Origin of the sequence: uncultured Roseibium sp. (genome assembly GCF_963675095.2) — a bacterium.
In the GTDB taxonomy this organism is placed as follows: domain Bacteria; phylum Pseudomonadota; class Alphaproteobacteria; order Rhizobiales; family Stappiaceae; genus Roseibium.
The window spans coordinates 1-57671 of record NZ_CAXXSJ010000044.1; the positions used below are offsets into that span (position 1 = coordinate 1).

Below are 57671 nucleotides of genomic sequence, written 5' to 3' on the forward strand. Positions count from 1 at the left end.
TGTGCCGTATTCCACCACTTCGCCGAAGTACATCACCATCACCTTGTCGGCGATGTAGCGCACCACCGACAGGTCGTGGCTGATGAAGACGTAGGTCAGGCCCATCTCGTCCTGGAGATCGGCAAGCAGATTGAGGATCTGCGCCTGGACGGAGAGATCGAGCGCGGACACCGGCTCGTCGAGCACCAGCAGCTTGGGCTTCATGATGATTGCGCGCGCAATCGCGATACGCTGGCGCTGGCCGCCGGAGAACATGTGCGGGTAGCGACCGTAATGTTCCGGCTGGAGGCCCACCTTCTGCAGCATTTCCAGCGCCATGTCGCGCCGCTCGGCAGCGCCCATGTCCGTGTTCAGCAACAACGGCTCTTCCAGGACGTCGCCGATCTTCTGGCGCGGATTGAGCGAACCGTAGGGGTTCTGGAACACGATCTGCACCTTCTGGCGCATGGCCTTCGAAATGCCGGTCCTGGAAATATCGATCGGCAGACCGTCGATCTCTATTGATCCCGAAGACTGGGCATCGATCATGGTCAGCATGCGCGCCAGGGTGGACTTGCCGCAGCCGCTTTCGCCGACCACCGCCAGCGTCGAGCCGCGCGCCACGTCGAAGCTCACGCCCTTGACCGCGGTCAGCGTGGACGCCTTTCGGAACAGGCCGCCGGCAATGTCATAGGTCCGGTAGAGATCGCGGACTTTCAGAATGGGTTCACTCATCAGAATCCTCCTGCTTCCGCGAAATCGCTGACCGTCGGCAGACGGTCGCCGGTGGCATTTTCCGGCAGGGCCGACAGGAGCGCGCGCGTATAGGCATGCTGCGGGTTTTCGAACAGGCTCAGCACATCGGCCTCTTCCATCTTGCGCCCCTTGTACTGGACGATCACCCGGTCCGCGGTCTCGGCGACGACGCCCATGTCATGGGTGATCATGATCAGCCCCATGCCGCTGTCCTGCTGCAGCTTCACCAGGAGATCGAGGATCTGCTTCTGGATGGTCACGTCGAGCGCGGTGGTCGGCTCGTCGGCAATCAGCAGCTTGGGCGAACAGGCGATCGCCATGGCGATCATGACCCGCTGGCACTGGCCGCCGGACATCTGATGCGGGAAGGCGCCAAGACGCCCTTCCGGATCGGGAATGCCGACCGCGCGCATGAGCTCGAGCACCCGTTCCTTCCGTTGCCTACCGTTCAGGCTGGTGTGGGTTTTCAGCGTCTCGCCGAGCTGGAACCCGACCGTGAAACACGGATTGAGGCTGGCGATCGGCTCCTGGAAGATCATGGAGATATCCTTGCCGATCACCTTGCGCCGTTCCTTCGCCGACAGGGTTCTCAGATCCCGGCCCTCGAACTCCATCTTGTCGGCGGTGATCGTGGCGCTGTCCGGCAGCAGTCCCATGGTCGCCAGCATGGCGACGGACTTGCCCGACCCGGATTCGCCGACGATCGCGAGCACCTCGCCCGCATCGACCGTGTAGTCGATGCCGTCGAGCGCCTTGAACGGTCCCTTGGCGGTGTCGAACTCGACCTTCAGGTTGCGGATTTCAAGAAGCGGCATCGGCTCAGCTCCTCTTCAGCTTCGGATCGAGCGCATCGCGCAGGCCGTCGCCGACCAGATTGATGGCGAGCACCGTGATCAGGATGGCAAGACCCGGGAAGGTCACCACCCACCAGGCGCGCAGGATGAACTCGCGTGCCTCGGCCAGCATGGTGCCCCATTCGGGCGTCGGCGGCTGGGCACCCATTCCGAGGAAGCCGAGGGCCGCCGCATCCAGGATCGCGTTGGAGAAGGACAGGGTCGCCTGCACGATCAGCGGCGCCAGGCAGTTCGGCAGGATGGTCTTGAACATCAGTCTGAAATGTCCGGCGCCCGCCACCCTTGCGGCGACCACATAGTCGCGGTTGCGTTCGGACAGAACCGCCGCACGGGTCAGGCGGACGAAATGCGGCTGCAGCACGATGGCGATCGCGATCATCGCGTTGGTTAGCCCCGGCCCGAGGATCGCCACCAGAACCAGCGCAAGCAGCAGCGACGGGAACGACAGGATGATATCCATCACCCGCATGATCAGCGTGTCGACAGCGCCGCGCATGTAACCGGCGATGAGGCCGATAACGATGCCGCCGGTCAGCGCGATCGTGACCACGACCACACCGATGAACAGCGAAAACCGGGCACCGAAGATAAGCCGGGACAGGATATCGCGGCCGACCGCATCGGTGCCGAGCAGGAAGGTAGCCTTGCCGCCTTCTTCCCAGAACGGAGGCGTCAGGAAGCTGTCGCGATACTGGAAGTCCGGATTATGCGGCGCGATCAGCGGCGCGAAGACCGCCATCAGCACCAGAAGCGCGAAGATCACCAGACCGATCACTGCGCCCTTGTTCTGGGAAAAGTAGTACCAGAACTCGGCGAGCATCGCCCTGGTCGCGTTGCGGCTTTCGCTCTTGAGCGTCTCGGCGGCGGCCGTATTTGCCGGGGAGGTCTTTGTCATGTTCTGCTCCCTGGCTCAGTTATAGCGAATGCGCGGGTTGATCAGCCCGTAGAGCACATCGACGATCAGATTGACCATCATGACGATGCCCGCGATCAGCAGCAGCCCGCCCTGGACCACGAAATAGTCCCGGCGCGAAATGCTGTCGACGAGCCACTTGCCAATGCCCGGCCAGGAAAAGATCGTTTCCGTCAGGATCGCACCGGCCAGAAGCACACCGACCTGAAGACCGATGGTGGTCACGACCGGGATCAGCGCGTTGCGCAAGGCATGAAGACCGATCACCCGGCGCGGCGGCAGCCCCTTGGCCCGTGCCGTGCGCACGAAGTCCTCACCCAGCACCTCCAGCATGGCGGAGCGCGTCTGGCGCGCGATCACGGCCAGCGGAATGGTGGCGAGCACGATCGATGGCAGGATCAGGTGGCTCACGGCGGAGGCGAAGGCCCCCTTTTCGCCGGAAAGCAGGCTGTCGATCAGCATGAAGCCGGTCACCTGGGGAAAGAAGAACATCAGCGAGATCCGGCCCGACACCGGCGTCCACTGCAGAATGCCGGAAAACAGGATGATCAGCAGCAGCCCCCACCAGAAGATCGGCATGGAGTAACCCACCAGCGCTGTGCCCATAATCGCCTGGTCGGCGACCGAGCCGCGCTTCACGGCGGCGAAGATCCCTGCCGGGATCCCGAGTGCAACGGCGATGATGATCGCGCACAGGGACAGTTCGGCGGTTGCCGGAAACAGGGTGAAGAATTCGGCTACCACCGGCTTCTTGGAGACGAAGGAAACCCCGAGATCGCCGTGGAAGATGTTGACGACATAGTCGAGATACTGCTGCCACAACGGCTTGTCGAAGCCGAGCTGTGCCAGGATCTCGGCCTTGCGTTCAGGGCTGACACCCCGCTCCCCGGCCAAAAGGTCGACCGGGTCTCCCGGCAGCAACCGGATGAAGCTGAAAGCAACCAGCGTCACGCCGAAGAAGGTCGGGATCAGAAGGCCGAGGCGGCCCAGAAGAAAGCGAAACATGTTTGAGGTCCAGGTTACTCCAACCGGCGGAAATTCGGGCTTTAACTTTAGCCCGAAACGTCACCGGCCTGAACATGGAAGGACGCCGGCGGAAACCGCCGGCGTCCTGTGTTGGTGAAGGTCCTTATTCGGCGATGTCGACGCCGTCGAACCAGTGACCGCCGAGGGGATCCATGACGTAGCCCGTCACCTTGCTCGACATCGGCATGAACACGGTCGAATGGGCGATGGTTGCCCACGGCGCCTGTTCCTTGAACACGACCTGGGCCTGTTCGTAGAGCTTGGTGCGCTCCGCCTTGTCGGAAACGACCTTGGCCTTCTGGATCAGGGCTTCGAAGTCGTCGTTGCACCACTGCGCACGGTTGGAACCGCCGACGCCGTCACAGCCGAGAAGAACGGCCAGGAAGTTGTCCGGGTCGCCGTTGTCACCGGTCCAGCCCAGCAGGACCGCGCCGTCACGATCGACATCCTTGGAGCGCGACAGATACTCGCCCCACTCGTAGGAGACGATCTCGACCTTGACGCCGATCTTGTCGAAGTCTGCCTGGATCACTTCGGCCATGCGCCGTGCGTTCGGATTGTACGGACGCTGCACCGGCATCGCCCAGATCTTCATGGAAAGATCGGCCACGCCCGCATCGGCCAGCATCTTCTTGGCCAGTTCCGGATCGTAGGCGTCGTCCTCGATGGCGTTGTTATAGGACCACATGGTCGGCGGGATCGGGTTCTTGGCGGCAACACCCGAGCCCTGGAAGACGGCGTCGAGAATGGCCTGTTTGTTGATGGCATGGTTCAGCGCCTTGCGCACTTCAGCCTTGTCGAACGGAGCCACCTTGGTGTTGTAGGCGAGATAGCCCACGTTCAGGCCCTGCTGTTCCATCATGGTCAGGTTGCTGTCGGCCTTGATGTCGGCGATGTCCGCCGGAGCCGGATACGGCATGACATGGCACTCGCCAGCCTTCAGCTTCTGCAGACGCACCGAAGCGTCCGGCGTGATGGCGAAGATCAGGTTGTCGACCGGCTGTTTGCCGCCCCAGTAGTCGGCAAAGCCCTGATAGCGGATAACCGCGTCCTTCTGGTAACCGACGAAGGAGAACGGACCGGTGCCGACCGGTTCCTGGTTCAGCATGTCCTTCTTGCCGTCCTTGTCGAGCTGGTCGGCGTATTCCTTGGAGAAGATCGACGCGAAATCCATGCCCAGATTCGCCATCATCGGCGCTTCCGGACGGTTCAGCTCGAACTTTACCGTGTAATCATCAACCTTGACGATGTTCTTGATCAGGTCCGGCATGGACATGCCGTTGAAGTATTCCCAGGCGGCGCCGGCAGTGTATTCGTGCCACGGGCTGTCCTTCTTGAGCTGACGCTCGAAGGAAAAGATCACGTCGTCGGCGTTGAAGTCGCGGGTCGGCGTAAAGAAGCTCGTGGTGTGGAACTTCACGCCTTTGCGCAGATGGAAAGTGTATTCAAGACCGTCTTCGGACACGTCCCAGCTCTCGGCCAGGCCCGGCTGAACTTCCGTCGTGCCGCGCTTGAATTCCACGAGCCGGTTGTAGATCGGCTTGGAAGACGCATCGAATGTGGTGCCTGCGGTGTAAAGAGCCGGATCAAAACCTTCCGGAGACCCTTCTGAGCAATAAACCAGCGTCTTTGCGGATGCGCCGGTTGCCGCCACTACGGCAAGGCTGGCACCCAAAAGAGTGGCCTTCAGGGTTTTACGCATTTTCATAAACTGTTCTCCCCTAAGTGAAGAAGCGGACCACGCATCGTTGGGATCGTGCGAAACTGTCGGCCCGCCGAAGCGCAAAATAAGGCCCGATTTTCAAATGAAATCAACCGGCAAAATATTTCTTATTTTGCTACAAATGAGAAAAAATACCGTTGAGTAAGTCATACTGACGTAATTTAAAAACCACTTAACTTGTTAAACACGGAAGGACATTCCCTAGGGTAGCCCCTTCCCGTTCAACCTGCATAACCCTTTGAAAACACTGCAACCTGCCGCCTGAATAAAATTGACGTAACGGAGGATTAAACCGGGTGCGACCGGGTCCGGCGCACTGCATCGCGCCATCCGGCGAGGAGTTTTTCCCGCTCTTCAGACGGCATGCGCGGGGAAAATCTTTTGTCCAATTGCCAGCGCGCTGCAAATTCCTTCTGGTCGGGCCAGATCCCGGCCTTGTAGCCGGCAAGCCAGGCAGCTCCGAGTGCCGTCGTTTCGATCACTTTCGGCCGGTCGACCGGCGCCCCCCGGATGTCGGCAAGAAACTGCATGGTCCAGTCCGAGGCAGTCATGCCGCCATCGACCCTGAGCACGGTCTCTTCTGTTCCGCTCCAGTCGGCATGTTTCGCGTCAAGAAGATCGCATGTCTGGTACCCGACGCTCTCCAGAACCGCGCGGGCGATTTCCTTAGGACCGGTCGAACGGGTCAGACCGAACAAGGCTCCGCGCGCCTCCGCATCCCAATAGGGCGCACCGAGACCGACAAAGGCCGGCACCATATAAACCTGCTGATGAGGATCGGCGGATTCGGCCAGCGCCTGGGTGTCCGCGGCATTGGCGATGATGCCCAAGCCGTCGCGCATCCACTGGACGGCGGCCCCCGCCACGAAGATCGAGCCTTCCAGGGCATAGGTCGTCCTGCCGTCCAAACGATAGGCAATCGTGGTCAGCAACCGGTTACGGGAAACGACCGCCTCGGTGCCGGTATTCATCACCGAAAAACAGCCGGTGCCATAGGTGGACTTCACCATGCCCGGCTCGAAGCAGGCCTGGCCGACGGTGGCCGCCTGCTGGTCGCCGGCCACCCCGAGGATCGGTAGCGGCGCCCCCAGAAATGACGCCTCGGTCACGCCGAAATCGGCCGAACAGTCCTTGACCTCCGGCAGCATGAAAACCGGGACCCCGAGCATGCGGCACAGGTCCTCGTCCCAGGCATTGTCGTGGATGTTGTAGATCAGCGTCCGCGACGCATTCGTCGCGTCGGTGACATGGACCTTGCCGCCGGTCAGGTTCCAGATCAGCCAGCTGTCGACGGTCCCGAAGGCGAGCTCGCCCCGCTCCGCCCTTTCCCTGGCGCCGTCCACGTTGTCCAGAATCCAGGCGATCTTCGTGCCGGAAAAATAAGGATCCAGCAGAAGGCCGGTCTTCGCAGTGAACGCCGGCTCCAGGCCTTCATCGCGCAACCGGGCGCACAGATCGGCCGTCCGCCGGTCCTGCCAGACGATGGCGTTGTAGACGGGCCGTCCTGTCGTCCGGTCCCAGACGACGGTCGTTTCCCGCTGGTTGGTGATGCCGACCGCCGCGATATCCGCAGGGCCCAGCCCGGATTTTTCGAGCGCCTCCCGGCAAACGGCAATCGTCGAGGTCCAGATATCGTCCGGATCGTGCTCCACCCAACCCGACTTCGGGAAGTGCTGCGGAAATTCCTGCTGCCCGATGGCAAGCGGCACGAAATCGGGACCGAAGACGATGGCCCGGCTGGACGTCGTCCCCTGATCGATCGACAAGACTGCGCCCGTCACGCTACACCTCCCGCTTGCACGTCAAACCTGTCTGCACGTGAAACCGGCCGGCAGGTTTCCCTCATTCTTTTACTCATCCGATGAAGACGTCGAATATCCGCCCGCGCCTTCTCCGGCTCCGTCCCCTTCCCCGTCCTCGTCATTGTGGACGCCGGCCAGCGGCTTTTTCGAAGTGGTCGGCGGTGCCCCGGCTCCGGCTGCGTGATAGGTCACCTGCGGGAACGGAATCTCGATGCCCCACTCGTCGAAGACGTCCTTGACATATTCGTTGTAGGCCCGGCCGACGCCCCATTGATCCCCCGGTGTTGTCTTGATGCGGGCCCGAATATCGATCGCGCTGTCGCCGAAATTGGTGACCCCGTGCATTTCCAGGTCACCGATGATCTTGCTGCTGTATTCGGTCTTCTGCAGACGCTGGAATGCCTCTTCGAGTGCCGCTTTCGCCCGCCGGACATCGGTGTCATAGGCAACCCCGATGACCGCGACATGATAGGAGAAATCCCGCATGAAGTTGGACACCGTATCGACCGAGGAGAACGGCACGATATGGCTGGTCCCGTCGAGATCGCGCAAGCGGACGGAGCGGACGGTCAGCCGTTCCACGACACCGGTCACGCCGCCGACCGTCACCACATCCCCCTCGTTGATGGCGTTTTCGATCTGGATGAAGGCCCCGGTGATGATGTCTTTCACCAGGGTCTGGGCACCGAAGGAGATGGCCAGACCGACGACACCGGCACCGGCGATCAGGGGACCGATATCCACCCCGATCTCGGACAGGGCGAGCAGCGCCGCCATGACGATGACCAGCACCGTGAAGGCATTCCGGAAAAGCTGGAACAGCGTCCGCACCCGCGCGGTCACCACATAACCGGCCTGTTCGCGCAGGCGCAAATCGATCCAGGACATCATCGCCAGCCAGACCACGAAGGCGATCACCACGACGAGGAAAGCCGAGCTGAAACTGCCGATGATGGAGATCCCCTGCGCGCTCTGCAGCCAGCCGACGATGTCAATGAAACCCCAGATTTCCAGCAGCAACAGAAGCGTCACCAGGAAAACGAAGATCCGCAACAACTTCAGAAGGCGCGGCACGAAGGCGTTGATCCTGCCCTGCAGCGCGGGAAGGCTCTTTTTCAGCTCGTCCGGCAGCCGAATGCCTCCGGTGATCGCCTTCGTCATGATCAGCGTGACAGCCGTCCCTGCCATGATCGTCAGGATGGACAGGACTGTCGCCCGCATGGCGATTGCCACCGCGTTGAACGGACTGGTCAGCCAAAGGCCGAAAACCAGCAACACGTAAAGATTCGCGCAGATATGCCAGATCCGGGAGAGGATCTTCATGGCCCGCTTGCCGAAGGCGCCCGGCATCTGATCGGCGTAGGTCGAGAGACCGTCCGACACCGCACGCCTGTTGCGATGGATCAGCCAGAACAACATCAGGGCGGACAGGATCACGACCAGCGCCCGCACCGCGTTGCCGATTACGAAGGAGACTGCCAGATTGGCCACGGGGACGCCGAGCATGATGCCGTATCCCATCAGCGCAACGACAAAACCGAGGCGCCGGCTCCAATAGGACGCCGACCGGTCGCTAAACGGGAAAAGCCTGAGTTCCCGGCGCGCGGGCGCGAAGAAGAATCTCAAGCCGACCTTTGTCAGGCCTGTCACCAGGAAGGCATTCAACGCAAGGCTCTCCAGAAGCGACACGCCGTGATCCAGCATCCCGAACTCGATAAGCGCGGCTGCGTATCCGGCACCCCAACCGACGACGACTGTCGCTGCATCAACGATCGTCGTCGCCAACAGAATGACCGCCCGCTGAGCCCATGTGCCGTACCGGGCCCGGATTTCCTGGCGGTGGAACAGATAGGTCAGCAGCTTTTGCCCGACCCAGAACAACAACATGGCCGCACTCAACACGATGACGACTTCCAGGCCGGCAACCCGGGCCCGGTCCCACCGGATCTGAATGTCGCCGTTCACAAGCAGCGCCACACCCCGAAAGGAATGGGCCACGCGCAGAACCAGCGCACTGGCGTCATCGGCAATCAGCTTGGTGTATTCGCCGAGCCGAACCGCGAAATTGTCGGGCGCCGCGGTTTCCGAATCCTGGGAGGCTTGCGCGGCGGCATCCGTCGCGTCGGTCGTGGGCTGCGCCCCCGCCTCACTTGCGGGAGCCGGGACGGCCGCGGTCTGGCCCGTAGCCTGGGTTCCGGACGCCGGCTGGCCGCCCTGATTCTGCTTTCGGATCAGATCAACCAGCGCCGCCCGGCCTTTCGGATCTTCCAGCAACCTGGCCAGCGCATCGGCAGCCGAATCGACGGTGGCGGGAGCCGTCGCAGTGCTTGGAACCTGTGTCGTCCCAGGGGTTGAGGCGGCAGGGGCAGCTGGAGCCGCGGGAGCCGCATTTGAAGGCGCCGTTTCCTGGGCTTGGGCAATCGTTCCAAAGAGACAAACAAGCGAGACTGCCAGGCAGCGCATCAAGACGTTCATTACATCATCCGGTCGTTTATTCTCGTTACGGGCGGCTCATACCAATTCCCCTGCGGCATTTGCTGCTTATCAGGATTTGATACGCGACATGAACCAAAATCGCCCCGCTGAAGATGCAGGGTCGCAAGAAGGGACTGTGCTTTCAATACGTCCAATCCATCCAAATGGTTCCCAAATGCACGAACCAGGGCTTTACCGTTTGTTCAACATGTTTCGTAACCCGGATATAATAGTGTTTGGTGCATGCTCTCTCAGTTATTGGGGGAAATATGTCCGAGTCGCTTTTAAAGCTGGCAAAAACAAATACGCCTGAAGCGCATGCCGAACTGGTGCTCGGCATTGCGGACGCGATATTCAGCAATATCGACGCCCGGACAGACGATGAACTGCGCCTGTTCGCCGAGATCGCCCTCCTGCTCTATGCCACGGTGCCGGCGGAGGGACGCGCCCGGCTGTCGAAGCGCCTCGCCTCCCACGCCCGCGCTCCGGTGAACCTGGCCATGAAACTGGCCGAAGACGAACTCGAGGTAGCCAGTCCGATGCTGCTTCATGGCGGATGCTTCACTCAGGAACACCTGCTTGAGCTCGCCCGCCGGGTCAGCGACAAACATCTGGAGTTCATCGCAAGGCGATGCGACCTCGGCTACGAAGTGTCCGACGCCCTCCTCAAGCGGAGCACGAAACCGATCAGGCGGATCCTGGCGAGCAACCGCGATATCCGTCTCTCTCGTCTGGCCCTGCAGACCCTGGTCAGGAAGTCGATCGACGATGTCGTCCTGCGCGAAGACCTTGTGCTGCGCAAGGATCTGACCCACCGCCTGCGCGAACAGATGCTTCCCTATGTCAATGAAGCGACGCAGAACAGGCTGCGCGACATCATCAACGGCGCCCTGTCCGACGAAACACTCAGCCAGATTGCCAGGTTCAAGCAGATCCGCCGTGATTTCGGACCTGGGCTCGATACATCAGACATGCGCAAACTCTGGCAGCTGGCCGAAAAGGCGCATATCGACCTGAACGACCTTGTGATCCTACTCCTGCAGGACAACCGCTTGTCCCATGTCACCGAATTGCTGGCGATATTGACCAAGCAATCCCCGGCGGACCTGCGCAACGCGGTCTACAAGGGCATTTCCGATACGGTCATCGAAACCGCCCTGCATCTGAAACTCCGCCCGGACACATTCGCGTTGCTCGCCCATACCCGCTGCCGGCATCTGCGCATTCCGGATTCCCAGGCCGATGACTGGATCACGGTCTATTCCGAGGCCTTGCTCGGCCTGCGGGGCTACCCCGAAGAACCCCATGCCGGATTTGCCGCGAAACGGCGCCGCAAGACCGCTGTCGGGCGTGACAAATCCGCGGCCCAAAGAGCCAGGCGGCTGGCCGTTTTATAGACCGACGGCCTGAAAGGCCGAAGGCTTTAGCGGTTGCAGAGAAAGGCCGCCAGGGCGGTCGACAGCGTTGCTGCGGCATAGAACCAGAGCCCGGGCAGAACCGCGGCATCAGCAAGACTGCTCGTCTTTGCCGCAAACATCACCAGTGCCACCAGCATCACATCGAGCATCGACCACTTGCTGACCGCCGACAGCATCACGAGCGAGCGCCCCTTGCCGCCCTTTATGGCCGCCATATGGGTCAGCAGGATCTTTACGGCCGGAAACCCGATAGAAAAGGCGCCGATCAGGGCGGCCAGCCACGGATCCCCGTCTTTCCACAATGTCTGCACGATCTCGATCAGGGACGGCCGGTCCTCCAGAAAATACAACCGCTCAAACCGCATCAGGGGCAGCGTGAGCCCCAGGGCGAAAGAGAAGGTGGAAACCGGCAGCAACAGGGCGATGATCAGGCGCATGGGACCTATGTAGTAATTGTTTTCGAATTTGAACGGCATTCATACAGGAACGGCGCGCAAAAGACAGACGGGGCGGCCGCACCGGCAGCCGCCCCGTCTTATCGGAGATATCTGAAACGCAATCCGGTCAGGCACATGCCTCAGGCTTGCGCCGGTCCGGGCCGTCAGGGCCGGACGTAGGCATACCCCTGCTCCTGCAGTTCCATCAGGCGCACCACGCCCGAAGGCACGACACCGGCCTCGCTGATGAGCTTGATCTCATGGCCTTCCTTCTTGGTCATGCCTTTGATGGTATTGTTGCAGGCCGAGAAGGTGATGTTCGGCAATTCCAGCGCCATGGTCGAAATGCGGTCCTTAACCGGGCTCTTGTCTTCACGGAGCATCATCAGCCCGGGCCCGTAGGTCACGAGTTCGATGGCCACATCCTCACCCTTTTCGGAATAATAGGCCGCAAGGTTCTTGGCGTTGTTCAGCGCCATGTTCATGACCTGGGGATCGTTCTGGTCCACGTGAATGGCCACTTTATGAGATGATGCCGCCGCGGATGCAGCATTCGGCAAGAGCATTGCCGAAAGAACCAGGAAAAGACCTGCCAAAAATTTCATATTCGTTTCCTCCCGAAGCACGTTGACGTGCATAATTATTGGCCCGCCCATCGCAGAACGGAGCCTACGTATTAAACCATAGGAGGTGCGACAAAATACATCAGAATTTTGTGATATATGAAAAATATTGTGCGTTTTTACGTGCCAGAGGACGTAAACAGGTTGTACCTGTCCGCTCTGCGCCCGCCAGGCACCGTTCGATACGGCACCCGATCAAGCGGCAGTGTCAGTGTTCGCAGACCAGATCAGCGGGCGCGGGCCCGGCCTGCGATTTCGTCGAGTTCTTCCTGTTCCGCCATTTCCTGGGCGGTGCGTTCGCGTTGCTGGTCGCGTTCCTCGAGCTGCTCGAATTTCTTCAGCTCTTCAATCGCTTCCGCCAGTTCTTCGCGCGCGCGCTCCAGCTGATCGTCCAGTTCGTGGGCCGAATTTTTCAGGTTGTCGCGCCGCGTGGCGGCAGCCTTCGCAAACGTCGGGTAGGCGAAATGGCTCACATCCGTGATACCCACGCGTTCCTGCTCCGCGCGGATTTGTTCATCCAGCTCGTCTGCCATTCTGTTGAATTCGGCGATCATCGACTCGATCTGGGTCAGTTGTCGCCGTTTGTCATCGACCTGAAACCGCTTCAGGCGAATGAGACTGTCTCGGGTTTTCATTACTCAATACTCCCCTAACAGGAGCATCCTAATCCGGAGTCATTTCCAAAAGGTTGGCAAGTTGAAAATAACCTTCTTCTAGAGACGTGGATTCGTCCTTGCCCTGATTCAGAAAGGTCTCCATCGGTTCAAATCGCCGGATCGCCTCGTCGACGCCTGGGTCGGAGCCCTTGCGATAGGCGCCCAGGCGAATGAGTTCTTCCATGTCCGTATAGGTGGACAAGAGCTGCTTCGCCTTGCGCAGAACCGGCAGATGCTCCTCCGGCACGCAGCGCGGCATGGTTCTGGACACCGACTTTAGCACATTGATCGCCGGATAGCGCCCGCGTTCGGCAATCGCACGCTCCATGACCACGTGTCCGTCGAGAATACCGCGCACCGCATCCGCCACCGGCTCGTTGTGGTTGTCGCCTTCCACCAGAACGGTGAACAGCCCGGTGATCGAACCGGACCCATTCAGCCCGGGCCGGCCCGCTCCAGGAGACGCGGCAATTCGGTGAAGACCGTCGGTGTATACCCCTTGGACGTCGGCGGCTCGCCGATGGACAGGCCGATCTCCCGCTGGGCCATGGCGAAACGCGTGACGGAATCCATCATGCACAACACGTTTTCGCCTTCGTCGCGGAAATGTTCGGCCACCGTCATGGACAGATAGGCCGCCTGGCGGCGCATCAGCACGCTTTCGTCCGATGTCGCCACGATCACCACCGAGCGGGCAAGGCCCTCCTCGCCCAGATCGTCCTCGATGAATTCCTGCACTTCCCGGCCACGCTCGCCGATCAGGCCGATGACCGCGACATCGCATTTCGTATTGCGGGCCAGCATGGACATGAGCACCGACTTGCCGACACCGGAGCCGGCGAAAATACCCATGCGCTGGCCTTCGCAGCAGGTCACGAAGGTATTGAGCGCGCGGACCCCCAGGTCGAGAGGCGGCCCGACCCTGGCCCGCTCGGACGCAGGAGGTGGTGAACTTCGCAATTTGCGAGGCGTTTCGCCTCCGGGAAGGTCGCCCTTGCCGTCGATCGGCTCGCCCATGGCGTTCACAACACGGCCAAGCCAGGCATTCGACGGATGAACGACGCTGTCCCGGGAGCTGATGACGGCCTTGCAGCCCATGCGCACGCCTTCGAGACCGGAAAACGGCATGCACAGGGCATGCCCCTCCCGGAACCCGACGACCTCGGCTGGAACTTTCGGATTGTCCTCGCCACTATCGATCATGAGCCGCGAGCCCACGCTCATCTCGTGAATCGGCCCGGCGATTTCCACGAGAAGGCCCTGAACGGCGACCACCCGACCGTAAATTTCGGTCGGCATAAGCGAATCGATGTCGGCAAAAAGCGACTTCAATTCAAATTCCTTTCAGGAGTTAACGAGTTTGGTAACGGATCGTTTACGTCTCTGCTTAATGTTAACGTTTGGAACGCCGAGAGGCGAGCGCCATTTCGAAGTTCAAGGGCTTTGTGGAAATGAGTCTGAATGGAGTCGCGTACACCGATTTCCTAAAGTGAAACTTTAAGTATCCGGAAACCCGATTTTTTACGGGGATTCAAGATCTTGGGTGTTTTTCACAGATTCGTTTTTATAGAGCTTGCCGCTATGAATCAGAATTTGTTAACCATTGATCTCTAGCTTTGAGTCGGGGTTAACACAGTCCTTCGTAGCAGGCACCGACAGAGCCGTTGCGACTTGCCCAGGAAAGGCAACAAAAGGGGATTGGCATGCGTGTATTGTTGATTGAGGATGACAGCGCGACTGCGCAGAGCATCGAGCTGATGCTCAAATCCGAGAACTTCAACGTCTACACGACAGATCTTGGCGAGGAAGGAATAGACCTCGGCAAGCTGTACGATTACGACATTATTATGCTCGACCTGAATCTTCCGGACATGTCCGGATACGAGGTCCTGCGCACACTGCGTGTTTCGAAGGTCAAGACACCGATCCTGATCCTTTCGGGCAACGCCGGCATCGAAGACAAGGTTCGCGGTCTCGGCTTCGGCGCCGACGACTACATGACCAAGCCGTTCCACAAGGACGAGCTGGTCGCCCGGATCCACGCCATTGTTCGCCGCTCCAAGGGACATGCCCAGTCGGTCATCGTTACCGGCGACCTCAAGGTCAACCTGGACACCAAGACCGTCGAGGTCGGCGGCCAGCGCGTGCATCTGACCGGCAAGGAATACCAGATGCTGGAGCTGCTTTCCCTGCGCAAGGGAACGACGCTCACCAAGGAAATGTTCCTCAACCACCTCTATGGCGGTATGGACGAGCCGGAACTGAAGATCATCGACGTGTTCATCTGCAAGCTGCGCAAGAAGCTGGCAGCGGCCACCTCCGGCAAGAACTACATCGAAACCGTCTGGGGCCGCGGCTACGTGCTGCGCGAACCGGAAGTCGAACAGGCCGCCTAAAGGAACATTTGCTTCGGAAGCATTCGCTTCCTGGCAACCTGTGCCGTCACGAATTTCGAAACCCCGCCTATCACGGCGGGGTTTTTTGTTGTCGCGGAAGCACGACGAAAACACGACTGCCGGGTAAAAAGGCAACCGGGTAAAAAAATGGCGGCCCGCAGGCCGCCATTCGAACTGTTTACTTCTGAAAACCTACCGGAGGTTCCGCTCAGCGCTGGAGGCTCGCCGTGGCAAAGGTCCTGGGCGCCGCGCTGGTTGCCGTCTTGGCAGCGACGTTGCGCTGGAACAATCCGCGTTTGCCGGGAACCGGCTTGAAGGCATCGGTCAGACCGACGACCGTTTCGGCGGCGCCGAGAACCAGATACCCGTCTTCCGGAAGGTTTTTGGCGATCCGTCCGAGGATTTCGGATTTCGTCTGCTGGTCGAAGTAGATCAGAACGTTCCGGCAGAAGACGATATCGAACTCGCCCAGATGCGAGAAACTGTCCAGAAGGTTGAGCTTTTTCCATTCGACCATGGCGCGCAGCCCGGCATTGATCTGCCACATGTCGCCCTTCTGATCGAAATACTTCAGGAGCATCTGGATCGGTAGGCCGCGCTGCACCTCGAACTGGCTGTAAAGACCGGCCTTGGCCTTGTCCAGCACCTCGTTGGAGAGGTCGGTTCCGAGGATCCGCATCCGCCATCCGGCGACCTTGGACTGCGCTTCCTTCAGGCAGATACCCAGGGAATAGGGCTCCTGGCCGGTCGAAGCCGCCGCACACCAGATCTTGATCTGCCGCGTCTTTGCGCGCCGCTCCAGAAGGCCGGGCAGCATCGTCTCGTTGAAGTGATCGAACGGCGTCTTGTCGCGGAAGAAGAAGGACTCGTTGGTCGTCATCGCTTCGATGACATCCGTCTCAAGCGCCTTGTTCGTGCCCTTCTGCAACACGCCGATCACGGCGCTCAGCGTTTCCAGCTTGGAACTGCGGGCAATCGGCAAAAGACGGCTCTCGACCAGGTACTGCTTGTCGTTCGACAGGACCAGACCGGAGCGTTCTTTCAGGAATTTTTTCAGGAACTCGAACTCACCCGGTGTCATCTGGTATTCCCTTTGAGTACGCGGCTGATTTTCGGCCCAATCTCCGAAAGCGGCAGAACATCGCTGCACATTCCGGTTTGGGCGGCAGCGCCGGGCATGCCCCAGACAACACTGGACGCTTCATCCTGGGTGATGATGCTGCCGCCGCCGGCGGCAATCGTGCGCACCCCGTCCGCGCCATCGTGGCCCATGCCGGTCAGGATGAGACCCAGGGTCGCGGAGCCGTAGATCTTTGCCACGCTGTCGAACAGGGGATCGACCGCCGGCTTGCAGAAATTGACGGGCGGATTGTCGTTCAAGCGGATTTTGACCGCGCCGGCATCCTTTTCCAGCACCATGTGCTTCCCGCCCGGAGCGACGTAAATATGACCGGGCTGCAACACATCGCCGTCCTTGCCCTCCGCCGCCGGGCGCAGGGCGGCCTTGCCGACATGTTCCGCCAGGATCGCGGTAAAGGTCGGCGGCATGTGCTGGGTGATCACCACCGGCACATCCTGGATCGACGTTCCGATCGCCTTCATGACCACCTGCAGAGCCTGCGGACCACCGGTGGATGACCCGATGGCCAGGATGCGCGGCTTCGCGGCGGAATAAGGGCGCATCTTGAACGCCGGCGCTGCCGGAGCAGCCGGCCTGGCTGCGCCGCGAAACGCCTCACGCGTATCGGGAAGCCGACTTGCCGGGGCCGGTGCGGCGGTGCGTCCGGCCGTCGTTTCGGCCCGCATTCGGTGCGCGGGACCGCGCAAACGTCTGGCCCGAAGTCCGAGCGCCTTGACCTTGTCGATAAGTTCACGGCGGAAATCCACCGACGTCGTTACCTCGGAGGTCGACTCCGGTTTCGGCACGTAATCGGCAGCGCCCAGGGACAGGGCTTTCAAGCTGATTTCGGCGTTCCGGCGGGTCAGCGTCGACGCCATGATGACGACGAGGTCCCGCTTTTTCGCAAGCATCAGCGGCAGGGCGGTCATGCCGTCCATTTCCGGCATCTCGATATCGAGAACAACCACGTCCGGGTTGCTCTTCAGGATGTCGTCCACCGCAAGCTTTCCGTTCCGCTGCGAGCTGACAACGGTCATCCCGGGAGCATCATCCAGCCAGCGGGTCAAAAGCCCACGGATGACCACCGCGTCATCGACCACCATCACCCGGATGGGATCGCTATCCTGGCTTGCCCCCGGAGCGGAGGTCTTTTGCGCAAATGCCATCTACTAAACCCGAACGCACGATACTGTTAGATGAGGCCAACTTCCTGAAACTTCGCTTCCACGATCTCGCGGTCGAAAGGCTTCATGATGTACTCGTTGGCGCCGGCACGAATTGCACGAGCGATATGCGCTACGTCGTTTTCGGTCGTACAGAAAACGACGATCGGCTTTTCGCCGCCTTCTTCACCACGCAGGCTCGTCAGGAATTCAAGTCCGTCCATGACGGGCATGTTCCAATCCAGCAGGATCGCGTCCGGCATGGTCTTGCGGCATTCGTCCAGCGCCTGCTGGCCATCTTCCGCTTCCGTGATCTGAAAGTTCAGGTCTTCCAGAATTCTGCGGGCGACCTTCCGGATGACGCTTGAATCGTCAACTACAAGGCACTGTTTCATCAGGTTTAACTCCACTTTCGACCAGCCGGTCGATCACAAGGTTATGCAGCAACCAACGGCTGTTCGGTGAACATTGCGCCCAACAGGCGATCGACATCCAGAATGACCATGAGCCTGCCTTCAAGCCGATGCACACCACCGGAAATTTCGGCCCAGCGCTTGTCGAGATTTGACGGATTCGCCTCGGTCGAGGCGACCGGCAAGGTCAGGACTTCGCCGACCGAGTCGATCATCAGGCCGTAACTCTCGTGCTTGTACTCGATCCCGACGGCCATCATCTGCCCTTCCTTCAGGGGCGGCAGATGCAGCCGGCGGCGCATATCGATGGCCGTCACGATCCGGCCGCGCAGATTGAGAACGCCGGCCACTTCGGGCGCCGAAAGCGGCACACGGGTGACGCTCTCGGGCACGAACACGTCATGCACCTGGGAAATCGGCAGGCCGAACAGCTGTCCGCCGATGACCACGGTGACATACTGGATGCTGTCACTGCCAGTGGTGACTTGTTTTTCCAGCACAGTCATGCTGCTACTCCCATCTCACCGGAAAACACATCTTTCAGGGCTGCGATCAGGCCCGGACGGTCGAACTTCGCGACGTAGTCGTCGAAGCCCGCCTGACGGCCGCGCTCGATGGAGGCCGGCGTAACCATGGCCGACAGGGCCAGGACCGGAATGTTCCGGAACCGCGGATCGCGCCGAAGCGCTTCGCAGAACTCGAAGCCGTTGATTTGCGGCATTTCGATATCGCTGACAACCGCATGGAACTTCGCGCCGTTTTCAAGCAGCTCGAAGGCGTGGCTCGCGCTGTCGCAGGTCGTGACATCGTAGCCGGCAGCCTTCAGAACAGGCGTCAGCATGTTGCGGAAGAATGCGGAGTCGTCGACGAACAGGACCTTCTTGGTCAGCGCTTCGATGTCCATTTCCTTGCGCATGAACCAGTCTTCGAAGGCCTGCGGCAGGTAGTAGCCGAGGTCGATGATTTCCGTCGCGCGTTCCTTGATCACCGCAGAGCCGAGAACACCCGGGCGTTCGGACCCGACCTCGATGTTCATGCGGTCCTCGACGATGTCGACGATTTCGTCGACGACGAGGCCCATGGACCGGCCGCTGTCGGAGAACACCAGCATCGGCTGGGTGCCTTCGACCTTGTGCTGATCGCCGTCGGTGACATAGACGAGCGGCATGAGCGCGCCGCGGTACTGAACCAGATCCCGTCCGTTGGAGCGCTCGATCTTGGAGACCTCGAACTCTTCCAGGCGGGTAACCAGCGAAAGCGGGACTGCCTTGGGCTCCGGCGCACCGGCACGGAAGAGAAGCAGCGAAATCGACGACTGATTGGTATGCGCCCTCTTCGCCAGATCTTCCGCTTCTTCTTCTTCGGCCTGTTCCGAAACAGCACTGGAGGCATGGCTTGCCATGGCGCTGGCCACTCCGTTCGGGTCAATGATCATGATCACCGAGCCGTCACCGAGAATGGTGTTTCCGGAGAACATGGTCAGGTTGCGCAGCATCGTGGACATGGGCTTGACCACGATTTCCTCGGTGTGGAAGACGCCGTCCACCACGACACCGAAGGTCTGGCTGCCGACCTGCATGACCACGATGAAGCCGTTGTCCGCATCGATCGCATTCTCGACGTCTTCGCCTTCGTAGATGCCGAGCAGCTGGGACAGATGCACCAGCGGCAGAAGCTTGTTGCGCAGACGCAGAACCGGGGTGTCCTTGATCCGCTCGATCCGGTGTTCGGAATTCGTCTGGACCCGCACCAGCTCAACAACCGAGAGCTGCGGGATCGCAAACCGGTCGCCGCTGGCTTCCACGATCAGGGTCGAAACGATGGCCAGCGTCAGCGGGATCTTGATGGTGAAGGTCGTGCCCTTGCCCGGTGTCGAGCGAAGATCGACCGTACCACCAATGATTTCGATGTTGTTGCGCACCACATCCATGCCGACGCCACGGCCGGAAACGCTGGTCACCTCTGCCGCGGTGGAGAAACCGGCAGCGAAGATGAACTTGTGGATCTGCGCATCCGACATCTTGTCGAATTCGGCTTCGGTCGCCAGCCCGCGCTCAAGCACCTTGGACTTGATCTTGCTGACGTCGAGACCTTTACCGTCGTCGCGGACTTCGATGATGATGTGACCGCCTTCATGGTAAGCGGCAAGGGTAATGGTACCCTTTTCATGCTTACCTGCAGCCTTGCGGTCCGCCGGCATTTCCAGGCCGTGGTCGGCCGAGTTGCGGACCATGTGGGTCAGCGGATCCTTGATCATTTCAAGGACCTGGCGATCCAGTTCGGTATCCGCGCCGATCATTTCGAGTTCGATCGGCTTTTCCAGTTCCTGGGACAGGTCACGCACGATACGCGGCAGCTTCTGCCACGCGTTGCCGATCGGCTGCATGCGCGTCGCCATGACGCCTTCCTGCAGTTCGGCGGTAACGTTCGAAAGCCGCTGCAGAGGAACCTTGAATTCGCTGTCTTCGTGACGGCGGACGATTTCCAGAAGCTGGTTCCGCGTCAGCACCAGTTCGGACACCATGGTCATCAGGTGCTCGAGTGTATCGACCGCAACGCGAATGGACTGGTTGGAAACGGACGAACCGCCGGAGGATTTCTTGTCGCCGTCAGCCTTGGCCTTGCCGGCACTCTTAGCGGCAGCCTTCTCCTTGGCCGGAGAAGCCGCAGCAACCGGAGCTGCCTCTTCAACAGCCTCTTCTGCGACCGGATCCGCTGCGGCTTCCGCCTCGACTTCGGTTTCGCGGAAGGCCCGCTCCAGTTCGTCGAGAGAAACCTCGCCGGGGCGCAGGGGGCGTTCCAGGCTCTGCTCCGGCAAAATATCGCCGGCAGCTTCCTCTTCCGGCGCTTCCGCCTCGGCTTCTGCGCCGCTTGCAGCTGCACCCCCGGTATCCGCATTGGTCGACATGCGTTCCATTTCGGAAATCAGATCGCTGTCGTCACCTTGCGGTTCCTCGCCTTCCGCCGCTTCGAGATCGGCAAGGATTTCCTTGATCCGATCAATCGACGTCAGGATGATCGACACGGCCTCTTGCGTGACGGGAGCTCCGTCACGGAACTTGCCCATCAGTGTCTCGGCAGCGTGAGCGATGCCTTCCAGTCGAGGGAGCCCCAGGAAGCCGCATGTGCCCTTAATCGTGTGCACGAGGCGGAAGATGTTATCGAGAATTGTCGCGTTGTTTGGTTCTTGCTCGAATTTGACAAGTTCAACGTCGACAACGTCGAGACTTTCATTGGTCTCAGTAATAAATTCCCTGAGGAGGTCGTCCATGGCCTGCTCTCACCCGACTGGTTACTGGTTCCGCACCTCGAAGAGGCGGCTGGACCGTTATGTCCATGTCGAAAGGGTGAGGCGAAACAGTTAAGATACGCTGAAGCGCAAAAAGAGTTTTTCTTTCTATATTTTATATTTTCATGGAGGCCGTAATTTTTACAAGGTCCTCATCTTTATCGATATCAAGCTTCATCCCGCTTTCCCGGGCGAGCAAAAGCGCGTAAATCGGCTGCACCGAATGGGCATCGATCCGTTCGGGCTCTTCTCCAGACAGCGTTTCCTTCATGCCCAGCGGAATACGCGGGTTGAGGCCTTTTGCGGTCAGGGTGAAGGAAGGAGCGGACGGCTCGCCCTCCATTTCGACCTTGATTTCACCGCCGCGCGGCACGCACTGGTTAGCGATCAGGATAAGATTTAGCAGAAGTTTGACGAAATTCTTCGGCATCAGGTGCCGCTGCACTTCCCAGACCAGGTCGGACTTCTCGTTTTCCATGAACCCGGTCGCGACAACCTGCGCATCGCCCATGTCGATCTCCGCCCCGGCTGAACCGGCCGCGCCGAAGGCAAGGCGCGCAAACTGGAGTTTCGCCGACGCCTGGCGAGCGCTTTTCCGGATCAGGTCCATGGCGAACTCGCGCATGTCCTCCGATCCTTCCTCGTCCAGGACCTCAAGCCCGTTGGTGATGGCACCGACCGGGCTGATGATGTCGTGACACACCCGGCTGGCAACAAGGGCAGACAGGTCAAGCGCGGAAAGTTCTTTAAGTTCGGGCATGGCTATCCAAGGCTCTTTCGGCGAACTGATGCCAAATGATTCGTTAACTGTGTTTTCAAGGGATACACACGACAGGCATCAATGCCAAGCCGCAGACAAATTCACCGGCTCGCAACACAGCCAGTTTTCTGTGCATTTGCTTCCGCGTCCTTCAGCAATTGCCCGCCATTGACGAGAAAAAGGAACCGGTTGACCTCCGAATGGAAGAAAACCAGCTTTCTGCCGACGATGGCGAATATGAACGGGTTTCCGGACGTGGCGAAGCCACTGCTCAGGGCATAAGCGCCGCACGCGGCAAACAACGGGGCGTATGTTTCAGGGTTTTTCCTGAATGCCGCCAGGTTTCCCTGGTTGACGAACACCCACTCGGCGCCTCCCCATTTGTAGGAGAATTTCCGGCTTCCCAGGCGCGGGCGATTATCGACGAAATAGGAAACCGGGTCGTTGCCGCCAATCGCGTATCCCGCGATCGGATCGGGCACGAATAGCGGTGGACGCGCGTTGCCCTGCTCCATTCCACCGAAAAGTCCGGCTCCCAGGCAGAAAGCTGCGAGACAAAAGAGCGTGAGCCTTACCCTCGACCTATTTCCACTCCAGTTTTGCATTTGCCCGGACTATGCGTTTGGCTGTCTTTACTGGCGAATCACTCGCACAGCGCAGACACTATAGCACCGGCAAAGAACGATCCCGGTTTATCGCAGGGCGCACCTGCAGACCCGTCCTGTTCCTTTGAGGAGAAAGCCTTCCATGTCAGCAATGCCCAAAATCAAGATCCTGCAGAGCCTGGCAGCCATCATGGTTTTCGGTGCGGTTCTCGCACTACCGCGGCTTCCCGTCACCACGGACATCGGCCAGGCGCACGCTCAGCCGCCGGAGCAGACCTACGGACAGGACCAGGTCGTCGCCACCGGGCACAAGTTTTTCGGATCCGTTTCGGGCGGTCTCGCCTCGGTCGTGGAAAAGGCCTTTTCCAAATACGGTGAACCGAACGGCTATATTCTCGGTGAGGAAGGTGCGGGCGCGATCGTCGCCGGAGCCCGCTATGGCGAAGGCCAGCTTTATACCCGAAACGCGGGCACGCATAAGGTCTTCTGGCAGGGACCGTCCATCGGATGGGATTTTGGCGGCAACGGCGACCGGGTGATGATGCTGATCTACAACCTGCCGACCGTGGATGCCATATACAAACGATACATCGGCATCAACGGATCCGCCTACCTTGTCGGCGGTGTCGGCATGACCGTTCTGTCCAACAACGAAGTTTTCGTGGTCCCGATCAAGTCCGGTGTCGGAGCCCGTCTGGGCGTGAATATCGGCTATCTGAAATTCACCGACAAGCCCACATGGAACCCGTTCTGACCGGAAGGCATGAATCGGTTTCCCTCTGAAAATGACGCAGGGGACCCGGCGGACAACGGTGCAAATCGTTGCCCTCCGTCATCGCGTCGTTTATTGATGCACTGTGATTTGAAGTCCTGCAAGTGATCTGGAGCCGGTCGTGATCGAAGCGGCAATGTATGGTGCACTCGGGTTTTTTACAGCCACGCTGCTTGGCCTGGCGATCCTGCCTGCTGTCTACAGGCGTGCGGTCCGGCTCACCCAGGAAGCCATGAAAGCCGTCAATCCGTCCACCTACGCGGAAGTCCGTGGTGCTCAGGATCACGAACGCGCCCAGCATGCCCTTGCGCTCCGGAAAGTGGAACGGGCCTTGGAGAAGGAACGGGAAAATGCCGTGACCTTCCGCCTGGAAGCCGGCAAGCTGGCCGCCGAACTGATCAAGGAAAAGTCGAAACGCGAAGCCGAACTCAAGGGTCTTCGTCAGGAATTCGAAAACGAGGACAGGAAAAAGACCGAGGGTCGACAGGCGGAGCTGCGGGCGGAATTGGAATCCATCCGTCAGAAGCTGCATGAGACCGAACAGGCTTTGGCGGCCGCTCATGCGGAAGCGGACGTTCTCAAGGCGAAATCAACCGACGACGGCGGATGGCTACCGGCGGAAGACACGATGGCACTCGCCACGATCACCGGTCTGGAATCCCAGATTTCCACGCTGAAAGCGCGCCTGGCGAAATATGAAGGCGGAGAGATCCCCTCTGTCGATATGCATCTGGAAACCGGTGCAGCCAAACTCCAGAAAATCGTGAAAGACCTGGAAGCACAGCTGGTAGATGCCGAGACCCAATATATTTCCGCGCAAGCGGAAGTCGCGCGCCTGACCGTGCAGATCGAAACCGTCGACCTGCCGCGCGATGAAGTCGTGGAACGGCTGGAGCGCGATCTGAAATGGGCCGAAACCGAAAAGGCGCGCCTGACCGCCCTGACCCGGGATCGCGAACGGACGTTGCTCAGGGCACAGAACCAGATCATGCGCCTGCGCCAGGACCTGAGCGCAACTCCCGCACTTGCCGGCCTGCGCGAAGAGCTCAAGGAACTCGGCAAGCGGATTACGGATCGCGACGCCGGGCCTGTTTCGAAAAATTCAGAAAACACGGACAAACACGCCGTAGCCGCGGCGTCCAAGACGGCAGGCAAGACGGACAGCCGGAAACGGCCCGAGACAGAAGCCGAGCGCACAGCCAAGACCAGAAAAGCCCGGAAGACAACATCAGAAAGCGAAGACAAAGGGCAAACACCGGTCAGCGCCCTTGTCAGCCGGATCGTCAAATCCAGCCAAGCAAATGCGGACAGTAACGCTGCGCCAACCGGCACCACCGAGTCCGAGAAGGAACCCAATACCGGTTCCAAGGACAAGAAACGGGACGTTGCTTAAACCTTCGACCGTCGAACAGCGCAACGCGCTATTCTGCCCTCATTTCGGGCCGATCGCCTACGCCTGCAGCACCTGATATTTTCGCCAATGCTTTAATTGTGTCTATATGGACACAATTTCGCCTTGAAGGTTGCCCCGACGGAAATATTGTGTTCCAAAGAAGCGTATTTATTGCTTTTATCGGCATGTCGATTTTACGCAGATTGTTAATTTCAGATTAAAAGACGCGCGGAAATCGGCATTGAGGGGCCAAACAGACGCGATATTATGATCAATTTTTCCGGATACCGATTCCGCTTCATTCAGCTGTCGCTTGGCGGATTGCTCGTGCTCGGCACGGCAATATCGGCCCCTGCCACAGCCGAGCAAGCGCCGCCGACCATCCATCATGGACTTCGCGCTGATGCGATAACACGGCTTGAAAACTACGTTTCTGGCCTTGATCGCCGCGAAAGTGCCCCGATCGTTCTGGCAGCCGACGACACCCTTCTTGAGGAGTCCGGCGATACGCTTTTGAACAATCCGGATGACGCGGCCGCATCGGATTCGGATACTCTGCTGCCCGGTGACGACAGCGACAATCTCCTGGCGACGCCCGCGGACAGCGGAGACGACCTACTCACGTCCGATGACAGCGGAGGCGACGATCTCCTCTCGGGCGGAAACGAAAGCGGTGACGATCTTTTGAGCGCCGACGGCGGAGGGGACGACCTTCTCCAGCCGAGCGACGAGGAAAACCTGCTTCTGCCCGGCGGTGGCGGGCTGGAAACCGCGGAAGAGGACAAGAAGAAAGAGCCGGCGATCACGCAGAGGACTGCCAACGAAGCACACGAAAACCTGTTTATCGAAAGCAAGTATCCCTCGGCCAACACCTGCGCCACCTGCCATCCGCGCCAGTACGAACAATGGTCGGCCTCTCAGCATGCCTACGCCCAGCTGAGCCCGGTCTACATGGCCATGCAGACGGCCATCAACATCAAGACTAGCGCGACCAATGGCGACTTCTGCATCCGTTGCCACAACCCGGTCGGCATGAACCTGGGCGAATCCCTTTACGTGACCAATCTGGACCGGCCGCCCACCTCGCGCGAGGGGATTACCTGTGTGGCCTGTCACCGGGTCAACAAGAACTACGGCAAGATCAGCGGCCGTTTCGCCCTGGAACAAGGCGACATCTTCTCCCCGGTCTATGGCCCGAGCGGCAACCAGGAACTCGCCCGGGTTCTGAACCACCCGGAAGAATACCGCGTCTCGAAATCGAAAGACGATCCCGGCCGTAGCATCCACACGCAGGCCAAAAAGTTCTTCACCCTGACGAAGCCGAGCTTCTGCGGAACCTGTCACGACGTGACCCTTTTGAACGGTTTTCGTCTGGAAGAGGCCTTTGCCGAATACAAGCAGACGCCGGCGGCCAAGCGCGGCGAAACCTGCCAGGATTGCCACATGGGCAAAATCCAGGGCGTCGCCTCGGGCTATGACTACGGCCCCGCGGCCGTCGTCGGAGATGTGGCCACCAAGAACCGAAAGCTGACCAACCACGCCTTCGCCGGGCCGGATTATTCCATCATCCATCCGGGCATTTTCCCGCACAACGTCGAGGCGGCCGAGTTCAAGACCCTGCGCGAGTGGCTGCAGTTCCGGTATTGGGAAGGCTGGGGAACGGACAAGTTCGAGGATGCCGTTTCCGACAGCTACAAATTCCCGAAAGCCTGGCAGTCCATCGACGACCGCTACGATGCTCGCGCAATTCTCAAGGTCCAGTTCGAACGCCTCGGGAAGATGCGCGTGCTTCGCGAACAGGTTCTGCGCAACGGCTTCAAGCTAAGCGACATCAGTATCCACCAGAGCGATCGGAACGGCCTGAAATTCTCGGTGGATGTGCGCAACGGAACCGACGGCCATGCGGTCCCGACGGGATTCGATGCCGAACGGCTGATCTTCCTCAAGGTGGAAGTCAAGGACAGGCATGGAAAGACCGTGTACGTCTCCGGCGACCGGGATCCGAACGGCGATGTCCGCGACTCCCACTCCTTGTACGTCCACAATGGCGAGCTGCCGCTCGACAAGGATCTGTTCAGCCTGCAGTCCAAGTTCCTGGTCCGCATGATCCGCGGCGGCGAACGCGAACAGGTCCTTGCGATCAATACCTCGACAGATGTTCTGCCCTTCGTTCGTCCCGAGACGCGCGCGACGACGATCTACGGCCGCCCGCGCGGCGCCCGCAAGCACAAGCAGACCATCGAGCCGAACGCCAGCCGGACCGCAACGTACGACATACCGGCTGACAGGCTGAGACCGGGGGAAACCTATTCGATATCGGTCAGCCTGGTTTCCCAGATGGTGCCGGTCAATCTCATCGCCGCCATTCAGGGGGCGGGCTTCGACTACGGCATGAGCCCTGCACAGATAGCCCGAGAGATTGTGCGTGGAAGTTCCGTCCTCTGGACGCGCCGGTCAAAAGTCCGGATCGACTAGGGGGCCATGAGGGGGATGATGAACAACGTGCGCATCGGCAAGGTCCTGTTCTATCTGGCGCTGTCTTGTTCGGCCTTGGGCGACAAAGCCCTTGCGGCAAGCAGCAGCGCGCTGAGCGAAGAACCCCGCCCAATGTTGACCGAAGAAGAGGTTCACAAGGCTCAGAAACGGTATGGGGGCGGGCACCACAGCAGCACGCTGCCGACAAAATCCAAGCCGCTGTTCACCAAGGAAAACGAGCCTAAACCAACGCCTCCGATCATCGAGCGCGGCGACAAGTTCCTTGCGAACGGAAACATCGAACCCGGCTACACCCTGCCCACGGGCGCGGTCTGGCAGCCCGGCCTCTGGGTGTTCGGCAACTGGCGGAATGCAGCCGGGCACTTCGACAACGGCAGGGCGGAAAGCCAGGAGTACCTGGCCACCCGCCTCGACCTGTTCTTCAATCTCAAGCTGTCGCCGACAGAACGCATCCTGCTCGGGGTTACGCCATTCACGGACGGCGCCCAGCAAACCGGGATCCTGCATCGCGATTCCCAGGGAACCACGTTCGAAAACGGCCTCAATCCTTATATCAACACGCTGTTTTTCGAAGGCGAATTCGGCGAAATCTTCCCGAACCTCGACCCGGACGACAACAAGGCCCTCGATTTCGGTTTCGCCATCGGCCGTCAGCCGATCTTTTTCCAGGAAGGCATCATGATCAATGACACGATCGATGCCATCGGGATTACCCGCGATACGATCATGATACCCGGCCTGACGCCGGACATGCGCCTGACGGCCCTCTTCGGCTGGAGCAACATCCACCGGAACGACAATATTCGCGACCGCGATGCCTACCTCCTGGGTCTGTTCTCGGAAACCGACCTGCGCTGGAGCACGGTCAACCTGGACGGATCCTATGTCATCAGCACCAATCCTCAAGGTGGTGACGGATTGTTCCTCGGTGCCGCCGCGACGCAGCGCATCGGTCAGATCAACACCTCTTTCCGTATCAACGGCTCACTGGCCGTCAACGAAAAGGGCCCGGCGGTCGACAGCGGCGTGCTCCTGTTCTCCGAGATTTCCCGAACTGTGACGGGCTCGGAAAACCTTGTTTATGCGAATGCGTTCTGGGGCATCGAGAACTATTCCTCCGCGGCCCGCGGGCCGACCACCGGCGGACCGCTCGGCCGCGCCGGGATTCTTTTTGCTTCTCCGGTCGTCGGTTTTGCCGGCTCCGCGCTGTCGAACCAGGCAAATGATGTATTTGGCGGCGCCCTCGGCTACCAGATGTTCTTCAATCATGAAAAAACGCAGCTGACCCTGGAACTGGGTGGGCGGAAAGATACCGACGGCTCGAATACCGGAGCAGTTGCGTTCGGCGGACAGTTGCTGCACGCTTTGAACAATCGCAGCAGCATTCAATTGGACGGCTTTGTCTCCGAAGGTCAGAACCAGACCACGGGAACCGGGCTACGGTTGGAGTTAAGGACTCGGTTCTGATGTTCGCAAAGCCAAAAGCCATGCGCAAGAAGGGGAGCGTTCGATGATGCTGGCGCTCCAGATCGGCGGCGGGTTTATCGTGATCGCGGCGTTGCTTCAGGCAGGCGCCGGCGCGATCGCCCAGGTCGCCGGCGCCCTGCGCAAGCGGAGCATGGACCAGCAGCGTCTCGCGTTTTTCAAGAAACAGACCGACATCCTGATCAATCGCGCCGAAGCAGACCGGCAGCGCAACGTCCTGACCTGGTCCGGCAAGCGGAAATTCCGTGTCATCAAGCGGCAGATGGAAAATCGGGTCGGAGATATCTGTTCGTTTTATCTGGCGCCCCATGACGGTGGATCCCTGCCCCCGTTCCTGCCCGGCCAGTTTCTGACATTCGAACTGAACATTCCCGATCAACCCCGCCCGGTCGTCCGGTGCTATTCGCTTTCCGGAAGCCCGGAAGATCGCGATTTTTACCGGATTTCCGTGCGTCGCCAGGGCCCTCCCCCTAAAGCGGGACCCGAGATTCCCGGCGGGCTTTCGTCGAATTTCTTCCATAACAACGTGAAGGAAGGCGACGTCATCGACGTCATGGCGCCCAATGGCAAATTTCATCTGGACGTTCATTCCGACCGTCCGGTGGCGCTGATCGGCGGCGGTGTCGGCCTGACACCGGTCCTGTCGATGCTCAAGTGGCTGGCCGATACCAACAGCCATCGGGAAGCCTGGTTCTTCTATGCCGTGCGAAACGGCGAGGATGTCGCCTGTATCGACGAAATCCGGGAAATCATAAACAACAACAGCAACTTCCATCTGGTCGTCCTGTACAGCGAACCGGCTGATAACGACGTTTCGGAAAAGAACTGCGACTGCGAGGGTTATCTCACCGTCGACGTGATGAAGACCTATCTCGGCACGTCGAATTACGAGTTCTACATTTGTGGCCCCCCACCCATGATGAACGCGGTGACAACCCATTTGAAGGAATGGGGCGTTCCGGAAGACGATATCAATTTCGAAGCCTTTGGCCCCGCATCCGTGAAGAAGACGGCTACGGCGGGGAGTGCGGAAAACGCCCCAGGCGATGGCGAAGCGCGGACCGTCAGCTTTGCGCGGTCAAACAAGTCCGTTCCCTGGAACGAAACTGCAGAAACATTGCTGGACCTTGCCGAGGAATGCGGCGTTCAGATCGCATCGGGCTGCCGGGCCGGGAATTGCGGCACCTGCGCGACGGCCGTCAAGGAAGGCAAGGTGAGTTATGTCACGCCTCCGACAAGCCAGCCGGCAAAGGGCACTGCTCTCTTGTGTATTGCCTGCCCGGACGGGGACATCGTCCTCGACGCCTGAGCAAGACGGCAATTTTCAGACCTCTTAATTCATTTGAGAAACAGGACGGTAAAATGAGTATGAAGCGAATGATTTCAAGACGTTGGCGGTGGCTCGCTGTAATAGCCGTCCCGATGTTCTTCTCCGCATTCACGGCGCCGGCCATGGCCATCGATGCCGATCTCGTCGTCGGTCCGAACGAATGCGCCGAATGTCACAAGGCGGAAGCCTCGACCTGGCAGAAAACCCACCACTTCGCCACCTACCGCAGCCTGCCCCAAAGCAAGGAAGCGAAGGAAATCGCCGAAAAAATGGGCGTGAAGCGGCTGAAGGCGGACAGCCTTTGCTTGAACTGCCATTTCACCAGCCAGACGGTCAATTCGAAACCGGACGTCATCGCCGGCATTTCCTGCGAGTCCTGCCACTCTGCCGGCAAGAACTGGTACAAGGTCCATTCCGGCTTCAGCGGGAAAAAGGAAGGCCAGGAGACACCTCAGGAAATTGCCGCTCGCTGGGCCAAGGCCGAAGAGGCCGGCATGATCCGTCCGAAAATGACCTATACGCTCGCCAAGAACTGTTTCAGCTGCCACCTGGTGCCGAACGAGAAGCTGGTCAATGTCGGTGGTCATGCCGCCGGCAGCCCGTTTGAACTGGTCAGCTGGTCCCAGGGCGAAGTGCGCCACAACAACTGGTACAACAAGGGCGCCAGCAACAAGGAAGCCTCGCCCGAGCGCAAGCGGATGCTGTTCGTCGTCGGCCGTATCGTCGAGCTGGAAACCGCCCTGATCGGCGTCAGCAAGGCAACGGAAAAGGCGGACTACGCGCTGAAGATGGCGAAACGCGCCGACAACGCACGCAAGGTGATGGCGAGCCTCGCCAAGCTGCTGCCGGACGCACCCGAACTGGTCGAGATCACCAAGGTCGCCAACTCGGCAAAGCTGAAACTCAACAACGAAGCCGAACTGATCGATGCAGCCGGCCAGATTTCGGTCCTGGGGCTGAAGTTCTCCGACACCTACGATGGCAGCACCTTCGCCGCTGTCGACAAATACATACCGGGTCCGGACAAGTACAAGGGACCGGTCTCGAACTGAGGGCCGTGGGTTTGGATCCGGAACTCCGCGACGAGCGCAACCAGCGCTGGGATGAACCCTTCGGCGGGGAACCGCTGGGAGAGGAAGCCATTGCGCGCATCCTCGCCCTGCCGGCCTTCTCCGGCATCAACGCGGGCGACTTCCCGGACTGGCTGCCTCTCGACCGGATCATCGCCAACGACGGCCGTCTCCGGCGCTTCAATCGGGGCGAAGTGATTATCCGCAAGGGCGATTACGGCAATTCGCTGTTTGCGATCCTGGAAGGCAAGGTGATCGGCCTGTCGTCACCGACGGCCGGGGCAGGCTATGTCAAACCCGGATCCCGGAGCCGGAAATCCTGGTCCCGCTCGCTTGGGCAGTTGCTGGCCCGGCGCAAACCGGCGGAATACCGCAAGACCCGCCGCAAGGCCGGGGCGCGATGGAAGCCCCACTCGCCCCAGGCCAGCGATCTCGGCGAGTTGGGCAAGGTCGATGTCGCGACGCTGGAAACCCAGGATTCGGCCTTCACCCTGCAGCCTCCGGAAATGTTCGGCGAACTGGCGGCCCTGACACGCAGCCTGCGCAGCGCAAGCGTTTTCGCCTTCGAAGACGATACGGTTCTGTTCGAGCTGCGCTGGCAGGGATTACGGGACATCCGCAATTGGTCGGAACCTTTCCGGCAGCGGATCGACACGCTCTATCACGAACGCGGACTGCTGACCCGGCTCCAGGAATGCCCGGTCTTCGACCATGTCAGCCGCGACAAGCTCGATGAAATTGCCCGCCAGTCCCTGTTCGAGACCTACGGCAATTTCGACTGGACGCACCGTTTCAAGCGCGAAATCGCCCGGCAGGCCGGAACAGGGCACGTCATCGAACACGAGCCCCTGATCTGCGAACAGGGCAACCACCTCGACGGACTGTTGTTGATCAACAGCGGCTTCGCCCGGGTCAGCGAGCGCGTCGACCATGGCGAGGCGAACGATCAGCCACCTCTCGCGCAACGACACGTTCGGGCTGGACGAAATCGCGGCCATGGACAACGGCGGCGGCGGCATGACCCTTGATGTCAGCCTGCGCGCCATCGGCTATGTCGATGTGATCCGGATTCCGACGAACCTGATCCGCGCCCATGTGCTGCCCGGCCTCCCCCGCAAATTCCTGAAAAAGGACCTGTCCGCCGACGTGAAGGGCCGTCAGGAGGAAATGCGCCAGGGGATGATGGATTTCGTCGTCGATCACCGGTTCATCAACGGCGAAAACGCCATGGTGATCAACCTGGATCGTTGTGTCGGCTGCGACGACTGCGTCCGCGCCTGCGCGACCGCCCATGATTACAATCCCAGATTCGTGCGCCACGGCTATTCGTTCGAAAATGCCATGATCGCCAATGCCTGCATGCATTGCACGGACCCGGTCTGCCTCATCGGCTGTCCAACCGGGGCCATCCACCGGACTGAAAACACCGGCGTCGTCGTCATCGACGATTCGATCTGCATCGGCTGTGCGACCTGCGCCAATTCCTGCCCCTACAACAACATCCGCATGGTCGACATCCGCGACGAAACCGGCGCCCTGGTCCGCGACAACGACGGAGAAGTGATCAGCCGCGCGACCAAATGCGATTTCTGCTCCGATCAGCTGACCGGCCCGGCCTGCGTTCAGGCCTGTCCGCATGATGCGCTGACCCGTACCAATATCCGCGATACCGAGAAGTTGCTCCAATGGCTTGGCTGAACTGGTTCTTCGACCGGGGCGTGCTCCTCAACCTCGTGTTCGCCGCCGCGGCCTACGCGCTGTTTATGCTCGGCAATCTCGGCTATGACGTGTCCCTGCGCGACGTCCAGTATTTCAACGGCTGGATTCTCCTGGGCTGCATGGCGGTGATGATGCTGCTCACCTTGCGCAAACGCATGGTGATCCTGCCGTTTGGTCGCGTCCGCTTCTGGTTGCTGCTGCATATCTACCTCGGTTTCGTCACCGTCGGCATTTTCCTCGTCCACACCCATTATCGGCTCCCGAACACGCCGCTGGAATGGCTGTTGTGGGGCCTCTTCGTCCTGGTTGCCGTCAGCGGGCTGGTGGGCACCTGGATGAGCAAGACCATTCCGACACGGCTGGAATCCTTCGGCGAACGGATGATTTTCGAACGCATTCCCGTCTTCCGGGCCCAGCTCGCCGCCGAGGCCGAGGCCCTGGCGCTGAAGTCCGTGGCAGACGGCAACACCCAGAGCATCGCCAAGCTCTATAACGACCTGCTCGGCCGGTTTTTCGCCCGCCCACGCAATATCCTGGCCCATTTGCGCGCTTCCCGGCTACCGCTGACCCGGCTTCAGGGCGAACTCGATTCCATCGAGCGCTATCTCGACGCCGACGGCAAGGCCCGGCTGGCGCGGCTGCGCGAACTGGTCGAAGCGAAAAACAGTCTCGACTTTCATTATGCCAACGCCGGCCTGTTAAAGCTCTGGCTGTTTTTGCATATCCCCCCAACCTACGCGCTGGCAGTGGTGATCGTCATTCATGTCGTCATCGCCTACGCCTTTTCGACGGGGATAGCCTGACGTGAGCGTGCTGCAGAAATTCGGCTTCAAGGACAGCCCCTACCAGCGCCCGCAGGACAAATGGGTCTGCGGCCACCTTGCGGAAGGAAAGCCCTGCCCCCTTGGCCCGGACATGCACGGCAAATGCGGTGCGAGGGCGGCATGCGAACCGCACCTGGAAGATGGCCGCTGGCAGTGCAAACGGTCGGCACTGGAAGGCGGACCTTGCGAAAAGGGTCCGCTTCCGGACGGCCGCTGCTGCATACAGCAGGAATCGTGCGTTCCGCAACCAAGCCTGCGGACCAGACGAGGACGCATGGCCCGTTGGGCGGCCGCTCTCGCCGTCGGGCTGGTGGTTCTGATCGTCGCAAGCAGTCAGGCGGGTCGTTTCCTGATGCCCGGGCCACTGACGTCCGCCCATGCCAGCCTGACGAATTGCGACACCTGCCATGCCGGCGTCAAGGCCGAGAAGCTCGGGTGGCTTCACAGCTTCGCGGCAACGACCAGCGCCAAAGACAATTCGAACTTGTGTGTCGCCTGCCACAACGTCGGCGATGCACCGTTTTCACCGCACACCAACCCGGTCGAACGGCTTGAGAAATTGACCGCGGCCTACAGCGATGGCCCGGACGGGCGGGCGATCAAGAACGACAACTGGGTCTATCGGATTTCGTTCCCTCCGCCGAAACAGACGTCCGGGAAAACCGAGATTTTCTGTGCTACCTGCCACCAGGAGCACGAGGGCGGGATCCATGATCTCACCACGGTCTCGAACCTGCGCTGCCAGACCTGCCACGTCTCGAAATTCGGGGAATTCGTCGGTACGCATCCGCAGTTCACGAACTTCCCGTTCAACCGGCGCACCCGGATCATTTTTGACCACAAGTCCCACTTCGGAACCCATTTCCCGAAAGCCGCGGAAACGAATGCCGCCTCCGTTCCCGGCACCTGCATGGACTGTCATGAGCCCGGCGAAGACCAGCGCTACATGGAAGTCCAGGCCTTCGACACCATGTGTTCCAGCTGCCACGAGGGCGACATTCTGGGCACGACGCGCGTCAGCGGTCCGAAAGGCATCAATTTCCTTGCCGTTCCCGGCCTCGATGTCGCGACTCTCAACGAGCGCCATATCGATATCGGCGACTGGCCCGAGTATTCGGAAGCCAGGCTGACCGCCTTCATGAAGGCCCTGCTTGCGAAGAACACATCCGGCCAGGGCATTGCCGACCAGGTCGCCCAACTCGACCTGCTCGACCTGACCGATGCCAGCGACGAGGATCTCGCCAGGGTCGCGGACCTGGCCTGGTCGGTCAAAAGCCTGTTCTCCCGTTTCGAGAATGACGGCATCATGAAGGCGATGCACATGCCCGCCGATGACAGCGGCACGGACATGAACCGCCTGGACATGTCCTATCTGACCGGCCTGATTTCCCATGACGTGATCGCATCCGCAAACCGCGACTGGTTCCCCAACCTGCAGGACGATCTGCAACGGCACGACAACGGCCAGCCGACGGCCGCCTTCGAAGCCCAGAAGAAGGCCGAGGAAGACGCCGCAGCAGAAGCCGCAAAGAAGCAAGCCGCTGCAACGGCGGAACCGGCGTCTTCGCCCGCCGCCGGGCAAGATGCGGATGACGGGTCGATCCTGGGCGGCGACGATACAGGGTCAGACGGCGACATTCTCGGATCTTCCGACGATCTTGCCGGTGGCGGCGATGGCGGCACGGATCTGCTCAGCCAGCCCGCCGGTGCGGACGGCGCCGATGCGGGCCTGCTCAGCCAGCCGGCAGGTGCGGACGACGCCGATGCGGGCCTACTCAGCCAGCCGGCCGGAGCCGACGAGCAACCGGCCAAGGAAGCGCAATCGGGCGGGGATATTCTGTCAGGCAACGACAGTTCGTCTTCCGATGACATCCTGTCCGGCGGCGACACTGCGCCCTCAGAAGATAAGGACTCGATCCTTGGCGGCGGCGATAGCGACGGCGGCGACATCCTGTCTGGCGACAGTGGCGGCGGCGATATCCTGTCCGGAGACAGCGACGGTGGCGACATCCTCTCAGGAGACATTCTGTCCGGAGATGGGGGCGGCGCCGGCGGTCTGGAAGTGACGGACACGGACAGCGACGCGCAACCGGCCGCCCCCCAGCAAACGCCGTTCGATCCGGAAGTCTGGGCGGAGCTCGGCGGCTGGTACCGGCAGGATTACACCATCCGCTACCGCCCGATGGGCCATGCCGACCGCTTCCTGCGCAGCTGGCTGGATTATTCCGGTCACGCCTTCGGTACGGACCGGCAGGGCACGCTGGAGCCGATTTTCGACCAGCTTGCCTCGTCCGATGCCGTCGGACGCTGCACCAAGTGCCACAGCGTCGATGACGAAAGCGGGATGCAGCACGTGAAATGGAAGCCGTTCAACTCCGGACGGGTCAAGGACCGCTTCACGAAGTTCTCCCATGAGCCCCATATTGACGCCGTGGGCGACAAGGGCTGCCGGACCTGCCACGAGCTGGACCCGGCTCCCGATACCTATCTGGAAACCTACAAGGGCAACGATCCGGCCGTCTTCTCGCCGACCTTCGCTCCGATCGAAAAGAACATGTGCACCGATTGCCATACGGACGAGGCCGCCGGCGAGAGTTGCACGCTCTGCCACAATTACCATGCGACCCAGTTCGGCAGACCGCTGGTCCCGACCAAACTGCCGTAAGTTTTCCTGGAACATCGGGCGATAAGGCTGGCGGCGGGCCTCAGTCGAACAGCTTGCGGAACCGTTCCTGCGCGAAACCGGCGTTCAGGGCGACGGCCTCCCGGTAGTCCGCCTTCGCGCGGTCTGCCTTTCCAAGCCGTTTCAACAGCGTCGCCCGCTGGAAGTAGGCTCGGGCAAAGCCGTCATTGGCGGCGATGACCTTATCGAGATCGTTCAGCGCTTCCTTGGTTTGTCCGGCTTCCTGGTAGGCCAGGGCGCGATTGTAAATCGCGAGCGCGTTTCCGGGCTGCGCCTTGATCGCCTGCGAATAGTCGGCGATCGCCTGGCTGAATTTCCCCAGCTTCGCGTAGGCAAAGCCGCGGTTGAAAAACGCGGCCGCATACCCCGGCTTCAGCTTGATCGCCTGATCGTAATCGGCAACCGCCTCCTCATACCGGCCAAGCTTGCGTTTCGCATAGCCGCGGTTGTTGTAGGCGGCCGCATAGGTCGGCTTGAGCCGGATCGCGGCATCGTAGTTCAGAATGGCCGCCTCATAGTCTCCGGTCTTGCGGTAGATGATGCCGCGATTGTTGTAGGCATCGGGAAAGTTGGGTTTCAGGCGGATGGCGACCGTATAGCGGAGGATGGCCGCCTCATAGTCCTTCTGGGCCGTCAGGGCGAGACCGCGATTGAAATACCGGTTGGCGAAGCGGCGCTGCGCCGGTGCCTTGATCTGGGGATAGTCGTTGCAGGAATCCTGAAAGTCCCGGGCCTCGTCCAGGACGAACCGGACATCGGGCGGGTTCTTCTTCTTCCAGTCATTGGCACTGTGGCCGGTGATCGCATAGACGTAGCCCCGGGTTTCCCCGGGCAGGCCCGAACGGCCCCTCAACCAGGCGTCGACGCGCTTCTCCCCGGCGTTATAGGCCGCCGCCGCCAGACCGGCATTGCCGTATCCCTTCCACAGGTACGAAAGCAGATTGGCCGACGCGTTGATCGCGGTCATCGGCTCGAATGGATTTTCCAGGCCCCAGACCTTCGCGGTCGACGGCATGAACTGGGCGATGCCTTCCGCCCCCATCGGGCTGATGGCGTCCGGATCGAACCGGCTTTCGGTCCAGATCAGCCGAGCCAGAAAGGCAGGCGGCAGGGAATAAGCCTGCGCCGCGGCTTCGATTTTCGTGCAGACCTTGGCAATGAAGGCGGCTTGCTCGGGCGTCGGCGGCGGAGAGATCTGCTCCGAGCCCAATTCGATAATCTCGCGCAGCCTGCCCGGATCGGCCGCATGCGGCCCCATGATCGGCTCCGGCCGGCCGAGCCCCATCGCAGCCCCCTCGCCCGGCAAGGCAGCGACCGTTAAAAGCCCGATGGCAACCGGCAGATAACGCAAGAACCGGGTCAATTGCAGGCAACCTCTTTAAATGAAATCACGTCAGTCCAATGGCGCGAATTCTAGAAAGAGGCGCCGCGATGGTCAATCGGTAGGGACAGCGCTCAAGCAGGCCAAAGGCCGATAGCGCAATAAACAACCGCTCAAGCAGGCCAAAATCCGGTAGCGCCGCCCGGAAAACAGAAACAAAAGGAAGATGACACCCCTGAGAGATGGCAGCCCGGCAGGCATTCTATCAGCCTCGGCCTCAAACGGCCCGCCTCTGCGCCGTAGCAAGTTTGCCGGGGGCGATGGCATGTGCCGTTTCGCGTTCGGAGGCTGCACCGGTGAAAAAGGCGGTGACCAGCGATTCCATTTCAGCTTGTTCCGCCTCGATCCGGCTATCGAACCAGCCAACGACGGCGGATACGGGGATTGCGATGGCCAGGCCGACGGCTGTCGTCAAAAGCGCAACCCAGATGCCACCGGCAAGAACGGAGGGATCGACCGCAGCCCCTGCTCCCTGCATCGCCTGGAAGGCCTCGATCATGCCGAGAACCGTGCCGAGCAGACCGATCAACGGTGAGGTCTGCGCGATCATGTCCAGTGGGCGCAGGTAGGCTCGCATGGTGTTGATGCGCTGGTTGCAGACCCGCTCGATGTCTTCCTTCAACAGCTCCGGATCCGTTCCGGGGTGTCCGACCATGCAGACAAGCTTGTGCAGGATGTCACCGAGGACCGTCTTGCTGGAGGCCGCTTGGGCAATGGCCGGTTCGCGGGAGCCGTCCAGCCAGAGGCCGAGTGCCTTACGTGCCCCCTTGTGGTGGCCGACCTTCAGCCTGCCGAATTGCAGGAGTTTGGCGACGATCAGGACGAAGGCGACGATTGAAAGACCCAGCAGGATCGAAACGACCGGACCGCCGGAGCGCACGAGGTCCGCCAGGGGCTGGGCAAAGGGGGGCAGGGTTTCGACGACTTGCGAGAACATGATGCTTCCATCAACGGATTAAAGAATGAAGCCGATATCCGTGCGGGACTTGAGTTCAAGGTGCGGCAGACAGCTGGTTTCCACCTTGTCTGCACGCTCGCAGCTGCGAATATCATTGACCAGGAGGTTGACTATGGTACCGCAATCAATCTGAGCGACGTTATACTGGCGAACCAGTGTCTTGCCTTGCGGAATGGCGCCAAAGTCGATCCCCGCATAGCCTGCAACCCCTCCGGACTTGTCGAAGATCACCATGTCAAGGCGCAGGGCGTCGAGAGCGCTCGTGAGACTGTTCTTCACCACAAGAGTAACCCGGCAGGCTCCATCCACCGTATCGGCCTTGTTCAGTTCCAGTGCGATTGTTTCTGCTTCCTGCGCATTGGCTGCAGGGACCATCGCCAGGCAACTTGCCAGGAACAACCAAGTCATCCGTTTTCTGGTCATTGGAATGTCACTCTCATTGCCGGGGTTTAGGCACGGGGTCAGGCCGGAATGCCTTGCTGATGAATTTCTCCGGTGCTTGGCCGATCCGCGATCAGGACCGGATGACCGGCGCTGCAGGTTTCCATGCGTGCCTCGACGCCATAAACATCGCTCAGGAGCTCCGGGGTAACGACATCTGACGGCCGACCGCAGGCAGCGGTGCGCCCATTCTTTAAGACGGCCAGCGTGTCGCAATATCTCAGAGCCAGATTGATATCGTGGAGAGCGACGATACCGACCGCGTTATGCGAACGCGTATAATCCCGCGCGACATCAAGGGCGGTGAGCTGCCAACGCAGATCGAGTGCGCTTGTGGGTTCATCCAGAAGCAGGAAAGCCGGTTCCCGGATCATCGCAAGGCACAGTCCGACAAGTTGCCGCTTGCCGCCGGAAAGTTCCATCAGCGGGCGGTGCGCGTCAGGCGTCAGGCCAAGACGGTTCAAGAGTTCGGCCATGCGATAGCCCAGAACCTTGTCATTCATCCCGAGTTCCGTTGCCCGTGCATAGCTGCGCATCAGTTCGAAAGGCGACAGGGTGGAGCCTATGGGAGGCGTCTGGGGCATCATCGAAATCAGGAGACTGCGCTCTTTCCTTCCGATCCGGGAAACTTCACGGTCGGCGACCTTGAGAGCTCCCTCGTACCGCAGGCCCAGGGCAATCGTCTTCAACAGCGTGGACTTGCCGGAAGCATTCGGGCCGAGCAGCCCGACAAACTGTCCGGACGTCAGCTCGGGCAGGGAGATACCCTGCAGGATCGGGCGCTTGCCGAGCGTGACGCTGAGATCGTCGATCTTCATCACCGCCATGAGGTGTTCCCGCTTTTCCAGGAAATCAGGAACAAGAACACCGGCACGCCGATGATCGAGGTGATGATGCCGACGGGAACGATAGCGCCGGGGACGACGACCTTGGAGAGAAAGGACGCCAAAGAGAGCAGGGCCGCACCTGTGAGGCAAGCACCCGGGACGAGGAAGCGATGATCCTCTCCTAACAGCAGGCGGGCGATATGAGGGCCGACCAGGCCGACAAAACCTATGGTGCCGACGAAACAGACGGCAACGGCGGACAGAATTGACACGCGAAACATGGTCCAGAGCCGGATATTTTTCACCGAAAGCCCTGCGCTTTCGGCCTGGTCCGCACCGCCGCGCAGAGCGGTCAGAACCCAGACATCGCGCAAACTGACAGGCAAAACCATCAGGAAGACCGCTGTGACGACGGCGACTTCTGTCCAGCCGGCGCGCGTGAGATTGCCGATGTGCCAGAAGACGATCTGCTGAATGACATCCGCGCTCGCGACATATTTCAAAAAGGAGGTCAGAGCCTCGCACAGGAAGAAGAGCGCGATGCCATAAAGAACAATGGTGCTGCTCGAGCCACCATGAAGCCCCGACAGAGCCAGGATCGCGAAGGCGGCACACATGGCGAAGACGAATGCAAAGGCGGGCAGGAGCAGGGCGTGACTGAGAGTGCCGGCTGCGGGAGTGACGACGATGAAGAACGCGGCTCCCAGCGTTGCCGAAGATGCAATCCCCAGCGTGAACGGGCTGGCAAGCGGATTGTTCAGGGCCGTTTGCGTTTCGACACCGGCAAGGCTCAGCGCAGCGCCGACCGCAAGTGCGATCAGCGCATCCGGCATACGCACCTGCCAGATGATGATCTCCATTCGCTGTTCGAGCGTTCCGGGCGCAAACACGCTCTGGAAAATGTCTGAGATGCCGAGGCCGGCGGGCCCTGCGGTGATATCCAGAAGGAAGGCAACCACCAACAGGATCGCAAGTCCGATCAGGACAAGCGCTCGTCTAAGGGCAATCAGGCGATACCGCTCAAAAAGCCCCTCATGCAGGTCTGTCTGCTGCGCTGCGCCGGGTACGGTCATTGGCGCACCTTCACGGAATAGAGACCGCCGTTTTCAAGCGGCAGGAAGCGCCGGTGGATCTCTGCGAAGGTTGCTTCGGGATCGACATCCGCGAAGAGGTCCGGGTGGAACCACTTGGCGAAGGCCTCCAGGACATAGATGTTGAAGGGCGAATTGTAGAAGCCGTGCCAGATCGTATAGGCATTGCCGTTCTTCACCGCATCCAGGACTTCCAGACCTTCGCTTTCAAGACTGCGCTGAGCAGAACGCAAGGCAAGGTCCTTTTCGACATTCATGCCCAAAACGGCAAAAGGCTTGCCCTCCTCGAAGTCGGCCGGCGTGCCGGAGGCCGTACCGATCCAGATGTCCGGGTTGGCGGTCAGGAGAAACTCGAGCGTATGCCGGCCGACCGGTCCAGGAACGGCCTCAGCAGAAATATTACGGCCGCCGGCGAGGTCGACGAACGGGCCCAGCATGCCTTGGGCCATGGCGACGCAACACTTGAAACGGCCTATGTGGGCTTGCAGGAAAACGCTCGGACGTTTTCCGTCAAACGCCTTCAGACGCTCCACGATCCGTTGCTTTCGCTCGTTGTAAAAGGCGATGAACTCGGCGGCTTCCTCCTCGCGCCCGAGCACCTTGCCCATCACTTCCACGGAGGCTGTGGTGTTTTCCTTCGGGTTCTGACGGAAATCGATGAACACGACGGCAATGCCGGCGGCTTCAAGCTGGTCGATGAACTCCTTGTTGTCGATGCCGGGTCCATGGCCCGACATGCTCAGGATGGCCACATCCGGAGCCTTGGCAATAACGGCTTCCGCAGCAACGCCTGTTTCCGCACCCAGCACCATCGGAATCTCGGCCATCTTCGGATATCTGGCCTTCATGTACTCCATCAGGACGGGATCGGTCTGTTTCAGGTTCGACAGGAGCGCATCGACCCGTTCGACGGGGTTGTCCTTGTCCAGCATTGCCATGACGGTCAGCACGCGGCCATCACCGAGAACGATGGTCTTTGCCGGCGCATCGAGGGTTACCTTGCGGCCTGCGACATCGGTCAGTTCCATGGCATGGCCGGAACAGATCTGCAGGGCGAGGAAAATGGAGGAGGCGCCAACCGTCAGAAGGGTCTTCAGCATGACATTTATCCTTCGGCCTGGCCGGTGCTCGTTTCGGGAGCGAGTTCGTTTTGTTGCCATTGGAGCTTCAACTCTTCCCGCCACGCGAACCGTTCCAGGTGACTGTCGATCACGCCCTTGAGGACGGGAACGTTGTCGGGGTTCTGAGTCTTGCAACGGATACTCAACTGACCATCGTCAGCGGTCATGGTGCAGTGACCGAACGGAAATTCGACTTCGCCCGCCTTCGGTGTGAACGTGGCCGGAACCTTATGGGCGAAGTGCTTGCACAACTGCTGGAGATATTTTGAGGCTGAGGCTGTTTTTGCCGTCGTTTCAACGATGTACATGGCCTTGGCTGGTCTCTGACTACGCGTAAAGCGAGCCGGCATGCCGGCTCGCGGGACAAGGTGAAATGTTCAAGCCGCTCAGAACTTGGCGGAAGCGGTCAGGTAGAAGCTCCTTCCCGGGGATTGAAGCGGCACGGTGACGACCGAACTCTCGGAGTAGGTGCCACGCGAGGTGTAGGTCTCGTCGAAGATATTGTTGGCTTCCGCCCGCAGCGTCCATTTCGATTTCAGGAAGTCGGGCTTCCATTCCGCATAGGTGTTGAACACGGCATAGCCCGGCAAAGGGTTGACGAAACCGGCGGCGGTAAGGTCCGAATCTTCATATTCGAGCGCGATTTCGGAGCTTGCGCCAAGCGTCAGTTGCCAGTCCTCGAAGGTGTAGGCGCCGGTCAGCGAAATGATGCTGCCAACCGGCTGGCCGAGGTTGTCCCCGGTCGCACCATTGACGGAGAGGCCATCCAGTTCGACATCGGCGTGAGAGAAAGCGGCGTTCAGATAGAGGCCGTTCCCGCGATAGCGGGCGTAGAGGTCGACACCCTTGCTCGTCAGGTCGGGACCACTTCGAACGACAGGTGCCGTCCGAACAGTGAAATCTATCTCGGCCGTATTGATATTCTTCAGGTAGAAGAGTTCGCCGCCGACGGTGAAACCGCTGCTGGAGTATTCCAGGCCGACCTTGGCATTGTGGGCGTAAGTGGCCTCGATATCGTCGGCATAGGTGTAGTCGGCAGCGTGGAAGAGCGCGGTCTCGCTCTGGGGAATGCCCCCGAAGACATAGCTGTATCCGGCCTTTGCCCGCAGGCCATCGATGATTTCATAGGCCAGCGTGATGTTCGGAGACAGGCCGAAGTTGTCGAAAGTCTTGTTGTCGACCGAATCATAATTCTGGAAGTCGGCGCGCAGACCGGTTGACAGTTCGACCTGCTCGAACAGGTTCAGCCGAGCCTGGGTGTAAGCCCCGATGTTGGTCACGGTCTCATCGATATACTCGACAGTGCCGCTGCTGGTCGGGTCGCGGCCGATCTCGGTGTTGTCGTTGTAGAAATCGACACCGGTCGTCACGCTGCCCATGGAGAAGTTGAACGTGTTCTGCACATGGCCGCCGACAGACTGGTAGGTGCTCTTGAAGAAGCCCCGGCCGTAAGTACCGTCCAGTTTGGAGATGTCGAGTTCATTCTGATTGAAGTAGATCAGGACTTCCGGATCGAAGAGCCCGTCCGCCTTCTCATTGGTGTATTTGAACACCGTTGAATAGCGGCTCATTATCTGGTCGGAGAGGGTGACGTTGCCGGTCGGCAAGCCACCGCGGGTGACCTCGCGTATGTTGACGCGCTGGCGGCGGATGCCGGTGTCGCTGTAATAGTCGCCCGAGAGCGAGAAGCGATGGCCTTCCTGGCTTTGATAGGAAGCCTTTGCAAGACCGGTCCAGAGATCGACGGCGGTGCCGATTTCGGTATTGCCGTCGCCGTCGTCGTAATCCTGGCCTTCGGCCCGCGTAAGTGCTCCAAGGAAATCAAACCCGTTCATGGCGCCGTAGGCCGATTGGGTTGCCTTGTAGGTCTGCGAATTGGTGTCATAGCCGAAGCTGGTCAGGGCACCGATGGTCTGACCGCTCTCCAGAAGATCCATCGCGTCGATCGTTTCGAAGACGATGCTGCCGCCAAGAGCGTTCGGGCCGGCGTCCGCCGGGGACACGCCCGCATAGACATCGACCGCCTTCAGGAACATCGGATCGATGCCGAAGTCACTGTTGTGGTGCCAGATGTTCTGGTTCTGCCGAACACCGTCGACAGTCACGTTCACAAGGGTATCATCCACGCCATGCACGAGGATTTTCTGGGATGCAGCCGAACCGCCGGATACCTGAACGGATGGGGTTTCGGAGAAAAGCTGTTTCAGATCGGCCGGCTGATCACGCGTGATATCCTCGCGCGTGATCACGACATCGGTTTCCAGCGATTTGCTATCCTCGCCCGCCGTGTCCCGAACAACCACCGTCTCGAGTTGCTGCCCGTCCTGTGCGAAGGCGGAAGACGCGCCCAGACAAACGGTGCTGACCGTACTCAGGAGAATGGCAAACCGCCTTGCGTCAATACTCATCAAATACCCCATACCTTGAACCGGCGTCCCAAGGCTGCCGATCCATAGCCCACGACAATTCGTCCAGTCAATAAACTTGACTGAAGAACTCATGTATTGGATACAAGGGAGTGGCTGGCGAGAGCAACCTGTTAAGGTTTTGTCAATGCGCCAATCTTTTTTGCGATTTCAGCGAAGCGGCTTGTTGCCGGGACGTTGCCGCGAATTAATCGTAGGATCCTGATTTAGAAGGGATTTCCGCAACGGAATCCGAGGCAGCTTTACGGAAAGACGGGTATATCTGTGTTTGTTCAGGCCGCGTGCAAGAACCTCTATGTGACCAAGCAGCAACTTGCGACCGATAAGGCTGCGCGTCCGGTTCGCTGGATCGATCCTCCGCTCGAGAACAACGATCACGTTCTCAGAGGCAACATCGGGTTTCTGAAACTGCAGGAAGGCCTGTCCGTCCATTATTCCAACGCCGAAGACCTGCATGACCTGAAGATCGAGACCGAATGCGGCCCGCGGCTGAATGTTGCCGTCTTTCTTGAAGGGGCTGTGGAGGCGTGGATCGGCCCTTTCCGCATTCCCATGCCGACACTCAATGCTGCCGAGCAGCGCTGGGACCCGATTGCCACGATCTATGCGCAGACCCAGTCGGAAAAATTCATCCGCTATGCCCGCCGCGGTGTGTGCCTGAAAAAGGTGACGATCTCCATTACCCATGCCTGGCTCAACAAGTTTGCCGGCATCGGGGGAGCGGAATTTTCCAACGTTCTGTCCTTCACGAAAGCTCATCTGGCGAACCGGACATGGCGACCGAGTGCCCATGCCGTGGGCCTTGCGGAGCAGATCGTCAACACCCGGATGGAATCCGATCTGCTGTCCAGTCTTTACATCGAAAGCCGTGTCATCGGCCTTGTCGAGGAGGGCTTCCGTCAGCTTTGCCAGCCGGAGCTGAGCCAGTATCCCGGCCATCTGAGGCCGCAGGACCGGCAGCGCATGCAGTCGGTGGAGGAATATCTCAACGCCCATTCCGGCCGGCTGGTGACGGGTGATGAGCTGGCGGTCGGGGTCGGACTGAGCCCGAACACCCTGCACAGGCTTCTCACCAATGCGGTGGGTCTTTCGACCTCCCGCTACATTCGCTGGTACATGCTGGAAAAAGCGCGCACCGCGCTTGAGCGGGACAAGGTGACGATCGCCGAAGCCGCCTACATCGCCGGATACTCGAGCCAGGCGAATTTCACGACAGCGTTCAAGCGGTGTTTCGGCATGACGCCGAGTGCCCTTCAGGAGCGCTGAAGGGCACTCACCCAAAACTCACATCTAGTCTTTCATATTGTCTTGGCCGAAGAGGGCCAGAAGACCGTCCGACAGGGCACCTTGCCAGTAGATGTAGTCATGCGAGGCCGCATACTCTCTGAAGGTGACGTCATAGCCCCTGGCTTCCATGACCGTGCGCAAATGCCGGTTGGTCGCCAGGATGTCGGGCGAACCGTCCTGCCCTCTTTCGAAGAGACCTGTGGCCAGGAAGAACCGAACCGGCTGCTTTTCCTGCGAGGCGACGCGTCCGGCCGTGTATTCCTGATCCTTGCCGGGTGTTCCCTTGGGGTTCCACCAGTAGGATCCTGAAAGCGATATGACGTTGCCGAAGACGTCCGGATACTCCAGCGCGATGCGGGTGGATGCCAGGCCACCGTAGCTGGAGCCGGCCAGGATCGTTCTTTCCGGGGATACCCTCACACCAAGCAGCTTTTGGGCTCGGGGAAGGATTTCCCGGGCGACGGCTTTCGAGAAGGCCTTGTTGTCCGGCAACTCACGGGATCTCGACTTGAGGTCGGGATTGGCGATCAGGACGGCAACGGTCTGAGGCAAAACACCGTCGGCGTGCATATTGTCCAGGATGACCGGCGTCGGCACGTCCACCTGATAGGGCGTGCTGTCAAACAGAACCAGCAGCAACGTGTCAGGATCGTCAGGCTTGAATCCTGCCGGTTTGTAAAGGGTGATCTTGCGGCTGTTGCCGAGGTCCTCACTCGAAAAATCGAAACTTTCGATACTGCCGGAGGCACTGTCGCGAGGCACCACAAAGGGTTGTTCGGGAGCCTTCGGCAGTTCCAGAACGGACTTTGTGCTGAACTTGTCGAGCGCATCGGCCGGCCAGGAACGCTTGTTCAAAGGGTCCTGTTGTGCGGTTGCCAGGATTGCGACCCGCTTCTGCCAGAAAGAGCCGGGCACGTCCGGAACGTCCGGGGCAAGCCGATAGGAAAGCCGGGTCTCGGCAGGAACCCGGTAGCTGCGGTACCAGATATCGGAACCGTCAAGATGCGACATCCAATCATGGTTCGCCGAAGGCGCTCCCATGATCCTGACATTCTGCCGGGCGCCCCGATAAAGGAACGTCACGATGTAATCGCCGTCCGGTCCCGGTTCGACCATCGGAGTACCGGTCTCCGAAATCGCCTGCCAGAAAGCGTCGGCGGTACCGCCGTCTTTCAGAGTTTGCTGCAAGTCTCCGAGTTTCGGGCTCATAAGAGGGGAGGAACCCGTGTCCTGCTGCTCGAGCAAGGGCATCACGTTCTGGGTGATTTCCACCGTGAAGTCCGTCTCCCCCCTCACGCTGGAGGCCGTAATGTACCTGGCATCCTCCGTGATCAGGATATTGAAGCTTTTGCGGTCGCTTTCAGGACCGATCAACCGGCGCAGCAGTTTTCCGTCCGCATCGATGAGTTCCAGAACCAGGGTATCACCGGCCTGGGGAACCTGGCCGGCGACATAGGTGCCGGCGTCAAGATCGAGGGGCAGCCGGGCCGCCCCTTTGTCTTCGCCGGCTTTCCCTTTCCAGGAAACGTTCTCCTGTCCATCCGACAGGTGTTCGATCAGGGTCATGTCAGCTTTGTCGTCAAGACGGGTTTTCTCCTGTGCAGCCTGGGCCGGAAGGACGGGAAAAAGCGGACAGAGCGAACCCAGCGCACTCAGGAGGAGGCACAGGGCCAGGCCGGAAAATTTCTTTGAAAGTCGTGCCATTCTCATACCAGGTGTCTTTCAGGCTGGCGGTCACGGTCCGGCCAGGGACAGCCTGGCAGGCATAGCGGGATGCGCAGCTCGCGGTGTTGGATTGTTAGGAAGACTGCTGGCGTTGACCTGGAGTATGACACCGTCAGATTTGTCTGAAGCGGCTTCGAAGTCGCAGCTGGCCATGCCGTCCGGAAGCGTGGCGCCCCGAACGATCAGATCATTGTTTTGATCCGTGCTCTCTTCGATATAACGAACGCCAGCTCAGAGGTCGAGACCTTCCAGCGGGCCAAGGCCGGTCGCACAATAGAAGTCTCTGAAGCTGTGGGAACCCGCGCTCAAGTAGGCCGAAAGCCGGTAGCGCTAAGAACCAGCGCTCAAGCAGGCCGAAGGCCGGTAGCGCTAAAAACCCGCGCTCAAGTAGGCCAAAGGCCGGTAGCGCAAGGAAAAGTTGGCACGCCCAACGGGACTCGAACCCGTGTTTCCGCCGTGAAAGGGCGGCGTCCTAGACCGCTAGACGATGGGCGCCCAGGTTCGGGCGAACAAGCGCCCCGAACCGAGAAGCGAGCATATAAGGGGCCTTTGAAATTTGGGCAAGCCCCTTTTTTGCCGGCTCCTTTCAATTGGCGGAAATCCGCCTTATTGCGCCACGAAATCCGTGCGACCGAGCACGCGGCCTGTGGACGGATCGACCTGCAACAGGGCCGTGGTGCCGTTTTCGCGAATGACGACCATCATCCGTCCGTCGACCCAATCGACGCTTTCGACCGTGGCATTGGCGCCGATCGCGATCGTCCTGGCGATCGATGCCGCGTCGACTTGCTTGCTGGAGGAGTTGATCTTGTAGAAAATTGCTGCGAAGACAGCGATAAATCCCGCAAGCATGACCAGGGACGATCCCGCAAGAAGGCGCTTCAGCTTGATCTGCACGCGCTCTACTGCCGGATCGAGCGGCTTTTCCTCGTTGCCTTGGTCGTTGAACTCAGGTTGAGTCATGAATGATGGTACTCCGGAAGATCCGACCGAATTCGGATCGGATTTCACATATCAGGTTGAAGCCGATGACGCCGGTAAACGCCTCGATGCCGTCTTGGCAAGCCGACTGGACACCTTGAGCCGGAACCGGATCCAGGCATTGATCAAGTCCGGCGACGTCACCGCGGGCGGGCGCAAGATAGTGGAGCCGAAATACCGGGTCAACGAGGGCGAGGTCCTGACCCTCAGCCTGCCGGAACCGGAGGACCCGGAGCCGCAGGGCGAAGATATCCCGCTTACCATCGTCTACGAGGACGAACACCTGATCGTCATCGACAAACCCGCAGGCCTTGTGGTCCATCCCGGCCCCGGCAACTGGACGGGAACGCTGGTCAATGCGCTGATCCACCATTGCGGCGACAGCCTGTCCGGCGTCGGCGGCGTCAAGCGCCCCGGCATCGTGCACCGCATCGACAAGGACACCAGCGGCCTGCTGGTCGTGGCCAAGACCGATCAGGCCCATCAGGGCCTCTCCGCCCAATTCGCAGACCACGGCAAGACCGGTCCGCTGGAACGGGCCTATGCGGCCATCGTCTGGGGCGCGCCTTCGAGCCTGAAGGGGACGGTCGATGCCAACCTCGCCCGCTCCCAGGCCAACCGCCAGAAGATCGCGGTGGTGAAGACCAGCGGCCGACACGCCATCACCCACTGGCAGGTGAAGGAGCGGTTCGGCCCGGAAGGCGAACCGGCCGTCGCCTCGCTGATCGAATGCCGGCTGGAGACGGGCCGCACGCACCAGATCCGCGTGCATATGGCCCATATCGGTCATCCCCTGGTCGGCGATGATGACTACGGCGCGGGCTTCAAAACGAAAATCAACCGCCTGCCGGAGCCTTTGAAAGGCGTGGTCGCGGGCTTCTCCCGGCAGGCCCTGCACGCGGGATTGCTGGCTTTCGCCCATCCCATAACGGGCGAAACCATGCGGTTTGAGAGCAGCTATCCAGCTGATTTCAATGAGCTTTTGCTTGCATTACGAAAATTTTAGATTCCTGTTCCTCTTTCAGGCCATGTAAATGGCGTAATCCTACTTATATTTACCTTACGGGCGCGCCGAGATCCGGGCGCCTGAATTTGAGCGTTTGCCTTTGAGTCCGGACCCCGGCAAGACAGGGGGACTGTTTGCCACCGGAAAGGAAAGGGAGCGCAGCGACGGGAGAAAGGGGGCGCAGAAAATGGCCCAGAATGTACCGATGCTTACTGCCGGGGAAGGCGGACTCAGCCGCTACCTCGACGAAATTCGCAAGTTTCCGATGCTTCAGCCGCAGGAAGAGTACATGCTCGCCAAGCGGTACAAGGAGCACGATGACCCTGAAGCCGCCGAGCGGCTGGTCAATTCCCACCTTCGTCTTGTAGCGAAAATCGCCATGGGTTACCGCGGCTACGGCCTGCCCATTGGCGAAGTCGTCTCCGAAGGCAATGTCGGCCTGATGCAGGCGGTCAAGCGGTTTGAGCCCGACAAGGGCTTCCGTCTGGCGACCTACGCCATGTGGTGGATCAAGGCCGCGATCCAGGAATACATCCTGCGCTCGTGGTCGCTCGTCAAAATGGGCACGACCGCCAACCAGAAGCGGCTGTTCTTCAACCTGCGCCGCCTGAAAGGCAAGATCCAGGCTCTCGATGAGGGCGACCTGAAGCCGGATCAGGTCCAGCAGATCGCGACCACGCTCGGCGTGAGCGAGGAAGAAGTGGTCTCCATGAACCGGCGCCTCAGCGGCGACGCCAGCCTGAATGCGCCGGTGCGCGCCGAGGCAGACGCCGGTGAATGGCAGGACTGGCTCGTCGATGAAAGCGACAGCCAGGAAACCTTGCTCGCCAATCAGGAAGAGCTGGACATGCGCCGCAAGCTCCTGAGCAATGCCATGGACGTCCTGAACGACCGCGAACGCCGGATCTTCGAAGCCCGCCGGCTGTCCGACGATCCGATGACCCTTGAAGACCTGTCGGGCGAATTCGGCGTCAGCCGTGAGCGCGTCCGCCAGATAGAGGTCCGCGCCTTTGAAAAGGTGCAGAAGGCCGTCCAGACCAGCGCAAAGGCAATGGAACGGCCGACCGCATAAGTCAAAACCTCCCAGACGATCCGTCAGGCGCCGGAACGATCCGTTCCGGCGCCTTTTTCGTGTGCCTATGCCCCTCCCCGGACACCCGCACTTGCAGGCCCTCCGCACCGCTAATAGGCTGGTTTCGTAGCGACGGGGGGAGGCCGATTCATGCGTGGGATCGTCAAGCGACTGACCGGAAAACGGACACTGGTTGCTGTAGCGGCGGTTCTAGGACTGTTCGCCGCGACCGGGTTGCGGGCGGTGAACCCGGATTTCCTGACGGCCGTCCGCGAACTGACCTTCGACTACTACCAGCGTTTCAGCCCCCGCCCCTATGCCGCGGCACCGGTGCGCGTGGCGGACATCGACGAAGCCTCCATCGAAAAATACGGCCAATGGCCCTGGCCGCGCACCCGGCTGGCCGAATTGGTCACGACGCTGACCGAGATGGGTGCTGCCGTCATCGCCTTCGATATCGTCTTCAGCGAGCCGGACCGCACCTCCCCGACGCGCATTACCGAATCGCTCTCCCTTGAGGACGGCCAGGATCCTGAGGCGTTGAAGGCCCTGCTGGACCGGCTCCCCGACAACGATGAAAAATTTGCCGAAGCCCTGGCGCAATCCCCGTCGGTCCTGGGTTTTGCCGCTCGCCGGGATGCCGCAGGCCGCTCACCGGCCGGCAAGAGCGGCTTCGCCTTCGGCGGCACCGATCCGGTAAAGATCCTGCCTGCGTTTCCTTCCGCTCTGCCCAGTCTTGAAATTCTCGAAAACGAAGCCAGCGGCGTCGGCGGCATCTCGCTGTCGGCAAAGGACCAAAGTGGCGTCGTCCGGCGCGCGCCATTGCTGTTTTCCGACGGAACAAAGCTTTACCCGGCCCTGGGCGTCGAGGCCCTCAGGGTCGCCCAGGGCGCGAGAGGACTGCTGGTCAGAACCACCGGCGCCAGCGGCCAGACCGATACCGGCAACTCGGCCATCACCGATGTAAAGATTGGCGCATTCTCGGTTCCCACCACGGCGGATGGAGAAATGTGGATCTATTTCGACCACGAACGTTCGGAGCGATACGTTTCGGTCAAGGACCTTCTGGATCCGGAAAAACGCGCCGACGTCGCGCCGCTGGTCGAGGGGCAGATCGTCTTTGTCGGCACCTCCGCGGCCGGCCTGCGCGACATCAGGGCCACGCCTCTGGGCGAACTGGTTCCGGGCGTGATGATCCATGCGCAGGCAATCGAGCAGATCATCAACGGTAACTATCTGACCCGGCCCGACTGGGCGGACGGGGCCGAAACGCTTGCGACCTTCGGCGTCGGTTTTCTCGTGATCCTGACCCTTCCGATGATCGGCGCCATCGGCACCGGGTTTCTCGGCGCCGGCGCCGCCGCGGCCATGATCGGAGGGTCCTATTATTTCTTCCTCAAGGAAGGCCTGCTGATCGACCCGATCTACCCGAGCTTTGCCATCTTCATGATCTTCGCGGTCACGACAGCCCTGCTCTATTTCCTCACCGAGCGGGAAAAGCGCTTCGTCCGCCAGGCCTTCAGCCAGTATCTGTCGCCCGACCTGGTCACCCAGCTGGAGAAGTCTCCGGAACAGCTTGTGCTCGGCGGGGAAATGCGGCCGATGACGATCCTGTTCATGGACATCCGCGGCTTTACCCCGATTTCCGAACAACTGACACCGACGGAGCTGGTCAGTTTCCTGAACACGCTTCTGTCGCCGCTGTCGGACGCCATCCAGGCCGAACAGGGCACCATCGACAAATATATCGGCGACAGCATCATGGCCTTCTGGAACGCACCGCTGATGATCGAGGCCCATGCCAGCCACGCCTGCAGGGCTGCCCTCGACATGCTTGCCACCGTCGACCGGCTGAACGACGCCGACGCCTTCGGCTTCAAGGCACGCAAGCTGAAAACGCAAACGGTCCAGATAGGCATCGGTTTGAACAGCGGCGAGGCTTGCGTCGGCAACATGGGCTCCGACAAGCGGTTCAACTATTCGGTGATCGGCGATGCTGTAAACGTCGCGTCGCGGATCGAATCCAGCTGCAAGGCCGTCGGCGCGGAATTGCTGGTCTCGGACGAAACCCGGAAAGAAGCGCCCGAATTCGCCTATCTGGAAGCCGGCGAGATCCCCCTGAAAGGGAAATCGGAAGCGGTTCGGCTGTTCGCGCTCGTCGGCAGCGAAAGCCTGAGGAACTCGGAAGGCTTCCGGAAACTCAGCCGGCTGCACGAGGATCTTGTCGAGGCCCTGCGCAACGCAAATCCGAGACGGGCGGAGCGTCTTTTGAACGAGTGCAGGGGCGCAGCTCCCGAACAGCTCCAGCAATTCTACGACCGGTTCGCAGACCGTATTGCCGCGCTGGCCGCTCCCGCGCCGGTACCGGCCGGCGATGCCGCCCAGTAGAGCCTTCCACCTTCGCATGGAAGGCAAGCTACCAGGCGCACTAAGAGCCGATTCATCGGCTTATGCTCCCGTCAGCGGATTTCCACCGCATAGGTGTCGACCGGCACGACCTTCTTGATCAGCTTGTTTTCGGCCATGAACTCCGCGAACCGCTGATACCGGCCCTCGTCGAGCGCCGCCGGACGCTTTGCGAACCGCGGCAGAGTATCCGCCCAAGCCCGCTTGTTCAGCTCGTCATCCAGGTTCGGGTAGGCCTTGATGAAGGCCGCCCAGGCCTCGTCCGGATGGTTGGTCAGAAAGATGGTTGCCTCTTCGACGGCTGCCAGAAAGCGGGCGTAACGGGGATCGTCCGTCTTATCCTTGTGAACCACATAGATCAGCTCATCGAACACCGGCATCCCATGCTCTTCCGGATAGAAGGCCTTGCCGGCCTTGCCCTCGAGTTCGATCTGGGTCAGCTCGAAATTCCGATAACCGCCGATGACTGCATCGACCTGACCGGACAGAAGGGCCGGTGAAAGGGCGAAGTTGACGTTGATCAGTTCCACGTCGGACACGGTCAGACCCACCGATTTCAGCATCTGGCCGAGCATGGCATCCTCAAAACCGGACACGGAGAAGCCGATCTTCTTTCCCTTCAGGTCCTCAAGCGTCTGGATCGGGCCGTCCTTCAGGACAATCAACGCATTGAGCGGGGTTGCGACCAGGGTGCCGATCCACTTCAGCGGCAGGCCTTCGTCGATCTGGGCATGCAGGGTCTGCTGATAGGAGACGGCGATGTCACCCTGACCGGCGGCAACGAGCTTCGGCGGCATGGCGGGATCCGCCGGTTCGATCAACTCGACGTCGAGGCCTTCCTTTTCGAAGAAGCCCATGGTCTGCGCCGTGATCACCGGCGCATGATCCGGATTGACGAACCAGTCGAGCAACACGGTCAGCTTGTCGTTTGCATGAGCCGGCATTGCGGTCATCAGCATGGCCGCAAACGACCAGAGCGCTATTTTTTTCATTCAGTCCTCCTTGGAGATTGTGAGAGCGAGTTGGTCCGGTCAGTCCTCGACCTGCCAGGGAACCAGGCGGCGGGTGAGGCGGTCGACGGAAAAACGTAAAATCAGCACCATTAGCGCGAGTAGAAGCAGCGCCGCGAACATGACATCGGTCTGCATGCGCGCGTTGCTCTGGAGCATGATGAAGGCGAGCCCGCCCTTGGCTCCGACCCACTCGCCGACGATGGCGCCGATCGGAGCGAAAACCGCGGCAATCCGGATACCGGAGGCGAGCGCCGGCAGTCCGGCGGGGATACGGAAATAAACGAGCTCCTTCAGCCGGGAAACCCGATAAAGCCGGGCCAGGTCGATGAGACCTTCATCGGCCCGTCGCAGCCCGTCGAAGAATGTGGACGTCACGGCAAAAAAGATGACGAGTACCGCCATCACGATCTTCGAGGACAAGCCGAAACCGAGCCAAAGGACCAGGATCGGCGCAATGGCGAAGACCGGTAAAGCCTGGGTCACCAGAATGGTCGGCAGCATGGCCCGCCGGGCAAGCGGAGAAAGCCACATAAGGACGGCAAGAGTGGCGCCGGCAATAACGCCTGCGACAAAGCCGAGCAGCGTTTCGTAGGCGGTGATTGCGGCATGGTACAGCAGGAAGCCGCCCTGCTTCTGGAAGGCCAGCGCAACCCGTTCCGGTCCGGGCAGCATGAAGGGCTGGATGTCGAGCAGCCGGACCAGTGCGGACCAGCCGATCACGGCCACGACAAGGCCGATCAGAACGCGCAACACCTTTCGCATCAGGTCCCGCATCGCGAAACCTCCCGGCAGAGATCGGACAGATGCGGCGGCCTTGCCACCGAAAAGGAAAATCGGCACCGAACGGTGCTTTTACGTCTCGACACAACAGGATCTCCCGTCTTCGGATAAACCGAAAGCGACAATGGAGATCCGGGATATGGCTAAAGGCTTCCGTCCCTTCGCCGGCATGACCCGGATCAGGTTCTAAGGGTTCGGCAACGCCATCTCAGTTCCTTATCGGAACACCCCTCGGACCGAACGCGACCATGCACCGGCACGTTCGAAAACGCAACCCTGGAGGTTGATGACAAACCCCGATTTAGTCATCCCGGACGAAGCGTCAGCGAAGATCCGGGCCCGGCGAGCCAAGGTGTCCGTTAACTTAACCCCATTGAAATGGTGAAGCTTTTGCCTCCCCTGCCCCGGCTCGCGCTATCGCTTAGCCGAGGTGACGACGGTGAGGAAAGGGCATTGTCAGAAGTCTGCCCTGATTTGGCCAAGTCACAAGTGCTTGCCGACGGCTCGGCCGTCAGCCCGCCTGCCAGGCCTGTACGGCTTCGTCGACGGCCTTGGTGCCGGTCGGGCCCTTTTCGAGGGTCAGGATGCCGCGTTTGCCGTTGTCGTAGAGCATCGGAATGTCGATCCATCCCCGCTCGCGCAACAAACCGATGTTCCGTTCCCGCTCGCTGGAGATATTGGAAAGCGCAATCCAGAAATAGCCTTCCGAAACCTTGACCGAAGCACCGATCAGCGCATCGCCGCGCGCCTGTTCGGTCGGCTTCATGACCAGCCCCGGCACGTTCTGAACATCGCCAGCCGGAAAGTCCTTCGGGAAATTGTACTTGATCTCCACCAGGTGGCTTGCCGGCAGAGAACTGTCCTCGTTGGGCTTCAGCCGGATGTCGACGGAAACGTTCCGCTCCGGGATCCTGACCTCAGCCGTCAGGATCTCCTGCTTCTTGCCATCCAGGTCGGTTTCTTCCTTGATCGCCCAGACCACTTCGCCCTGGGAGGCGGTTCCCGCACCGTTCTCGCCGGCGCCTTCTTCGTAAAGGATGGAGCGCTGCGCGACGGCTGCAGTGCCTTCCGGCGCAGGCGGCGTATCCTGCTTTTCGCCTTCCCCAGTCGAAGCCACGATTTGGGGGACGCTCGGAGTTGTGACCGGTGCGGCGACTTCCGGCGTGGCTGGTTCCGGCGTTGCGGGTTCCGGCGCTGCTGGCTCTGGTGTTTGCGGAACAGAGGCCACGGGAGCCACCGTTTCCGCAGGTGCCGGTGGTGTTGCCGCTTGCGTGGAGGACGACTGATCGGGCGTGATGGTCGTCGTCGTCACCGTGCGCGCATCCGGGGCTGCCGCAGGCTGACCGTTGTCATCCAGCAGGCGATCGGTGTTCTTTCCCCCGTTCTTGTCGGCGTCTGCAGTATCCTCGGCGACCCGGGGTTCGGTCGTCACAGGTGCGACCGTCTTGTCATCCGCCACGGTCCGTTCCGAATTTGACGAACCGCCGGCCATCATCTCCGAAATCATGTCCCGTTGGGAATAAATGACGCCGGCAATGCCAAGAACGATGAGGATCAGAACCCCGATCAAGGCCAGCGGGACAAGGGAAAGACCGCGACCCGGGCGCCGGACCGCATCCGACAACCGTTTCCGGCCACGGCCCTTCCGGCCCGTTTCCGCGTCGTCGTCCATGTCGTCGTCGTAAGTGTGGTGCCGGACCTCGTATCCGCTCGACGCATTCGGCGTGTAATCCTGATGAGGCTCTTCCTGGTAGGCGTCTGTCTCTGCTTCCGGTTCGTAAGCAGCCATGACCGGTTCCTGGGAAGACCCCACGCCTGTCTCTGCGGTCGACGAAATCGCCTCTTTCGTGGACAGAACCGCCGAATGCGACGCCGCGCCCAGCTTTTCGGCCTCTTCCACAGCCTGCTTGAGCGGCGAGGCGGGCGCTGCCGGCGCAGGCGCTGCCGGCTGAACGGCCGGTGCTTTTTCCGCAGCCGGCGCAGGAGGGGGCGTCGGTTCCTGCCGGGCGGTCAGGGTCGCCGTTCCAGACGTGGCGGGCGCTGCCGGAGGTTTGCTCAGCGGGTTGAGACCGAGGCTCTCGCGGGCGGCTTCTGCCTCGACCTTACGGATCGCTTCTTCCAGACGGAGCTGTTCGGCCGTGATTTCGGATGGCGACAGGGGCGGCTCATAGGCCTTCAGCTGATTGACGATCGCGTTCCGCGCCCGGCTGTAAACACCGCGGCGGGCCGCGCCGTTGTTTTCCGGAAGAGAGCCGATCGTTTTTTTCAGAATCGAATAATAGTCAGCCATCTTGTCGCCTATCGGCAAATCGCCGATCCAAAATCAGTCCCTTTAAGCAGGCATATACCATGTTCCGCCGGGCGCGAACCCCCTGTTCGCGGGGTTCGCTACCGGTCTGCACGCGGCAAATGACGCTGCGGCCTCTTCGGTGCATCACGCACCCTTTGCAATCAGCCCTTTTAAAACCGCTTCCTGTCTTGGGGCATCCGTCTTTCAACGGACATCGTAAATTTTCAATAGCCGGTGTTTTTGGCTTTTTTAAAGGCGATTTTGACCGGCATCACCCCTGGAAGGGGTTCTGCACAAGGATCGTATCTTCCCGTTCCGGGCTCGTGGAAAGGAGGGCGACGGGTGCACCGATCAGTTCTTCGACATGGCGCACATACTTGACCGCCTGCGCCGGAAGATCGGCCCATGAACGCGCACCTTCTGTGGATTCTTTCCATCCCGGCAAGGTTTCGTAGATGGGAATCACCCGTTCTTGTGCACCCTGCGAGGCTGGCAGGTAATCGATTCGCTCACCGTCGAGTTCGTATCCGACGCAGATCTTGATCTCCTCAAGGCCGTCGAGAACGTCGAGCTTGGTCAACGCGATGCCGTTGATGCCGGAGGTGCAGACCGTCTGACGGACCAGGACCGCATCGAACCAGCCGCATCGGCGGCGGCGTCCGGTAACCGTTCCGAACTCATGGCCA

The 57671-nt window shown here is 60.3% G+C and carries 46 protein-coding genes, 1 tRNA gene, 2 pseudogenes and 1 riboswitch (1 of these 50 running past the window's edge); of the genes and pseudogenes, 16 read left to right on the forward strand and 33 right to left on the reverse strand.

The features are described from left to right. The 7 genes from ABIN98_RS16025 to ABIN98_RS16055 form a co-directional block, all read right to left on the reverse strand. Nucleotides 1-714 (reverse strand): ATP-binding cassette domain-containing protein (locus tag ABIN98_RS16025; RefSeq protein ID WP_346911588.1); only part of this gene is annotated, 714 nt, incomplete at its 3' end. Further along, on the reverse strand, nucleotides 714-1550 hold the full coding sequence (locus ABIN98_RS16030; RefSeq protein WP_346911589.1) for an ABC transporter ATP-binding protein: 837 nt from the start codon (nucleotides 1548-1550) through the stop codon (nucleotides 714-716). The genes ABIN98_RS16030 and ABIN98_RS16025, both read right to left, overlap by 1 nt. Before the next feature lie 4 nt (nucleotides 1551-1554). Next, nucleotides 1555-2409 carry an ABC transporter permease subunit gene (locus ABIN98_RS16035; RefSeq protein ID WP_346911671.1) on the reverse strand — a complete coding sequence of 285 codons (855 nt, stop codon included), beginning with the start codon at nucleotides 2407-2409 and terminating at the stop codon, nucleotides 1555-1557. 90 nt (nucleotides 2410-2499) lie between these two features. After that, nucleotides 2500-3507: an ABC transporter permease subunit gene (locus tag ABIN98_RS16040; RefSeq protein ID WP_346911590.1), complete on the reverse strand. Its 1008-nt coding sequence runs from the start codon at nucleotides 3505-3507 to the stop codon at nucleotides 2500-2502. Between the two features lie 124 nt (nucleotides 3508-3631). After that, nucleotides 3632-5230 (reverse strand): ABC transporter substrate-binding protein, encoded by a 1599-nt coding sequence (locus tag ABIN98_RS16045; RefSeq protein ID WP_346911672.1) that lies wholly within the window; start codon nucleotides 5228-5230, stop codon nucleotides 3632-3634. A 308-nt stretch (nucleotides 5231-5538) separates the two neighbouring features. Further along, a complete protein-coding gene (gene glpK / locus ABIN98_RS16050; RefSeq protein WP_346911591.1) occupies nucleotides 5539-7032 on the reverse strand; it encodes a glycerol kinase GlpK in 1494 nt (497 codons plus the stop codon). A 69-nt stretch (nucleotides 7033-7101) separates the two neighbouring features. Then, entirely contained in the window at nucleotides 7102-9528 is a 2427-nt protein-coding gene (locus ABIN98_RS16055) for a mechanosensitive ion channel domain-containing protein (RefSeq protein WP_346911592.1), read from the reverse strand. Between the two features lie 269 nt (nucleotides 9529-9797). On the opposite strand from ABIN98_RS16055, the gene ABIN98_RS16060 reads away from it, so the two are divergent. Further along, the gene (locus ABIN98_RS16060) at nucleotides 9798-10925 is read left to right on the forward strand and encodes a DUF2336 domain-containing protein (RefSeq protein ID WP_346911594.1); all 1128 of its coding nucleotides are present in this window, start codon (nucleotides 9798-9800) and stop codon (nucleotides 10923-10925) included. A gap of 26 nt (nucleotides 10926-10951) precedes the next feature. Here ABIN98_RS16060 and ABIN98_RS16065 read toward each other — a convergent pair whose 3' ends face one another. The 4 genes and pseudogenes from ABIN98_RS16065 to fliI all read right to left on the reverse strand — a co-directional run bounded on the left by ABIN98_RS16065 (nucleotide 10952) and on the right by fliI (nucleotide 13961). After that, on the reverse strand, nucleotides 10952-11422 hold the full coding sequence (locus ABIN98_RS16065) for a paraquat-inducible protein A (protein WP_346911595.1): 471 nt from the start codon (nucleotides 11420-11422) through the stop codon (nucleotides 10952-10954). 125 nt (nucleotides 11423-11547) lie between these two features. Beyond that, entirely contained in the window at nucleotides 11548-11988 is a 441-nt protein-coding gene (locus ABIN98_RS16070) for a DsrE family protein (protein ID WP_346911596.1), read from the reverse strand. A 245-nt stretch (nucleotides 11989-12233) separates the two neighbouring features. Then, nucleotides 12234-12641, reverse strand: a complete 408-nt coding sequence (fliJ, locus tag ABIN98_RS16075; protein ID WP_346911597.1) for a flagellar export protein FliJ — start codon at nucleotides 12639-12641, stop codon at nucleotides 12234-12236. A gap of 28 nt (nucleotides 12642-12669) precedes the next feature. Beyond that, nucleotides 12670-13961, reverse strand: a pseudogene (fliI, locus tag ABIN98_RS16080) (flagellar protein export ATPase FliI). Between the two features lie 404 nt (nucleotides 13962-14365). On the opposite strand from fliI, the gene ctrA reads away from it, so the two are divergent. Then, nucleotides 14366-15058 carry a response regulator transcription factor CtrA gene (gene ctrA, locus ABIN98_RS16085; RefSeq protein WP_153771958.1) on the forward strand — a complete coding sequence of 231 codons (693 nt, stop codon included), beginning with the start codon at nucleotides 14366-14368 and terminating at the stop codon, nucleotides 15056-15058. A gap of 208 nt (nucleotides 15059-15266) precedes the next feature. On the opposite strand, the gene ABIN98_RS16090 is transcribed toward ctrA, so the two are convergent. The 7 genes from ABIN98_RS16090 to ABIN98_RS16120 all read right to left on the reverse strand — a co-directional run bounded on the left by ABIN98_RS16090 (nucleotide 15267) and on the right by ABIN98_RS16120 (nucleotide 22318). Further along, a complete protein-coding gene (locus tag ABIN98_RS16090) occupies nucleotides 15267-16139 on the reverse strand; it encodes a protein-glutamate O-methyltransferase CheR (protein ID WP_346911599.1) in 873 nt (290 codons plus the stop codon). Beyond that, the gene (locus tag ABIN98_RS16095; protein WP_346911601.1) at nucleotides 16136-17344 is read right to left on the reverse strand and encodes a chemotaxis response regulator protein-glutamate methylesterase; all 1209 of its coding nucleotides are present in this window, start codon (nucleotides 17342-17344) and stop codon (nucleotides 16136-16138) included. Before ABIN98_RS16095 ends, ABIN98_RS16090 begins: the two co-directional genes overlap by 4 nt. A gap of 26 nt (nucleotides 17345-17370) precedes the next feature. Then, on the reverse strand, nucleotides 17371-17736 hold the full coding sequence (locus ABIN98_RS16100; protein ID WP_346911603.1) for a response regulator: 366 nt from the start codon (nucleotides 17734-17736) through the stop codon (nucleotides 17371-17373). Nucleotides 17737-17777: 41 nt separating this feature from the next. Further along, nucleotides 17778-18260 carry a chemotaxis protein CheW gene (locus tag ABIN98_RS16105; RefSeq protein WP_346911605.1) on the reverse strand — a complete coding sequence of 161 codons (483 nt, stop codon included), beginning with the start codon at nucleotides 18258-18260 and terminating at the stop codon, nucleotides 17778-17780. Next, the gene (locus ABIN98_RS16110) at nucleotides 18257-21025 is read right to left on the reverse strand and encodes a hybrid sensor histidine kinase/response regulator (protein WP_346911607.1); all 2769 of its coding nucleotides are present in this window, start codon (nucleotides 21023-21025) and stop codon (nucleotides 18257-18259) included. Before ABIN98_RS16110 ends, ABIN98_RS16105 begins: the two co-directional genes overlap by 4 nt. A 133-nt stretch (nucleotides 21026-21158) precedes the next feature. Further along, nucleotides 21159-21803: a histidine phosphotransferase ChpT gene (chpT, locus tag ABIN98_RS16115; RefSeq protein WP_346911608.1), complete on the reverse strand. Its 645-nt coding sequence runs from the start codon at nucleotides 21801-21803 to the stop codon at nucleotides 21159-21161. Nucleotides 21804-21904: 101 nt separating this feature from the next. Next, nucleotides 21905-22318 (reverse strand): YHS domain-containing (seleno)protein, encoded by a 414-nt coding sequence (locus tag ABIN98_RS16120; protein ID WP_346911609.1) that lies wholly within the window; start codon nucleotides 22316-22318, stop codon nucleotides 21905-21907. Nucleotides 22319-22550: 232 nt separating this feature from the next. On the opposite strand from ABIN98_RS16120, the gene ABIN98_RS16125 reads away from it, so the two are divergent. The 10 genes and pseudogenes from ABIN98_RS16125 to ABIN98_RS16170 all read left to right on the forward strand — a co-directional run bounded on the left by ABIN98_RS16125 (nucleotide 22551) and on the right by ABIN98_RS16170 (nucleotide 36162). Beyond that, nucleotides 22551-23162, forward strand: coding sequence for a DUF1134 domain-containing protein (locus ABIN98_RS16125; RefSeq protein ID WP_346911610.1), 612 nt, complete (start codon nucleotides 22551-22553; stop codon nucleotides 23160-23162). Nucleotides 23163-23301: 139 nt separating this feature from the next. Then, the gene (locus tag ABIN98_RS16130) at nucleotides 23302-24573 is read left to right on the forward strand and encodes a hypothetical protein (protein ID WP_346911611.1); all 1272 of its coding nucleotides are present in this window, start codon (nucleotides 23302-23304) and stop codon (nucleotides 24571-24573) included. 267 nt (nucleotides 24574-24840) lie between these two features. Next, on the forward strand, nucleotides 24841-27048 hold the full coding sequence (locus ABIN98_RS16135; RefSeq protein ID WP_346911612.1) for a multiheme c-type cytochrome: 2208 nt from the start codon (nucleotides 24841-24843) through the stop codon (nucleotides 27046-27048). Between the two features lie 6 nt (nucleotides 27049-27054). Then, nucleotides 27055-28536: a hypothetical protein gene (locus ABIN98_RS16140; protein WP_346911613.1), complete on the forward strand. Its 1482-nt coding sequence runs from the start codon at nucleotides 27055-27057 to the stop codon at nucleotides 28534-28536. A gap of 43 nt (nucleotides 28537-28579) precedes the next feature. Next, nucleotides 28580-29863, forward strand: coding sequence for a 2Fe-2S iron-sulfur cluster-binding protein (locus ABIN98_RS16145; protein WP_346911614.1), 1284 nt, complete (start codon nucleotides 28580-28582; stop codon nucleotides 29861-29863). A 53-nt stretch (nucleotides 29864-29916) separates the two neighbouring features. Further along, nucleotides 29917-30936 carry a multiheme c-type cytochrome gene (locus ABIN98_RS16150; RefSeq protein ID WP_346911615.1) on the forward strand — a complete coding sequence of 340 codons (1020 nt, stop codon included), beginning with the start codon at nucleotides 29917-29919 and terminating at the stop codon, nucleotides 30934-30936. An 11-nt stretch (nucleotides 30937-30947) separates the two neighbouring features. Next, nucleotides 30948-31982 carry a cyclic nucleotide-binding domain-containing protein gene (locus ABIN98_RS16155; RefSeq protein WP_394701524.1) on the forward strand — a complete coding sequence of 345 codons (1035 nt, stop codon included), beginning with the start codon at nucleotides 30948-30950 and terminating at the stop codon, nucleotides 31980-31982. 331 nt (nucleotides 31983-32313) lie between these two features. Further along, nucleotides 32314-32541, forward strand: a pseudogene (locus ABIN98_RS16160) (4Fe-4S dicluster domain-containing protein); the annotation flags it as partial. Between the two features lie 98 nt (nucleotides 32542-32639). Beyond that, nucleotides 32640-33476 carry a hypothetical protein gene (locus ABIN98_RS16165; protein WP_346911618.1) on the forward strand — a complete coding sequence of 279 codons (837 nt, stop codon included), beginning with the start codon at nucleotides 32640-32642 and terminating at the stop codon, nucleotides 33474-33476. 1 nt (nucleotide 33477) lies between these two features. Continuing rightward, on the forward strand, nucleotides 33478-36162 hold the full coding sequence (locus ABIN98_RS16170) for a hypothetical protein (RefSeq protein WP_346911619.1): 2685 nt from the start codon (nucleotides 33478-33480) through the stop codon (nucleotides 36160-36162). 40 nt (nucleotides 36163-36202) lie between these two features. On the opposite strand, the gene ABIN98_RS16175 is transcribed toward ABIN98_RS16170, so the two are convergent. The 8 genes from ABIN98_RS16175 to ABIN98_RS16210 all read right to left on the reverse strand — a co-directional run bounded on the left by ABIN98_RS16175 (nucleotide 36203) and on the right by ABIN98_RS16210 (nucleotide 44407). Continuing rightward, nucleotides 36203-37543 (reverse strand): tetratricopeptide repeat protein, encoded by a 1341-nt coding sequence (locus ABIN98_RS16175; RefSeq protein WP_346911620.1) that lies wholly within the window; start codon nucleotides 37541-37543, stop codon nucleotides 36203-36205. A gap of 235 nt (nucleotides 37544-37778) precedes the next feature. Then, nucleotides 37779-38498 carry a MotA/TolQ/ExbB proton channel family protein gene (locus ABIN98_RS16180; RefSeq protein ID WP_346911621.1) on the reverse strand — a complete coding sequence of 240 codons (720 nt, stop codon included), beginning with the start codon at nucleotides 38496-38498 and terminating at the stop codon, nucleotides 37779-37781. A gap of 18 nt (nucleotides 38499-38516) precedes the next feature. Then, complete coding sequence (locus ABIN98_RS16185) at nucleotides 38517-38927, reverse strand: hypothetical protein (protein WP_346911622.1); 411 nt, start codon at nucleotides 38925-38927, stop codon at nucleotides 38517-38519. Nucleotides 38928-38980: 53 nt separating this feature from the next. Then, a complete protein-coding gene (locus tag ABIN98_RS16190; protein WP_346911623.1) occupies nucleotides 38981-39787 on the reverse strand; it encodes an ABC transporter ATP-binding protein in 807 nt (268 codons plus the stop codon). Then, nucleotides 39778-40860, reverse strand: coding sequence for an iron ABC transporter permease (locus ABIN98_RS16195; RefSeq protein ID WP_346911624.1), 1083 nt, complete (start codon nucleotides 40858-40860; stop codon nucleotides 39778-39780). Before ABIN98_RS16195 ends, ABIN98_RS16190 begins: the two co-directional genes overlap by 10 nt. Further along, nucleotides 40857-41978 carry an ABC transporter substrate-binding protein gene (locus ABIN98_RS16200; protein ID WP_346911625.1) on the reverse strand — a complete coding sequence of 374 codons (1122 nt, stop codon included), beginning with the start codon at nucleotides 41976-41978 and terminating at the stop codon, nucleotides 40857-40859. Before ABIN98_RS16200 ends, ABIN98_RS16195 begins: the two co-directional genes overlap by 4 nt. Before the next feature lie 5 nt (nucleotides 41979-41983). Then, the gene (locus tag ABIN98_RS16205) at nucleotides 41984-42307 is read right to left on the reverse strand and encodes a DUF2218 domain-containing protein (protein WP_346911626.1); all 324 of its coding nucleotides are present in this window, start codon (nucleotides 42305-42307) and stop codon (nucleotides 41984-41986) included. 78 nt (nucleotides 42308-42385) lie between these two features. Beyond that, nucleotides 42386-44407, reverse strand: a complete 2022-nt coding sequence (locus tag ABIN98_RS16210; RefSeq protein WP_346911627.1) for a TonB-dependent receptor domain-containing protein — start codon at nucleotides 44405-44407, stop codon at nucleotides 42386-42388. Nucleotides 44408-44722: 315 nt separating this feature from the next. On the opposite strand from ABIN98_RS16210, the gene ABIN98_RS16215 reads away from it, so the two are divergent. Beyond that, nucleotides 44723-45691: an AraC family transcriptional regulator gene (locus tag ABIN98_RS16215; RefSeq protein ID WP_346911628.1), complete on the forward strand. Its 969-nt coding sequence runs from the start codon at nucleotides 44723-44725 to the stop codon at nucleotides 45689-45691. A gap of 24 nt (nucleotides 45692-45715) precedes the next feature. Here ABIN98_RS16215 and ABIN98_RS16220 read toward each other — a convergent pair whose 3' ends face one another. The 3 genes from ABIN98_RS16220 to ABIN98_RS16230 all read right to left on the reverse strand — a co-directional run bounded on the left by ABIN98_RS16220 (nucleotide 45716) and on the right by ABIN98_RS16230 (nucleotide 48400). Then, a complete protein-coding gene (locus tag ABIN98_RS16220) occupies nucleotides 45716-47416 on the reverse strand; it encodes an enterochelin esterase domain-containing protein (RefSeq protein WP_346911629.1) in 1701 nt (566 codons plus the stop codon). 440 nt (nucleotides 47417-47856) lie between these two features. Continuing rightward, nucleotides 47857-47932, reverse strand: a tRNA-Glu gene (locus ABIN98_RS16225). 111 nt (nucleotides 47933-48043) lie between these two features. Further along, entirely contained in the window at nucleotides 48044-48400 is a 357-nt protein-coding gene (locus ABIN98_RS16230) for a hypothetical protein (protein WP_346911630.1), read from the reverse strand. Between ABIN98_RS16230 and ABIN98_RS16235 the strand changes: the two genes are divergently transcribed. The 3 genes from ABIN98_RS16235 (at nucleotide 48399) to ABIN98_RS16245 (ending at nucleotide 52884) form a co-directional block, all read left to right on the forward strand. After that, nucleotides 48399-49424: an RluA family pseudouridine synthase gene (locus tag ABIN98_RS16235; RefSeq protein WP_346911631.1), complete on the forward strand. Its 1026-nt coding sequence runs from the start codon at nucleotides 48399-48401 to the stop codon at nucleotides 49422-49424. The genes ABIN98_RS16230 and ABIN98_RS16235 overlap by 2 nt on opposite strands. Before the next feature lie 187 nt (nucleotides 49425-49611). Beyond that, on the forward strand, nucleotides 49612-50496 hold the full coding sequence (gene rpoH / locus ABIN98_RS16240) for an RNA polymerase sigma factor RpoH (RefSeq protein ID WP_346911632.1): 885 nt from the start codon (nucleotides 49612-49614) through the stop codon (nucleotides 50494-50496). Nucleotides 50497-50646: 150 nt separating this feature from the next. Continuing rightward, nucleotides 50647-52884, forward strand: coding sequence for an adenylate/guanylate cyclase domain-containing protein (locus ABIN98_RS16245; protein WP_346911633.1), 2238 nt, complete (start codon nucleotides 50647-50649; stop codon nucleotides 52882-52884). Between the two features lie 71 nt (nucleotides 52885-52955). Here the strand turns inward: ABIN98_RS16245 and ABIN98_RS16250 are convergent, their stop codons facing one another. The 4 genes from ABIN98_RS16250 to ABIN98_RS16265 all read right to left on the reverse strand — a co-directional run. Further along, a complete protein-coding gene (locus tag ABIN98_RS16250; protein WP_346911634.1) occupies nucleotides 52956-53894 on the reverse strand; it encodes an ABC transporter substrate-binding protein in 939 nt (312 codons plus the stop codon). Between the two features lie 39 nt (nucleotides 53895-53933). Further along, on the reverse strand, nucleotides 53934-54677 hold the full coding sequence (locus tag ABIN98_RS16255) for an ABC transporter permease (RefSeq protein ID WP_394701526.1): 744 nt from the start codon (nucleotides 54675-54677) through the stop codon (nucleotides 53934-53936). A gap of 157 nt (nucleotides 54678-54834) precedes the next feature. After that, nucleotides 54835-54937: riboswitch (TPP riboswitch) on the reverse strand. A 269-nt stretch (nucleotides 54938-55206) separates the two neighbouring features. Next, nucleotides 55207-56985: a hypothetical protein gene (locus tag ABIN98_RS16260; protein ID WP_346911636.1), complete on the reverse strand. Its 1779-nt coding sequence runs from the start codon at nucleotides 56983-56985 to the stop codon at nucleotides 55207-55209. A gap of 271 nt (nucleotides 56986-57256) precedes the next feature. Continuing rightward, nucleotides 57257-57671: the final stretch of an adenylosuccinate synthase gene (locus ABIN98_RS16265; protein ID WP_346911637.1), read on the reverse strand. It continues 878 nt past the right edge of the window; 415 of the gene's 1293 nt are visible here — the last part of the coding sequence; its start codon lies beyond the right edge, outside the window; its stop codon occupies nucleotides 57257-57259.

What these genes read in the sequence shown, in the direction of transcription:
- ABIN98_RS16030 (WP_346911589.1), bottom strand. Translation starts at nt 1,550, where the DNA reads ATGCCGCTTCTTGAAATCCGCAACCTGAAGGTCGAGTTCGACACCGCC.
- ABIN98_RS16035 (WP_346911671.1), bottom strand. Translation starts at nt 2,409, where the DNA reads ATGCTCGCCGAGTTCTGGTACTACTTTTCCCAGAACAAGGGCGCAGTG.
- ABIN98_RS16040 (WP_346911590.1), bottom strand. Translation starts at nt 3,507, where the DNA reads ATGTTTCGCTTTCTTCTGGGCCGCCTCGGCCTTCTGATCCCGACCTTC.
- ABIN98_RS16045 (WP_346911672.1), bottom strand. Translation starts at nt 5,230, where the DNA reads ATGCGTAAAACCCTGAAGGCCACTCTTTTGGGTGCCAGCCTTGCCGTA.
- ABIN98_RS16055 (WP_346911592.1), bottom strand. Translation starts at nt 9,528, where the DNA reads ATGAACGTCTTGATGCGCTGCCTGGCAGTCTCGCTTGTTTGTCTCTTT.
- ABIN98_RS16060 (WP_346911594.1), top strand. Translation starts at nt 9,798, where the DNA reads ATGTCCGAGTCGCTTTTAAAGCTGGCAAAAACAAATACGCCTGAAGCG.
- ABIN98_RS16065 (WP_346911595.1), bottom strand. Translation starts at nt 11,422, where the DNA reads ATGCCGTTCAAATTCGAAAACAATTACTACATAGGTCCCATGCGCCTG.
- ABIN98_RS16070 (WP_346911596.1), bottom strand. Translation starts at nt 11,988, where the DNA reads ATGAAATTTTTGGCAGGTCTTTTCCTGGTTCTTTCGGCAATGCTCTTG.
- fliJ (WP_346911597.1), bottom strand. Translation starts at nt 12,641, where the DNA reads ATGAAAACCCGAGACAGTCTCATTCGCCTGAAGCGGTTTCAGGTCGAT.
- ctrA (WP_153771958.1), top strand. Translation starts at nt 14,366, where the DNA reads ATGCGTGTATTGTTGATTGAGGATGACAGCGCGACTGCGCAGAGCATC.
- ABIN98_RS16090 (WP_346911599.1), bottom strand. Translation starts at nt 16,139, where the DNA reads ATGACACCGGGTGAGTTCGAGTTCCTGAAAAAATTCCTGAAAGAACGC.
- ABIN98_RS16095 (WP_346911601.1), bottom strand. Translation starts at nt 17,344, where the DNA reads ATGGCATTTGCGCAAAAGACCTCCGCTCCGGGGGCAAGCCAGGATAGC.
- ABIN98_RS16100 (WP_346911603.1), bottom strand. Translation starts at nt 17,736, where the DNA reads ATGAAACAGTGCCTTGTAGTTGACGATTCAAGCGTCATCCGGAAGGTC.
- ABIN98_RS16105 (WP_346911605.1), bottom strand. Translation starts at nt 18,260, where the DNA reads ATGACTGTGCTGGAAAAACAAGTCACCACTGGCAGTGACAGCATCCAG.
- ABIN98_RS16110 (WP_346911607.1), bottom strand. Translation starts at nt 21,025, where the DNA reads ATGGACGACCTCCTCAGGGAATTTATTACTGAGACCAATGAAAGTCTC.
- chpT (WP_346911608.1), bottom strand. Translation starts at nt 21,803, where the DNA reads ATGCCCGAACTTAAAGAACTTTCCGCGCTTGACCTGTCTGCCCTTGTT.
- ABIN98_RS16120 (WP_346911609.1), bottom strand. Translation starts at nt 22,318, where the DNA reads ATGGAGCAGGGCAACGCGCGTCCACCGCTATTCGTGCCCGATCCGATC.
- ABIN98_RS16125 (WP_346911610.1), top strand. Translation starts at nt 22,551, where the DNA reads ATGTCAGCAATGCCCAAAATCAAGATCCTGCAGAGCCTGGCAGCCATC.
- ABIN98_RS16135 (WP_346911612.1), top strand. Translation starts at nt 24,841, where the DNA reads ATGATCAATTTTTCCGGATACCGATTCCGCTTCATTCAGCTGTCGCTT.
- ABIN98_RS16140 (WP_346911613.1), top strand. Translation starts at nt 27,055, where the DNA reads ATGAGGGGGATGATGAACAACGTGCGCATCGGCAAGGTCCTGTTCTAT.
- ABIN98_RS16145 (WP_346911614.1), top strand. Translation starts at nt 28,580, where the DNA reads ATGATGCTGGCGCTCCAGATCGGCGGCGGGTTTATCGTGATCGCGGCG.
- ABIN98_RS16150 (WP_346911615.1), top strand. Translation starts at nt 29,917, where the DNA reads ATGAGTATGAAGCGAATGATTTCAAGACGTTGGCGGTGGCTCGCTGTA.
- ABIN98_RS16165 (WP_346911618.1), top strand. Translation starts at nt 32,640, where the DNA reads ATGGCTTGGCTGAACTGGTTCTTCGACCGGGGCGTGCTCCTCAACCTC.
- ABIN98_RS16180 (WP_346911621.1), bottom strand. Translation starts at nt 38,498, where the DNA reads ATGTTCTCGCAAGTCGTCGAAACCCTGCCCCCCTTTGCCCAGCCCCTG.
- ABIN98_RS16185 (WP_346911622.1), bottom strand. Translation starts at nt 38,927, where the DNA reads ATGACTTGGTTGTTCCTGGCAAGTTGCCTGGCGATGGTCCCTGCAGCC.
- ABIN98_RS16190 (WP_346911623.1), bottom strand. Translation starts at nt 39,787, where the DNA reads ATGGCGGTGATGAAGATCGACGATCTCAGCGTCACGCTCGGCAAGCGC.
- ABIN98_RS16195 (WP_346911624.1), bottom strand. Translation starts at nt 40,860, where the DNA reads ATGACCGTACCCGGCGCAGCGCAGCAGACAGACCTGCATGAGGGGCTT.
- ABIN98_RS16200 (WP_346911625.1), bottom strand. Translation starts at nt 41,978, where the DNA reads ATGCTGAAGACCCTTCTGACGGTTGGCGCCTCCTCCATTTTCCTCGCC.
- ABIN98_RS16205 (WP_346911626.1), bottom strand. Translation starts at nt 42,307, where the DNA reads ATGTACATCGTTGAAACGACGGCAAAAACAGCCTCAGCCTCAAAATAT.
- ABIN98_RS16210 (WP_346911627.1), bottom strand. Translation starts at nt 44,407, where the DNA reads ATGAGTATTGACGCAAGGCGGTTTGCCATTCTCCTGAGTACGGTCAGC.
- ABIN98_RS16220 (WP_346911629.1), bottom strand. Translation starts at nt 47,416, where the DNA reads ATGGCACGACTTTCAAAGAAATTTTCCGGCCTGGCCCTGTGCCTCCTC.
- ABIN98_RS16235 (WP_346911631.1), top strand. Translation starts at nt 48,399, where the DNA reads ATGAATGATGGTACTCCGGAAGATCCGACCGAATTCGGATCGGATTTC.
- ABIN98_RS16230 (WP_346911630.1), bottom strand. Translation starts at nt 48,400, where the DNA reads ATGACTCAACCTGAGTTCAACGACCAAGGCAACGAGGAAAAGCCGCTC.
- rpoH (WP_346911632.1), top strand. Translation starts at nt 49,612, where the DNA reads ATGGCCCAGAATGTACCGATGCTTACTGCCGGGGAAGGCGGACTCAGC.
- ABIN98_RS16245 (WP_346911633.1), top strand. Translation starts at nt 50,647, where the DNA reads ATGCGTGGGATCGTCAAGCGACTGACCGGAAAACGGACACTGGTTGCT.
- ABIN98_RS16250 (WP_346911634.1), bottom strand. Translation starts at nt 53,894, where the DNA reads ATGAAAAAAATAGCGCTCTGGTCGTTTGCGGCCATGCTGATGACCGCA.
- ABIN98_RS16255 (WP_394701526.1), bottom strand. Translation starts at nt 54,677, where the DNA reads ATGCGAAAGGTGTTGCGCGTTCTGATCGGCCTTGTCGTGGCCGTGATC.
- ABIN98_RS16260 (WP_346911636.1), bottom strand. Translation starts at nt 56,985, where the DNA reads ATGGCTGACTATTATTCGATTCTGAAAAAAACGATCGGCTCTCTTCCG.